This window comes from Streptomyces sp. NPDC017991, from assembly GCF_044328075.1.
Lineage (GTDB): Bacteria > Actinomycetota > Actinomycetes > Streptomycetales > Streptomycetaceae > Streptomyces.
Window position 1 is genome coordinate 63,462 of sequence record NZ_JBIRGP010000019.1, and the last position, 57,671, is coordinate 121,132.

Genomic DNA, 57,671 nt, shown 5'->3' on the forward strand with positions numbered 1-57,671 from the left:
GGCAGCGACGGACGCCGCGTCCGGAGCGACCGGCGGCTCCCAGCAGACCCTCCGCACCGTGTCCGGAGTGATCAGATTCTCCTGCGGCATGTTGAGCGTCTCGGCCAGCGCGGACACGGCGGCCCGCGCCGCCGACAACCGCGCCGCGGCGGCCGGATCCTTCTCGGCCCAGGCGCGCGGCGGAGGCGGCCCGGTGAGCGGCTGACCCGGCTGCGGCAGCTCGGCGTCGGGGAGTTCCTTCGCCCGGTCCACGGCCGCCTGCCACTGCTCCAGCTGGCGCCGGCCCATACGGTGCCCGAAGCCGTTCAGCGCGGCGAGCGCGTGCACGTTGGCCGGTACGGCGAGCGCGGCCTCGACGATCGCTCCGTCGCCGAGGATCTTGCCGGGCGAGATGTCCCGCCGCCGCGCCGCCCGGTCCCGGGTCTCCCACAGCTCCCGTACGACGGCCATCTGCCGGCGGCGGCGCACCTTGTGCATGCCCGACGTACGGCGCCACGGGTCCTTGCGGGGCTCGGGCGGAGGCGCGGAGGCGATCGCGTCGAACTCCTCGCGGGCCCACTCCAGCTTGCCCTGTCGGTCGAGCTCCTTCTCCAGCGCGTCCCGCAGGTCGACGAGCAGCTCCACGTCGAGCGCGGCGTAGCGCAGCCACGGCTCGGGCAGCGGGCGCGTCGACCAGTCGACGGCCGAGTGCCCCTTCTCCAGTACGAAGCCCAGGACGCCCTCGACCATCGCGCCGAGCCCGACCCGCGGGAACCCGGCGAGCCGGCCGGCCAGCTCGGTGTCGAACAGGCGGCTGGGGACCATACCTATCTCCCGCAGACACGGCAGATCCTGGGTGGCCGCGTGCAGCACCCACTCCACTCCGGCGAGCGCCTCGCCCAGGCCCGACAGGTCGGGACAGGCGACGGGGTCGACGAGCGCGGTGCCCGCGCCCTCGCGGCGCAGCTGCACCAGATACGCGCGCTGGCCGTAGCGATAGCCGGACGCCCGCTCGGCGTCGACGGCGACGGGGCCGGTGCCGGCCGCGAACGCGGCGATCATCTCGGCGAGGGCGTCCTCGTCGGTGATCACCGGCGGAATTCCGTCGCGGGGCTCCAGCAAGGGGATCGGCGCCGGTTCGACGTCGTCCGGAGGAGCGCCTCCGGTGGTTCGCAGTGAACTGTCTGCTGCGGTCTCTTGGGCGTCGGTCACCTGTCAAGGGTATCTGTGTATGACAGACGCCCGTCGACGGAACGTTCCGTCGACGGGCGTCAGAGGGTCGTAAACCAGTCAGGCCGGTGAATCCCGCATCGGTCGGGCGTCCTGGCCGGTGCGGAGGGGATGATCCGGTTCAGGCGGCGGGGTGAGGTCGGCGGGGGTCAGTGGATGATTCCCGTGCGCAGGGCCACCGCCACCATGCCGGCGCGGTCACCCGTGCCGAGCTTGCGGGCGATGCGGGCGAGGTGGCTCTTGACGGTCAGCGCGGACAGGCCCATCGAGACGCCGATGGCCTTGTTCGACTGGCCCTCCGCCACCAGCCGGAGCACCTCGACCTCACGGCCGGACAGCTCGCGGTAGCCGCCCGGGTGGCTCGGGGAACCCGGGGGGCGGCGGTGCATACGGGCGGCGGCCGAGCCGATGGGCGCGACGCCCGGCCGGGTGGGCAGCCCGACGTTCGTACGGGTGCCGGTGACGACGTAGCCCTTGACGCCGCCCGCGAGGGCGTTGCGTACGGCGCCGATGTCGTCGGCGGCGGACAGGGCCAGGCCGTTCGGCCAGCCCGCGGCGCGGGTTTCGGACAGGAGGGTGAGGCCGGAGCCGTCGGGGAGATGGACGTCTGCGACACAGATGTCGCGGGGGTTGCCGATGCGGGGACGAGCCTCCGCGACGGACGAAGCCTCGATCACGTCGCGAACACCGAGCGCCCACAGATGGCGGGTGACGGTGGAGCGCACGCGGGGGTCGGCCACGACCACCATCGCGGTCGGCTTGTTCGGGCGGTAGGCGACCAGGCTTGCGGGCTGCTCAAGGAGAACGGACACCAGGCCTCCTGGGGTGCGGGACGGGGGACCGGCTGTGGGGATGAAGCCGGGACGAACCGTGCTTTCAAGGTCACAGAGGTCTTCGGCATCAAACCCGTCCGCCTTTAGAGAATGATCACGATTTGGTGAGTAATAATGCGTGCAATTCGGACGCACGATCGATCATCCGAAGATCGAAACGAGTCCGCTCCGCTTCGATACGAGGCCGAAAGTGGTCGTATCGATAAAAGGGCAAACGTGTTTTCGTGCAGGCCGCGGGTGGTTCGGGGTCACGTGAGGGGGCCACGGGAGCGCGTTCGGGGCGCGTACGCGGCAGGCCACCCTCCGCCGGCACCCCGGGAGAGGGAAAACCGACGGAAGGTTGACGCCGAGCCCCCGCACAAGCCCCCACACAAGACTGAAGCCGCACCCCCTGACGGGGCACGGCTTCAGGAAGGCCCCTCAAGGGGCGCGGGGAACTGCGCGATCAGCCACGACGCACCGGCAGACGACCTCAGGCCGTCCAGCACGCCGCCGGGTAGAGCGACTAGCGGCTTTGCGGCCCCCGCCGCTGCGGCAGCGTGACGATGGACGCGTCACCCGGCGCCGCCGGCGGCAGCCCGGCGATCTGGGCGAGCAGGTCGCACCAGGAAGCCAGATGCGACGCCGTGTCCGGGACGCCGCCCAGACCTTCGCGGGGCGTCCAGGACGCCCGGATCTCGATCTGCGACGCCGAGGGCCGCTCCGACAGACCGCCGAAGTAGTGCGAGCCGGCCCGGGTGACCGTGCCGCTGGGCTCGCCGTACGACAGACCGCGGGCCTGGAGCGCACCCGTCAGCCAGGACCAGCAGACGTCGGGGAGCAGCGGATCGGCGGCCATCTCCGGCTCCAGCTCCGCGCGGACCAGCGTCACCATGCGGAACGAGCCCTGCCAGGCGTCGTGCCCGGCCGGGTCGTGCAGCAGGATCAGCCGGCCGTCCGCCAGATCCTCGTCACCGTCGACGACAGTGGCCTCCAGCGCGTACGCGAACGGCGCGAGCCGTCGCGGTGCCTTCGTCGGATCGATCTCGATCTGTGGCCGCAACCGCGCGGCCCTCAACGCATCGACGGCGGCTCGAAAAGGCAGCGGAGCCGCCTCCATCGCATCCCGCTCCCCCTCCTTCGGGTCGTCCATTCCAGCGCCGTCCGACAGTCGTCCCTGAGCCGCAGCCATGCGGGGAAGATTAAGGGGAACAGAGCCTTTGCGCAGGGAGAGACACCCGTGCGCCGGACCACTGTCCGGATCGCGTTGCCGAAAAGCGCCCCTGAACGCGCCGTTTCGCAGCGGTACGGGACGGAGCGCGGGGCGCGCAGCGGGTCGAGCGCGGTCCGGGAGCGGGTGGGGTACGGGTCGGGCGCGGGCCCGGGCGCCCCGCGTCGGGCCCCGGCTCCCGGTGCCTCCGGACCGTGCGAGACTTTTCGTCGTGAGCGTCATTGACCGCCCCAAGGGCCAGCAGCCGACCGCGACATACGACTCCGCCTTCCTCAAGGCGTGCAGGCGTGAACCCGTGCCGCACACGCCCGTGTGGTTCATGCGGCAGGCCGGACGCTCTCTGCCCGAGTACCTGAAGGTGCGCGAGGGCATCCCCATGCTGGAGTCCTGCATGCGGCCCGAGCTGGTCGCCGAGATCACCCTCCAGCCGGTCCGCCGGCACCACGTGGACGCGGCGATCTACTTCAGCGACATCGTCGTACCGCTGAAGGCCATCGGCATCGACCTGGACATCAAGCCCGGCGTGGGCCCCGTCGTCGAGAAGCCGATCCGCACCCGCGCCGACCTGGACCAGCTGCGCGAGCTGACGCCCGACGACGTCTGGTACGTCACCGAGGCGATCGGGTTGCTCGCCCGTGAACTCGGCCCGAAGCCCCTCATCGGCTTCGCGGGCGCGCCCTTCACCCTCGCGAGCTACCTCGTGGAGGGCGGCCCGTCCCGCAACCACGAGCACACCAAGTCGCTCATGTACGGCGACCCGCAGCTCTGGGCCGACCTGCTCGACCGGCTCGCCGACATCACCGCCGCGTTCCTGAAGGTGCAGATCGAGGCGGGCGCCTCCGCCGTCCAGCTCTTCGACTCCTGGGTCGGCGCCCTCGCCCCCGCCGACTACCGGCGCTCGGTCATGCCCGCCTCCGCGAAGGTCTTCCAGGCCGTCGAGTCGTACGGCGTTCCGCGCATCCACTTCGGTGTGGGTACGGGGGAGCTGCTGGGGCTGATGGGCGAGGCGGGCGCGGATGTCGTGGGTGTCGACTGGCGTGTGCCGCTGGACGAGGCGGCGCGGCGGGTCGGCCCCGGCCGGGCCCTTCAGGGGAACCTCGACCCCGCGGTGCTCTTCGCTCCGACCGAGGTCGTCGAGGCGAAGGCACAGGAGGTGCTCGACGCCGCCGCGGGGCTTGAGGGGCATGTGTTCAACCTCGGGCACGGGGTCCTGCCGTCGATGAGCCCGGACGCGTTGACGGGGCTCGTGGAGTACGTGCACCAGAGTTCGCAGCGCTGAGGGTTCGCCGGATCGGTGCTTCGCTGCTCGCCCGCGGGCCGGTGGGGGCTGGTCGCGCAGTTCTCCGCGCCCCTTTCGTGGCCCGGGTCGCTCACCAGCGGTGGTGGGCCCTTCTGCCCCACAGGAGGCCGCGGGGCTGGGGTGGGGGCGGGGTGCCCCGGCGCAGGGGCCAGGCCAGGAGCATGCCTGTCAGGAAGCCGACCACGTGGGCCACGTACGCGACGGTGCCGGCTTCGGAGACGCCCCTGCCGGACGAGTACACCGCCTGGAGGCCGAACCAGAAGCCCAGCACGATCCAGGCGGGCAGCCGCAGCGGCAGGAAGATCAGGAACGGGACCAGGACCCAGACCCTGGCCCGTGGGTAGAGGACCAGATACGCGCCCAGCACTCCGGCGATCGCGCCCGACGCGCCGATCAGCGGGTCGCCCGAGTCGGCGTTGACGAGCGCGAAGCCGTAGGCCGCCGCATAGCCGCAGGCGACGTAGAAGAGCGCGTAGCGGATGTGGCCGAGGCGGTCCTCGATGTTGTTGCCGAAGATCAGCAGGAAGAGCATGTTGCCGAGCAGGTGCACCCAGCCGCCGTGCAGGAACATCGCCGTGAGGACCGACAGTTGCGGTGACTTGTCGTAGCCGGGCGGGCCGACGACACAGCCGCGAGCGGTGGCGCTCACCCCTACGTCACCTGTGGGGACCGTGGTCGGGAGCTGCCCGTGGATCAGCTCCCGCGGGATCGCCGCCCAGTGGTCCAGGAACGCCTGCAGTTGACACAGCTCGGCCAACCGGGACGGACCGCCCTCGCCGGTGAGCGAACTCGCCACGCCCGGAGTAACCAGGAAGACCACGAAGTTGGCGGCGATCAGCGCGTACGTCACATACGGCGTGCGGCGTGCCGGATTCACGTCATGGACGGGTATGACCACGGGGGAATCCTGCCCCGGTTCAGGGAGTCTGAACGGCGGCGGGGCGGTGTGCGTATGTTTCGGCAACCGCCAGTGATCCAAGCAATATGTGAGGAACAGGTCATGAACGACCGAGCCGCTCAGCCGTTGATCGCCACGCCGGACGGCGAGGCGGAACTCGCCGTGGTACTCAGGCTGTCCTGGGAGGACGTGGCCGCGCTCGGCCAGGAGGCGGGGCGACTGGCCGCGAGCATGCAGCGGCCCGTGACGCTGGACGAGGCGGCGAGTCATCGGCTGCGGGGGCGGCCTGCGGGGTCGCATGCGCGGTCTGCCGCCGCGTCGGCCATGCCGGCGACCGCGCCCGCTGTGGGTGGGCCTCAGGTTTCCGCCGTGTCTTCGTTGCCGCGGACGCCGGGGGAGCAGGCTCGGCAGGCCATAGAGAAGATCAACGGGAATACGCCTGGGGCTGCGCAGGGGGCTTGAGGCGTCGCTGTTCGGCCCACCGCCGGTGGGGGCTTGTCGCGCAGTTCCCCGCGCCCCTGAGGGGTGGGGGGGCTGCGGTTGTGTGTCGGCCTACCGCCGGTGGGGGCTGGTCGCGCAGTTCCCCGCGCCCCTGAGTGAGGCGGGGGTTGCGGTGGTGTGTCGGCCGGCCGCCGGTGGGGGCTTGTCGCGCAGTTCCCCGCGCCCCTGAGTGAGGTGGGGGTTGTGGTGGTGTGTCGGCCGGCCGCCGGTGGGGGCCGGGCGCGCGGTTCCCCGCGCCCCTGAGGGGGCGGGGGTCTACTGGGCGGTTTTGCGTACCGCTGTCACCGCCTTGCGGGCCGCTACCAGGATGGGGTCCCAGACCGGGGAGAACGGTGGGGCGTAGCCGAGGTCCAGGGCCGTCATCTGTTCGACCGTCATGCCCGCCGTGAGGGCCACGGCGGCGATGTCCACGCGCTTGGCGGCGCCCTCGCGGCCGACGATCTGGACGCCCAGGAGGCGGCCGGTGCGGAACTCGGCGAGCATCTTCACCGTCATGAGGTCGGCCTTCGGGTAGTAGCCTGCGCTGTTCGTCGACTCGATCGTGACCGCCTCGAAGCGCAGCCCCGCCCGGTGCGCGTCCTTCTCGCGCAGGCCGGTACGGGCGATCTCCAGGTCGCAGACCTTGCTCACCGCCGTGCCGACGACACCGGGGAACGTGGCGTAGCCGCCGCCGACGTTCGAGCCGATCACCTGGCCGTGCTTGTTGGCGTGGGTGCCCAGCGCGATGTGGCGCTCGCTGCCCGACACCAGGTCCAGCACCTCGACGCAGTCGCCGCCCGCCCAGATGTTCTCGTGCCCGCGCACCCGCATGGCCAGATCCGTCAGCAGCCCCTTGTGGGCGCCGAGCGGCAGACCCGCGGCCTCGGCGAGCGTGGTCTCCGGCCGGACGCCGATGCCGAGGACCACCACGTCCGCCGGGTACTCGGCGTCCTCCGTGGCGACCGCCCGGACCCGCCCGTCGTCACCGGTGAGGATCTTGGTGACCTCGGCGTCGTTCACCATGGTGATGTCCATGCCCTCCATGGCCTCGTGCACCAGGCGGCCCATGTCCGGGTCGAGCGTGGCCATCGGCTCCTTGCCGCGGTTGACGACCGTCACCTCGTACCCGCGGTTGATCAGTGCCTCGGCCATCTCCACGCCGATGTAGCCCGCGCCGATCACGACCGCGCGGCGGCCCTCCGTACGGCTCAGCGTGTCGATGAGGGCCTGTCCGTCGTCGAGGGTCTGCACCCCGTGCACCCCGGGGGCGTCGATACCGGGCAGTGCCGGCCGTACCGGCTGGGCGCCCGTCGCGATCACGAGCTTGTCGTACGACGTCCATGCCTCGGTCCCGGAGTCCAGGTCGAGGGAGCGCACCCGGCCGCCGTCGACGTCGAGTTCGGTGACCTCCGTACGCATCCGCAGGTCGATCCCGCGTTCCCGGTGCTCCTCGGGCGAGCGGGCGATCAGCTTGTCCCGGTCGTCGACCTCGCCGCCCACCCAGTACGGGATGCCGCACGCGGAGAAGGAGCTGAAGTGCCCCCGCTCGAAAGCGATGATCTCCAGTTCGTCGGGGCCCTTCAGCCTGCGCGCCTGGGACGCGGCGGACATGCCCGCCGCGTCCCCTCCGACGACCACCAGACGCTCTTTCGTACGGTTCTCGCGGCTCATAGTCATGCGAACACGCTACGGCGGTCTAACATTTCAGTCCCGCTCAGGCTCGCCGCTCGCAGTCGGGGTGGCGCCCGCACCGCGCGGTGTCCGGCCGCGCAGGAAACGCACCCACAGGAACAGCAGCAGGGCCGCACCCACCAGGAAGGGCAGTACCGCGCTCAGCGCCAGCGCGATCCAGCGGAACATGCTGACGAACGCGTCCCAGCCGCCCCCGAGCGCGTCGGCGAAACCGGGATCGTCGTCCTCGGCGGCCTTCTTCACCGGCGTCTCGGACAGCGACAGCGTGATCGTGGCCAGGCTCGTACGGTCCTTCAGCGAGGCCTGCTGGGCCAGCAGCGACTCCAGGTCGGCCTGGCGCGTGCTCAACTCGCCCTCCAGGGTGACCACATCGCTCAGCTTGGAGGCCCTGTCCATCAGCTCGCGGATCCGCGCCACGCTCGCCCGCTGCGTCTTGAGTCGGCTCTCCACGTCGACGACCTGCTCGGTGACGTCCTCCGCCTTCGCCTTGAGGTCGAGGAGCTTGCCCGAGCCCTCCAGTTCGGTGCGGACCTCCTCGTACTTCTCCGCCGGGATCCGCAGGACGACGCGGGAACGCTCGCGGCCCCTGGAATCGCGGTCCGTGGTCTCGTCGCCGACCATGCCGCCCGCGTTCTCGACCACGGTGCGGGCCTCGCCGAGCGACTTCGGCACGTCCTTGACCTGCACGGTCAGTGAGGCGGTGTGGATGATGTGGACGGTCGGCCCCGGTACCGAGGCGGCCTCCTTGCCCTGGGAGCGGCCCTCGTCACTGCCGGCCGCGCCGCTGTCGGCCGCCGCGCCCGCCGCCGGGTCCCGGGCGTCCGAGTCGGCGGCCTTCTCGCTGCTCGACCCGCCGTCGGCCGCGCTCGTGCACCCCGTGAGGGCGAGGGCGCCGGAGAGCAGCAGCGCCGCCAGGACCTGGACGGGCCGTGCGGACCGGCCGGCCCGGTATCGGGTCGTGCCGCTGCCGCTGCCGCTGCTTCTGTTACTGCCACTGCCACTGCCATGTGTCCGCATGTCGGTGTACCCCCGAGGTGTCGTGATGAGCGTCGTGATGACTGACGTTCCTTCGACGCCCGAGCCCCGCCGGACGTTGGCCGGATCCGGTCCCGAAGGGGTCACGGTCCGGCCTCGTCATGGACACCGCGCCCGCCCGCCGGGGCGCCGGGGGCCCGGGAGACGGCGTACCGGGTCTGGGACAGTGGACACATGCACGCAGACACACGTACGGGCCCGGGTCACGTCGTCGTCATCGGGGGCGGTGTCGCCGGTCTGGCCGCCGCGCACCGGCTCCTGAACGGCGGCGCGCGCGTGACCGTCCTGGAGGCCTCCGACCGGCTCGGCGGCAAGCTGCTGCCGGGCTCGATCGCGGGGGCCCGGGTCGACCTCGGCGCCGAGTCGATGCTCGCGCGACGGCCCGAGGCGGTCGCGCTCGCCCACGAGGTGGGCCTCGCGGACCGGCTCCGGCCGCCGAACACCGTGGGCGCCTCGATCTGGACGCGCGGCGCGCTCAGGCCCATGCCCAAGGGACACGTCATGGGGGTCCCCGCGGACGCGGCGGCCCTCTCCGGGGTGCTCTCCGACGAGGGCCTGCGCCGTATCGAGCGCGACCGCGACCTGCCGCGCACGGAGGTCGGCGACGACGTGGCGGTGGGTGCCTTCGTCGCGGAGCGCCTCGGCCGCGAGGTCGTCGACCGGCTCGTCGAGCCCCTGCTCGGCGGGGTCTACGCGGGCGACGCGTACCGCATCTCGATGCGTTCGGCCGTACCGCAGCTCTTCGAGGCGGCCCGTACGCACGCCTCGCTCACGGAGGCGGTCCGCGAGATCCAGGCGAAGGCCGCGCGTGGTCAGCGGCCGGATCAGCAGGCCGGCCCGGTCTTCATGGGCATCGAGGGCGGCGTCGGCCAACTGCCGCTCGCCGTCGCCGAGTCGGTACGCGCCCGGGGCGGCGAGATCGTCACGGGAGCGGCGGTCACGGAGCTGCGACGGGTCACGGGCGACGCGGCCGGTGCCGAGCGGCGCGAGGGCTGGCGGGTCGTCGCGGGCGGCCGGGCGCTGGCGGCCGACGCCGTCGTCGTGGCGGTGCCCGCGGGCGCCGCCGCCGCACTGCTCGCCGCCGAGGCCCCCGCCGCCGCGGCCGAGCTCGCGGCCGTCGAGTACGCGTCCATGGCGCTGATCACCCTCGCCTACCGCCGGGACGGGGCCGCCCTCCCCGGAGGCAGCGGTTTCCTGGTGCCGCCCGTCGACGGGCGGACCATCAAGGCGTCGACGTTCGCGTCCCAGAAGTGGGGCTGGATCGCCGAGGAGAACCCGGACGTGGTGATCCTGCGCACCTCCGTCGGCCGGTACGGGGAGACGGAGATCCTCGGCCGCGACGACGCGGACCTCGTCGACGTGTCCCGGCACGACCTGCGCGAGGCCACCGGCCTCACCGCGGAGCCCCTGGAGACCCGGGTGACCCGCTGGAACGACGGACTGCCCCAGTACCCGGTCGGGCACCACGCGCGCGTGGCGCGCGTCCGCGAACACGTCGGCAGGGTGCCGGGCCTCGCCGTGTGCGGAGCGGCGTACGACGGCGTGGGCATCCCGGCCTGTGTCGCGAGCGCGAACGCCGCCGTGGACTCGCTCAGGGGCGACGACCGGCTGTCGGACGCGCTCAGTGCGAACCCGGTGCAGAGCCTGCACGGCGGGGCGGGAGAATAGCCCCATGAGTGACGACGCCGCCATCACCGGCCAGGCCAGGACCCCGAACGCCGGCAAGAAGGCCAAGGACCTCAACGAGGTCATCCGCTACACCCTCTGGTCCGTCTTCAAACTGCGTGACGTGCTGCCCGACGGCGCTGCGCGCGCCGGCTACGCGGACGAGGTCCAGGAGCTGTTCGACCAGCTCGCCGCCAAGGACGTCACGGTCCGCGGCACGTACGACGTGTCGGGGCTGCGGGCCGACGCCGACCTCATGGTCTGGTGGCACGCCGAGACCGCCGACCAGCTCCAGGAGGCGTACAACCTCTTCCGCCGTACGAAGCTGGGGCGCGCGCTCGAACCGGTGTGGTCGAACATGGCGCTGCACCGGCCGGCGGAGTTCAACCGCTCGCACGTGCCCGCGTTCCTCGCCGACGAGACGCCGCGTGATTACATCAGCGTGTATCCGTTCGTGCGCTCCTACGACTGGTACCTGCTGCCGGACGAGGACCGGCGGCGGATGCTCGCCGACCACGGGAAGATGGCCCGCGGCTACCCGGACGTGCGGGCCAACACGGTCGCCTCGTTCTCGCTCGGCGACTACGAGTGGATCCTCGCGTTCGAGGCGGACGAGCTGTATCGCATCGTGGACCTGATGCGACACCTTCGTGCGTCCGAGGCGCGTATGCACGTCCGCGAAGAGGTCCCGTTCTACACGGGCCGCCGCAAGTCCGTGGCGGAACTGGTCGAGGGCCTCGCCTGACCGCCCCGTAAGGGGCGCGGGGAACTGCGCGGCGAGCCACGGCCGGTCTGCAGACGCGGGGATTCGCCGTCACCCCCTTCGGGGCGTACCCCCGCGGGGGTTGTGCGTCGGCTGAACGCCGGTGGCTGGCGGGCCGCGCAGTTCCCCGCGCCCCTGAAGGACAAAAGCCCCTAGCGGGGCTTCGGGGGCTCGTGGGGGGCGCAGGTCGTCCGGGGGGCCGGGACCCGGCCCTCCAGCAGGTACGCGTCCAGGTGGGCGTTGACGCACGCGTTGGACCCGCCCGCGATCCCGTGCGAACCAGCCCCCCGCTCGGTGACCAGCACGGAGCCCGACAGACGCCGGTGCATCTCCAGCGCGCCGGCGTACGGCGTCGCCGCGTCCCGTTCCGCCGCGAGGACGAGCGTGGGCGCCAGCTCACCGGGGAACGTGCGGACGTCGAGCGGCCGTTGCCGCGGCAGCCGCCAGTAGGCGCACGGCAGGTTCATCCAGGCGTTGGACCACGTCTCGAAGGGCGCCACGCGCGCGAGGCGCGTGTTGTCGCGGTCCCAGGTGTGCCAGGCCCGTGGCCAGGGCGCGTCGTTGCACTCGATCGCCGTGTACACGGCCTTGCTGTTCTCCTGCTCCTTCACCGCGTCCCGGTGCGGCCCCGCCTGCCGGATCAGCGGCTTGGGGTCGCCCTTCAGATACGCGGAGAGCGCCAGCGCACGCTGCGGCCAGTAGTCGTCGTAGTACCCGGCCTGCAGGAAAGCGCCGTGCAGCTGCCCCGGCCCGACCTCGCCGCCCGCGGGTTCCGCCGCGAGCCGCGCGCGTGCCCGCTCGTAACTGCGCTGCACCTCGTCCGGCGTGCGGCCCAGCCCGTACACCTTGTCGTGCTTCGCCGTCCAGGCGCGGAAGTCGGCCCAGCGGCCCTCGAAGGCGGCAGACTGGTCGAGGTTGTTCCGGTACCAGACCTTCGCCGGGTCCGGGTTCACGGCCGAGTCGAGGACCATCCGGCGTACGTGCGAGGGGAACAGCTCCGCGTACAGGGCCCCGAAGTACGTGCCGTAGGACGCCCCCATGAAGGTCAGCCTCCGCTCACCGAGGGCCGCGCGCAGGACGTCCAGGTCACGGGCGTTGTTGACCGAGGTGAAGTGCCTGATCGCACGCCCCGACCGCTCGACACAGCCCCGCGCGTACGCCTTCGCCCGCGCGACGCGCTCCTCCTTGTACGACTCCGAGGGGTTCGTCGGCAACTGCGTCGGCCCCTTCAGGATCAGTTTCGGGTCCTGGCAGGACAGCGGGGCCGAGCGGGCCACCCCGCGCGGGGCGTACCCGACGAGGTCGTACGCCGACGCGATGCGCTTCCACTCCGGAATCATGCCGATCAGCGGGAAGTACATGCCGGACGCGCCGGGCCCGCCGGGGTTGTAGACGAGTGAACCCTGCCGCGGGACGGGCCGCCTGCCGTTCTCGGCGTCCTTGCCGGTCGCCCGCACCCGGCTGACGGTCAGCTTGATCTGCTTGCCGTCGGGGTGCGCGTAGTCGAGCGGGACCGTGACCGTGCCGCACCGCAGGGTGGCCGGGCCGTCCTCGTCCTCGGAACACGTCCCGAAGCGGATGCCGTCGACGGCGGCGCGTTCGGCGGCGACCGCAGTGCCGCGCCGTTCGGCCCAGTCGGAGCCCCACGCCGGCGCCCGGCCCGGTGAGGCCTGGGCGCTTCCCGCGGGCGCGGTGGCGACGACAGCGGTCAGGACCAGGGATCCGGCTGTTCCGCACAGGACGGCAGCTCGCATCAGGTTCCCTTCAGTGCACGACAGTAATAAAAGGGATGTTTGGTCCGGGGCCGGGCGAAGTAAAGAACCGGCCCGCGGATGTCGGCCGGTTGACCCCGATGCGCACCCGGCGTGCGCCCCGTGAGGGGCGGGGCCGGTCCCCACCGGCCCGCGGATGTACAACCCTGCCTGACCCCGCCTCCGCCGAACGCTCAAGCGTGCGGCCCGCGGTGTCCGAAAGCCGCCCGCAGGTGCGGTTCGCCGACCGCGCGGATGCCGCGCACGGCCACGGTGGTGAGGTACGTACGGTCGTCGCTGTCGGCGTCCGCCCGGCGGGTCAGCGAACTGAGCAGGTGCTGTCCGGCCGGGGACGCCCAGCGGGTGTAGGGGTGCACCTCGATCCGCGCGATGGCCAGACAGCTCATGGTGAGGATGAGGGGCAGGGTGAACCAGACGGCCACCAGCGCCCGTTCGTGCTGGGCCTCAGCGGGCATCAGCAGCGCGACGGAGGCCAGCACCAGGACGGCCACCGCGGCCGACCGCACCTCGCGCACGGCGCCCGCGACGGTGGTGCGCGCCCCGTCCGGCACGGCGAGGCCCGCCGCGACCAGCCGGTCGGCGAGCACGCGTACGGACTCCGCGGCGGCGGCGCTCGCACGGACCGGTGCGATCCGGGACTGGCCGTCGGGACCTATCGCGCCCAGCACGGACCGCTCCATCTCGTCCCGGCCGCACGGGTCCACGACGGTCGCCCAGCCGGTGTGGGCGAGCAGCAGACGGCGCTGGCGGGCCATCGACACGAGCGTCAGATCGGCGACCCGGGCGGGGCCGCCCGACAGGAACGCGGCCTCGTAGAGCGTCAGGCCGCGTCCGTGGAGCGTGTGCGTGTCGTCAGCGGCGGCGACGCGGACCGAGGCCAGGCACAGGCGCGTACAGGCAGTGCCCGCCGCGGCCCAGGCGAGGAGAAGGAGGAGGACCCAGAACATGCCGGATTTCTATGCGACGGAGGAGCGACCGCGCCACGGCTTGTTCACAATTTGGACAAAGCATCGCCATGGTGTGACGTTTCGCGTCGGCGGTACTTCGGTTGCTAGGAGGTGTTGTCCCCGTCCTCCGCCGCGTCGTCCGGTGGTGGGGCGGTCGCGGCCGGGGGCAGGGAGTAGGTCGGGGCGGGTGCGGCGGGCACGGGGGGACTGGGCGAGGCCTTCGGGCCGGGGGGCGCGGGGGAGTGGGTGAGCGGGGGCGCGCTCGCGGAGGCCGCGTCACGGGCCAGGGCGTCGAAGTCGACCAGGCCGGTCGCCTCCAGGACCGTGATGTGGTCCAGCACCGTGGTGTTCGCGTCGTCGGCGAGGCCGCGGACGAGTGAGTTGCGGGTGTTCGCCCGGATCTGGGCGACCAGGCCGAACACCTTGCCGTGCGCGGCGCGGAGGATGTTCGCGAACTGCCTGTCGTACTCCCCGCCCCGGGCCGCGCTCAGCGTGGCGAGCCAGGCGCGCTGCTGTTCGCTGGGCTGGTTGGGCAGTTCGAGGCCGAGCCGCGCGGCCACGCTGCGTACGCGCGCGTCCAGGAACGTATGGCCCTCGACGAGGTGCTCGCCCGCCGTCCGTACGGCCTTGGTGGTACCGCGCTCCTCGGCCTGCTGCCCCGCGGGCAGCTCCCACAGGCCCGCGAGCCGGACCTTCGTGACGAAGTCCCGGTCCTGCGCGGACAGCGGGCCGAAGCTCGTCGACACGGTCTCGGCGTTCAGGGTGTCCACGCCCGTGCCCGACCGGTCCGCGTACGACCAGATCGGGAAGAACAGTGCCACGAGGGTCGTCGTCAGACCCGCGATGATGAGCCCGGTGCCGGTGAACAGTCCGCGGGCGTCGATGGATCGCATGGTGCCTCCTGTTGCGGCACCGCACGTTAGTGCGCTTCTGGTGGAGATTGGCATATTACTTCGTGGCGTACGCCAACACGCCTCCGTCGACCGATCTCAACGCCTCAGCAGCACCCGGCGCGTGGCGCGTACCAGCCGGGCCGCCGGGCGCTGCGACAGCGGCGCCGGGCCCGAACGCTCCAGCCACCAGTCGCTCAGCCGGCGCCGTACGTCCGCGTCCTGGAGGCGTCCGTCGAACAACAGGTACGCGGCGAAGTCCAGCGCGTCCCGCCGGTAGCCGTCGGTCATCGGGTGGCTGTGCGCGTACGCCAGGAACGCCTTCCGGTACGCCTGGGCCAGGATCTCCGGCAGCTCCGGAGCGACCTTGGCCACGACGTCGGCCCGCTTGCCCGCCAGCGCCCGGGCCTGTACGGCCAGCCGGGTCCGGTCGAACCCCTCGGGCACGGGCGTCCCCGCGACGAGCGCGGACAGGAGAGCGGCCTGCGCGAGCGCGAGCCACTGCCGGGCGGGGTCACCGCCGGCTGCGGCGACCCCGGCGGCCTCCGCGACGCGGTGGGCTCCCGCGACCCGGTCGGTCTCCGTGGCGCCGGCGGACTCCGTGAGGCGGTCGGTCTCCGTGGCGGCGGCGGGTCGCGGGCCGCGGCCGGTCCGGGGGCCGCCGCCCGACCTCGCGGCGGACGCCGCACCCTTCTCCACCGTCTCGCGGATCGCGATCAGCTCGCGTTCCAGCTCGGCCGGTTCGGGGAAGTTCTCGTCGCGCTCCAGGAGCACGCCCGGCGGACGGACCCGGGAGGCCAGGTCGGCGAGCACGTCGAGGACCGCCGGGGGCACGGCGTGCGCGTGGCTGTCGTGCCAGACGCCGTCACGCTCGAAGCCGCCGGCGACATGGACGTACGCGATGGCCTCGATGGGCAGTTCGTCGAGCGCCCGGCCCGGGTCCTCGCCGCGGTTGACGTGGTTGGTGTGGAGGTTGGCCACGTCGATGAGCAGGCGTACGCCGGTGCGGTCGACCAGGTCGTACAGGAACTGGCCCTCGGTCATCTCCTCGCCCGGCCAGCAGATCAGCGCCGCGATGTTCTCCACCGCGAGCGGCACGGGCAGCGCCTCCTGGGCGATCCGGACGTTCTCGCACAGGACGTCGAGGGCGTCCCGGGTGCGGGGCACGGGCAGCAGGTGTCCGGCCTCCAGGAGCGGCGAGGCGGTCAGCGCCCCGCCGGCCCGGACGAACGCGATGTGCTCGGTGACCAGCGGGGAGCCGAGGACCTCGGCGCGGGCCGCCAGGTCGGCGAGTTTCGCCTCGGCGGGGCGGTCGGCGCCGCCGAGCCCGAGCGACACCCCGTGCGGGACCACGGTCACCCCGCGCTCCCGCAGCCGCACCAGCGATTCGGGGAGATGTCCGGGGCAGATGTTCTCGGCGACGGCCTCGACCCAGTCGATGCCGGGCATGTGCTCCACGGCCTCGGCGATCTCCGGCCGCCACCCGATTCCCGTACCCAGATTGATCATCGTCCCCTCCTCCACCCCTGCACCACGATTCACCAGGACCTGTGCGCGTCTCCTTCGACGGACCTGTGTTCCGGCGTGAGGGGGTGATGGCCCCGGCGGGCGGGGCCGAACCCATCGGCGGGGACGTTCAGAGCAACATTTGAGGTTCGGGCCGTCACTGCGAGGTGGGGGTGGCGTCCGGGTCCTCGGGGTCGGGGCGGTTCGTGTTGACCGTGCCCGGCGCGCCGGGGGAGGGCCGTGACGTGGTGTTGATGTCACCGGTCGCCGCGGCGGGCGGCGCCGAGCTGGGGACCACCCCGGGGACCGGAGCCGCCGGACCGGACGGGCTGGCCGTGCTTCCCACCACCGAGTCGTTGGCGATCGCCTCGAAGTCGACGGCACCGGTCTTCTCCAGCACCGTGATGTGGTCGAGCACGGTCTGGTTGGTGTCCGAGGCGAGCTGGCGCACCAGCGTGTTGCGCGTCTGGTTCCGGACCGTCCCGATCGCCGGGAAGATCTTGCCGTGGGCGGAGCGCAGCAGGTTCGCCCACACCTTGGGGTAGTCCGCGTCGCTCGCGTTGGTCATCTGCTGCAGCCAGCCCTGCTGCTGCTCGTTCGGCTGGTTCGGCAGTTCGACGCCGAGTTCCCGCGCGACCCCCCGCACCCGCTTGTCGAGGTCGGTGTGGCCGACGATCAGGTGGTCGGCGGCCTCCTTCATCGCGGGACTGGGATTGCGTTCGAGGGCCTGCTGCCCGGCGGGCAGCTCCCACAGGCCCGCCAGCCGCACCCGGACGATGAGGTCACGGTCGGTGGCGGTCAACGGCCCCCACTTCGTCTGTACGGTCCCGGCGGCGAGGTTCGCCGGTCCCGTCCCGGCGCGGTCGGCGTACGACCAGACAGGGAACGCGAGCGCGCCGAGCGTTCCGACGAGTGCCACGATGACGAGGGCCGTACCGTTGATACGCCGCACAGGTGCCTCCGGATATCTACCAACTGGTCGTTGGGAATCTGTACTTGGCCAGCGCCAGAAGATACGCGTGGGGCGGCGGATCTGTTCAATCGATCGTGTCTGCCGTGTCACAGCCCTCACCCGGCCGCGGCCCGGTCCTACGCCGCGTCCCACGCCGGGGTCGGCCACTCCTCGGGCGTACGCCCCAGCCGTCGCAGCGTCTCGTCCAGCGGGCCGGCCCCGGCGGGCACCCGGCGGGCCTGCGCGAACGGGCGGCCGGGACCCCGCCCGGCCGGATCGTCCGGCACGAGGCGGGCGATCGCCACCCCTGCTTCGAGGACCGGGTCCGGCAGTTCCACGGCGACCCCCAGCGAGGCCGCCACGTCCCACGCGTGCACCACGTGGTCGATGAAGTGGAACCCGATCGCACGCGACCCGGGCAGGGCCAGACCCAGCTCCGGCAGGATGAACTCCCGCTCCTGGACGCCGTTCGCGGCGAAGGCGGCGAGCACGGTCGTCACGGCCTCCCGGTGGATGTGCGACGGCTCGCGCGGGTCCTCCGGCTCCCGCCAGCACGCCGGATCGGCGCCCGTGCCGCGGGCCGCCGCGGCGAAGCCGCGGTGCTGGGCGGTCATGTGGGAGACCAGCCGCCGCAGGTCCCAGCCCGCACAGGGCGTGGGCCGCGCCCAGTCCGCCGCGCCCGCCGCGTCGACGAGGCGTGACGTCTCCAGGGCCGCGATCCGGTCCAGCGCCACGATGTCGAGCGTGCCCGTCACAGCTTCTCCTCGGCGATGAAGCGCTGCGCGTACGTCCAGGTGTCGGCCTCGTCGAACCGCTCGGTCCTGTCGAGCACCGACCGCAGCACGCCTCGGCCGCGGTGGGCCCGGACGATCCGCAGGTGGTCCGGCCGGCCGACGAACTCCTTGAGGGCCGCCTCGTCGGTCCAGACCGAGACCGACCCCGAACGCCGGCGCGCCGGGTCGGCCCACAGCCACATGCCGATCGCGCCGGGCGTCCCGGGCCAGGTACGGCGCAGTCGCAGCCCCGCCCGTGCGACGGTCCAGGACTGCCGGTAGGTGGTGGCGGTGAAGTCGGTGACGCTGATGACGGCCGGACCGTCCCGGACGTCGGCGCTCGGACCGGGCTGCCAGGATGAGCGAAGGAGGTGAAGGGGCATGGCTGGAGTATAAAAGTAAGCGAACGATCGTGCTACTTGTTTTGGAAGATCGGGCGGGAGAGCGAGGGCGACGCGAACAGGGCCGCAGGTCAGGGGAGTTCGAGCGCCGAGGAAGTCTTGGGTACGGAGAAAGTCTTGGGTACGGAGGAAGGCTCGGGCACGGAGGAAGGCTCGGTCGCCGCCGTGCGCAGCCGCGTCGCGATGGCGACGCGTGCCCGCCGGTAGGCGACCGTCTCGTCGTGCAGGACGGAGACGGCGTTGGCGGTCTCCATCAACGCGATGAGCTCGAAGGCGAGTTGTGGCACGTCCGTGTCGGCGTGAAGTTCACCGAGGTCGCGTGCCTCGGCGATGACGCGCTCCACATGGCCCGTCCAGTCGCGCTGCGCCTTGGCGACCGCGTCGTGCACGGGGCCGGGGCGGGCGTCGAACTCGGCGACGACCTCGTAGAAGAAGCATCCGCCGGGGAAGACCCGGTCCCGGGAGTAGTCGAGCCAGCACTCGCACAGCCGCCACAACCGGCCGACTCCGGCGGGGACTTCGGCGGCCGGGGTGACGACCCGCTCGACGTGGATGCGCGAAGCCTCGCGCACGGTGGCCAGTTGCAGTTCCTCCTTGGAGCCGAAGAGGGCGAAGACCCCGCTCTTGCTGAGCCGCAGCTCGGTCGCGAGACGCCCCACGGAGAGGGCTTCGAGGCCCTCGGCGGAGGCGATGTCGACGGTACGGCGGAGCACCGACCGGCGGGTGCGGTTGCCGCGTTCGACCCTGCCGTCCGGTCGTGTCATCGCCTGTCCTCCCACGGACCGCCCATCATCCGCCTACCGTCGGTCGAGGCGCAGCGCCGGATGGTCGGCGACCACCGTGCACGAGCCGGGGGCGATCTCCGTGAAGCCGGCGTCGCGCACCAGCGGCAGGCCGCTCGTGACGAGGCGCTCCCATCGCTCGGCGTCGGCCGTGCGGACGGCGAGCGGGAAGCCGGCCTCGCGCCAGGCCGTGCGGTCCTCGCCTGACAGCTCCCACCAGGCCAGCTGGGCGCCGTGGCCCGCCTGGGCCATCGCCTTGCCCGCCGACATGTCCAGATCCGGGCTCAGCCACAGCACGGGCGTGGCCGTGTCGGTGTCCGCGGGCGGCTCCGGGTCGTCGAGGTCCGTGCCGGAGACCTGGAGGCGGGCCAGGTCCTTGGGCCATCCGTCGAGCGGGACCGGGGGGAAGACGCGGACCTCGGCGGACTTGCCGGTGACGGTGATGCCGGGCAGCGCCTCCGCGCGGCGCCACTCCGCGCCGCGGGCCCGGCGGACGACCTTGCGGATCCGGGCGTCCTGCCAGTCGTGGACGGCCTGCGCCCATTCGCCCTCGCCGAGCGAGCGGTCGTCGCCGAGCAGGACGAGGACGGCGCGGGCGGCGGTCTCCAGCGCGTCCGTGCGGGCGGGGGGTTCGTTCCGTTCGATACGGGCGACCAGGGGCAGTACGAACTGCGGTGCCTCGTCGCGGGCGGTGCGTTCGTGCTGGAAGGGGCTGTCCTGTGTTCCGTCGCTGCTCACGTGCGCCAGTCTGCCAGGAGGGGGGGCGGGTGGTGCCGGGCGGTGGTGACGTGCGGGTACGTCGTGGCTGGTCGCGCAGTTCCCCGCGCCCCTTTTCAGGGGCGCGGGGAACTGCGCGATCCTTTACGCCGCGTCCAGGCGGGACAGTTCCTCCGGGGACAGGGACAGGCTCGCCGCGGCGACCGAGTCGCGGATCGTCTCCGGGCGGGAGGACCCCGGAATCGGGATCGTCACCGGCGCCTTCGCGAGGATCCACGCCAGACAGACCTGCTGCGGACTCACCCCGTGCTCGCCCGCCACCTCCGCGAACACGGCGTAGCGTGAGCCCAGTTCACCCGCCTTCGAGATACCGCCCAGCGGACTCCACGGCAGGAACGCGATGCCGAGTTCCGCGCACAGTTCCAACTCCGGCTCGCTGGAGCGGAACGCCGGCGAAAACTGGTTCTGCACGCTCACCAGCCGCCCGCCGAGGATCCGGTAGGCCTGCCGGATCTGGTCGGGGTCGGCGTTGGAGACCCCCGCGAAGCGGATCTTGCCCGCGTCCAGCAGATCGCGGATCGCGCCGACCGACTCCGCGTAGGGGACCTCCGGGTCCGGCCGGTGGAACTGGTAGAGCCCGATGGCCTCGACGCCGAGCCGTTCGAGCGAGGCGTCGCACGCCTTCTTCAAGTACTCCGGCGAGCCGTTCAGCGTCCATGAGCCGTCGCCCGGACGCAGATGACCGCCCTTCGTCGCGATCAGCACGTCCGAGGTGTCACCGCCGTACGAGGCCACCGCGCGGGCGATCAGCGACTCGTTGTGCCCGACCTCGTGGGCGTCCCGGTGGTAGGCGTCCGCGGTGTCGAAGAGCGTGACACCCTCGTCCAGCGCCGCGTGCACGGCCGCGACCGAACGCGCTTCGTCCGGGCGCCCCTCGATGGACATCGGCATCCCGCCCAGACCGATCGCTCCGACCCGGACGTCACCGATGGTGCGTGTCTGCATGAGGGCTCCTCCTGGGGGTTCGTTCGGTACGTCCAAGCCTCCACCGTGACGTTTTCGCCGTCCAACAAGAGAAGGCGATCGCTTTGAGAGACGCGGGCGATGAATCGCCTTCCGAACTCAGGCGTCCGATCGGATCAGCTCCGACACCTTCACGAACCGGTAGCCGCGCTCCCGCAGCTCCGGGACGATCGTGCGCAGGGCCGCCTCCGTCGCCGGAGCCGCGCTGCGCGTGCAGTGCATGACGACCACCGAACCGGGCCGTACGCCGTCCAGCACCTGCCGCGCCACGGCCCTCGCGTCCGTCGCGAACGCGTCCCCGCTCACCACGTCCCACTGCACGGCCGTCACGCCGGTACCGCTCAGCGCCTTGAGTGCCCGCCGGTCGTAACAGCCGCCCGGGAAACGGAAGTACGGCATCGGGTGCTCGATCCCCGCCTCGCGGAACGCGCTGAACGCCCTCTCCACGTCCGCCCGCATCCCCTGCGCGGGAACGGTCGGCAGCCCGTAGCAGTCCTCGGTGAAGGCGTGATGGCTGTAGGAGTGGTTCGCGACCTCGAAGAGCGGATCGCGTCCGATGGCCCGCGCCTGCCAGGGGTACTCCTCGGCCCAGCGCCCTGTCATGAACACGGTCGCGGGCACCTTCAGCCGTCGCAGTGTCCCGATCAGCCGGGGGTTGTCGAAACGCTCCCCGGCGGCGGCCCGGGGGCCCTGGTCGGCCGTCATGTCGGCGTCGAAGGTCAGGGCGACCGTCCTGTCGCGCGCCCCGGCCGCCTTCATGAAGACGGGGGTCAGGCCGCCCGGGCCCGGGGCGAGCGTGGGCGGCCGGGAGGGCGTGGTGACCGCGGGGGCGGGGGCCGTGGCGGCGCGGGGCGCGTCGGGAGCGCCGCACGCCGTGAGGGCGACCGCGCCCGCCGCCGTCAGCACGCGGGCGGCGGCCCTCCGCAGGGTCAGGAAGATGTTCACGCGGGCGACATTAACCGCATGAATAGGAAAAAACGGCTATATCGCCACCGGTGTCGCTCAGCCCTCCTCCCGCAGCCGTTCGCGGCAGGCCTCCACATCGAAGTCCGGCCGCGGATACTGCGGGTCCAGAGCCGTCAGATGCTCCAGCAGTAGTCGGCTGATCGCCCAGTTCCGGTACCACTTGCGGTCGGCGGGGATCAGATACCAGGGGGCGGCGTCCGAGGAACAGCGTGCGAGGGCGATCTCGTACGCCTCCTGGTAGGCGGGCCACAGGACCCGGTCGTCGATGTCCGACGGGCTGAACTTCCAGTGCTTGTCCGGGTCGGCGAGCCGGCGCAGGAGACGCAGGCGCTGTTCCTCGAACGAGATGTGCAGGAAGCACTTCACGACGGTCGTGCCGTCGTCGGCGAGGGCCCGCTCGAAGTCGTTGATCCGGTCGTACCGGGACTCGATCTCGGTGCGCGGGGACAGTTCCCGGACGCGGCCGACGAGGACGTCCTCGTAGTAGGAACGGTCGAAGATGCCCAGCTCGCCGTGGTGGGGGAGCTGCCTCCTGATCCGCCAGAGGAAGTCGTGCTCCAGTTCCTCGGGGGTCGGCGCCTTGAAGCCGCGGACACGGCAGCCGACGGGGTTGAAGAGCCCGATGACGTGTTTGACCGTGCCGCCCTTGCCGCTGGTGTCCATGCCCTGGAGGACCAGGAGGATCCGGCGGTGGTCACCGGCGGTGCTCGCCGCCCAGAGGCGTTCCTGGAGGCCGGCGAGGGGTTCGGCCATCCGGGTGATGGCGGCGAGACCGTCGGTCTTGGACCTGGGCGCCGTCGCCCCGCCCGGGGTCGCCGAGGCGTCGTACGAGGAGAGGGAGATCCGTTCGCCGACCGGGACGCGCAGCACATCGCGCAGGGCGACGGCGCTCTCCCCGGCCCGGCGCTTCCCGTCCCTCCCGTCCTTCCCGCCCCGCTCGTCCTCTGCGGACTCGCTGCCCTTCGGGCCCTTGGTGCCCTTCGTGCCCTTCGTGCCCTTCCTGCTCCTGCTGTCCTTCTTGGCCATCGCGCATCCCTTCGGGGCGGTTCTCTCGATCCTGCGCCGAGGGGGCGGGGGCCGCGACCCGCGGCCCCCGCCCCCGGACCCGGCGACCGCTACGACCGCCGGGTGCCCTGCGCGACGCGGATCACTACCTGCTCCAGGGCCCCGTCACCGCGAACGTCGTCCCCGGCGTGTAGCAGTTCACGTACATCGTCCGGCCGTCGGGCGAGAAGGTGACGCCCGCGAACTCGCCCCACTCCGGGGCCTCCGGCGTGCCGATGTTCTGCCGGTTGCGGGCCATCGGATACACCTCGCCGCGCCGGGTCACGCCGTACACGTGCTGCGCGCCCCCGCCGTCCTCGCAGACCATCAGGCCGCCGCTGGGGGCGAGGCAGATGTTGTCGGGGGACTCACCGGGCAGCTGCACGTCGGTGTCGGGACCGAAGACGATCACCAGCGTGAGCCGGCGGGCACCGGGGTCGTAACGCCAGATCTGGCCGTAGTGGTCGGCCGCGGAGCCCTCGCTGCTGTGCGCGAAGGAGGACACGAAGTAGACGGACGAGCCGCCCCAGTAGCAGCCCTCCAGCTTCTGCGCGTGGGTGATGCCCTTGGGCCCGAAGTCCTGGTCGCGGATGGGGGTCCCGGTGGCCAGCGGGTCCGGCACGTCCACCCACTCGACACGGTCGAAGCTCGCACCCGTCTCCTGGATCGAGGAGAGGTCCGGGACACCCGGTACGCGCATCGCCTGGAGCCGACCGCCCGCACGGAGCGAACCGCGACCGCCCTCGGGCTTGTTGGGCAGGAAACGGTAGAAGAGGCCGAAGGGCTTGAGGAAGGCGTCCTCGGTCTCGTAGACGATGCCGCGCTTCGGGTCGACGGCGATCGCCTCGTGCTGGAAGCGGCCCATCGCGGTCAGCGGTACCGCCCCGGTGCGGTGCGGGTCCACCGGGTCGACCTCGAAGATGAAGCCGTGATCCTTGGTGTAGCCGTTCGTGCCGGCCTTGTCCTCGGTCTCCTCGCAGGTCAGCCAGGTGCCCCAAGGGGTGGGCCCGCCAGCGCAGTTGACGGCCGTACCGGCGATCCCGACCCGTTCACCGACCACGTTGCCGCGCTGGTCGAGGGTCAGGGCCGTACAGCCGCCCTTGCCCATCGGGTCGTAGGTGAGGCCGTCGACCGTCGGGACGCCGATCCTGCCGGTGACGCGGTTCTCGTGGTTGCGGACCAGGTGGACGCGGCCGTGTCTGCCGGCGAAGGCGGACATGCCGTCGTGGTTGCTCGGCACCTGGCCCTCGCCGGAGCGCAGTTCGTCGCCCTCGCGGGACAGCACCCGGTAACGGAAACCTTTCGGCAGGTCCAGCAGGCCGTCCGGGTCGGGGAGCAGGGGGCCGTATCCGGAGTGGCCCAGTGCGGCGGCCGTACCCGTGAAGAGTTCCGATACGGCACCGGTGAAGGCGATGCCGACTCCCAGGGCTCCGGAGCGGGCCAGCACTTCGCGTCGTGTTGCGGACATGGGGCAACCTTCCTGTTGGCGGACAGGAGTACGTGACCCGCTTGTGTGTATCACGTGGTCCCGATCACGTGAACCACGCGCGTAGCGTGGCGTTCTCACGGGCCGCCGTACGACCCGGACAGCCCGAAGGGCCCGGTGCGGGACTCGTGGGGAGTCCCGCACCGGGCCCCGGGGCGACGGGGTTCCGGTTCGGGCGCCGGCGCCGGTGCCGGTGTCTACGGAGCCGGAGTGGTGACCTTGACCGGCTCGGTCCCCTTCTCGCTGTGCCGCTGCGACCAGTTCTCCAGCGCCGTCCGGCACGCGTGGTCCAGGTGATGCAGCCCGGACAGGTCCACCGTCACCGGGCGGTCCTTCGGCAGCCCCTCCAACTCGTCCAGTATCTTCGGCAGCCGCAGGAAGGTGGCGTTGCCCGACAGGTACGCCTGTACCGGGCCCGCCCCCTTGTCTATGACCTCCAGCTTGATGTGCGAGGCCTCCCAGGCGGTCTTCGCGACGGCGAGCGCGAGTCCTATCAGTACGCCCTCGAACATGTTCACCGCGACGATCGACACGGCCGTGACCACGAGGATCAGCGCCTCGCCCCGGTGGCCGCGCCACAGCGCCGCGATCGAGCGCAGCGGGATCAGCTTCCAGCCCGCGTGCACCAGGATGCCCGCGAGCGCGGGCAGCGGGATGTAGGCGAGCACGGCCGGCAGCAGCGCCGCGAACAGCAGCAGCCACACCCCGTGCAGCACCCGGGACGCCTTCGTACGGGCGCCCGCGGACACGTTCGCCGAACTGCGCACGATCACGGCGGTCATCGGCAGCGCGCCGAGCAGCCCGCAGACCGTGTTGCCCGCGCCCTGCGCCATCAGTTCCTTGTCGTACTCGGTGCGCGGCCCGTCGTGCAGCCGGTCCACCGCGGCGGCGCTGAACAGCGACTCCGCCGACGCGATCAGCACGAACGCCAGGACCGTGCCGAGCACGCCCACGCTCGCCAGCCCGCCGACCGCTTCGAGCCCCGGCAGCTGGATCGAGTCGAGCAGTCCGCGCACCTCCACCGTCGCCACGGGCAGGTCGAACGCCAAAGTCGCGAGCGTGGCGAGCGCCACGGCGGCCAGCGCCCCCGGCACCGTACGGACCTTGGCCGGCAGGTGCTTCCACAGCACGAGTACGGCGACGGTGGCCGCGCCGAGTCCGAAGGACGTCAGCGCGGTGGTGGATCCGGCGGAGTCGGCGACCAGACCCGGCAGCCCGGCGAGCTTGCCCAGACCCGAGGCAGGGGCCTCGGTGCCGGCCACCGAGTAGAGCTGGCCGGCGATCAGGACCAGGCCGATGCCCGCCAGCATGCCTTCCACGACGGCCACCGAGATGGCCCGGAAGTAGCGCCCCAACTTCATTGCGCCCATGGCGAGTTGAATCAGGCCGGTGGCCAGGACGATGACACCGAGCACGGCCAGTCCGTACTCGCGTACCGCCTCGAGGACCAGCACGGTCAGACCCGCGGCCGGGCCCGAGACCTGCAGGCTGCTGCCGGGCAGGAACCCGGTGACCAGGCCGCCCACGATGCCGGTGATCAGGCCGAGTTCGGCGGGCACGCCGGACGCCACGGCCACGCCCACGCACAGCGGCAGAGCCACCAGGAAGACGACGAGCGAGGCGGCGAAGTCCTGCCGCAGGAAGGGGAATCGCGTACGCCGGCCCGGGTCTGTCCCGCTGTCGGTCGCGGGCGTGCCCGTCGCGGCGCTCACAGCGCCTCGAAGGAGTCGGAGCGGACGTCGTGCGCGAGGACGGACCCGGTGTGGACCTCGTAGAACCAGCCGTGCAGGCGCAGGTGACCGCCCGTCAGCCGCCGTTCCACGCACGGGTACGAGCGCAGCCGCAGGAGTTGTGTCAGGACGTGGTTCTGCACGGCCTCGGTGACCGTCGGGTCCTCGACCGCGCCGTCGGGGCGCGGGGTCGAGTGCGCGAGCCAGTCGCGGACGGCGGGTACGGCGGTCAGGTCGTCGCCGCGTACCAGCGCGCCGACGGCGCCGCAGTGGGAGTGGCCGCAGACGACGATGTCCGTGACCCCGAGGACCTCCACCGCGTACTCGACGGTGGCGGCCTCGCTGGTGGGCTGCGAAGAGGTGTGCGGGGGGACGATGTTGCCCGCGGTGCGCAGTTCGAAGAGTTCACCGGGCCGGGCTCCGGTGATCAGGGCCGGGACGACCCGCGAGTCGGAGCAGGTGATGAACAGGACCTGCGGGGACTGGCCTTCGGCGAGTCGGGCGAACTCCTCCGGGCGGTCCGCGGACTGCTTGCGGAAGGAGCGTGCGTGATCGATGAGGGGCTGCATGTGTCAGTTCCTCCTGGCGCGCGTATGCGAGCGCGTCGGCGTACAAAACGGAGCGCATGCGGGTACGGCGACATGACCCCACGTCGACGCGCTCGGCGGACGTGGCGTGGTGAGGGGTGGGTCAGGTCGGAGTCGCTTCGTGCCCGGTGGTCAGGTCAGCAGCGGAAGACCTGGAGGGCCGCCGAGGAGTGGGCCGCGGAGGATCTCGTCGCGCGGTGGTGCGCCGCGGGGGCCGCGGTGTGCGACGGGTCCTCGTGCACGACCGCGACGTCCTTGCAGAGCAGGAGGCGCGCGGCGGCGGGGGCGACGTGGTCCGCGACACGGATCCGGTCCCGGGTGCGCAGGGGGCCGGTCGGGCCGTGCGTGTGCGAGGTGTCGCCACAGGTGACGAACTCGGCCCTGGTTTCGGGGCCGTCCCCGGGTCCGGCGAGCCGGGGTGTGTGCGCGGATGCGAACGCCGGTGCGAACGCCGTGGTGGTGGCGGAGAGCTGCAGGGCCAGCAGGACGGCGGTGAGAACGGCGAACAGTGTCCGGACCGTCGTACCTCGTCGCATGGGCCCCCTCTCGGCCGGTTCCAGGTCGGGTCTTCCCTTGCTGACACGAACGTTAACGCGGGAAGTTGTTTGCTGGGTTAACTTAACGTTTCACCCTGAAGAGAGCCTGAAGAGGGCCGAAGAGCGTCGGTGACAGACCAAAAACCGCCGAGCGGCAGGGGTGCGCGGCGGGATTCGGACGGCAGGGACGGGCGGCGGGACGGTCAGTCCTGTACGAGTCCCTTGGCGTCCCGGGCCAGCGCGGTGAGCCGGGAGATCGCGCGGAAGTACTTCTTGCGGTAGCCGCCGTTCAGCATCTCCTCGCTGAACAGCCGGTCGAAGGGCATCCCCGAGGCGAGGACCGGCACCTCACGGTCGTACAGCCGGTCGGCGAGGACCACGAGCCGCAGCGCGGTGGACTGGTCCGCGACCGGCTGGACGTCCGTGAGGCAGACCGCCTCGATCCCGTCCGTCAGCGCGCCGTACCGGCTGGGGTGCACCCGGGCCAGATGGTCGAGCAGATGCGGGAAGTCGTCGAGCGAGGCGCCCGCGGTCGCGTACGCGGCCTTCGTGACCTGCTCCTCCGAGTACGGGGCCGGAGCTTCGGGCAGTCCGCGGTGGCGGTAGTCGTCGCCGTCGATGCGCAGCGACCGGAAGTGGGCGGACAGGCCCTGGATCTCGCGCAGGAAGTCGACCGAGGCGAACCGGCCCTCGCCGAGCTTGCCCGGCAGGGTGTTGGAGGTCGCGGCGAGCGCCACCCCCGCCTCGACCAGCCGGGCGAGCAGGCTGGACACGAGGACGGTGTCACCGGGGTCGTCCAGCTCGAACTCGTCGATGCAGAGCAGCCGGTGGCCGCTCAGCGTCCGCACGGTCTGCTGGAAACCGAGGGCGCCGACCAGGTTCGTCAGCTCCACGAACGTGCCGAAGGCCTTGAGGGAGGGCTCCGCCGGGGTCGCGTGCCAGAGGGAGGCGAGCAGATGCGTCTTGCCGACGCCGTAACCGCCGTCCAGGTAGACACCGCGGGGGCCCGCCGGGGTCTTCGCGGGCTTCCTGCCGAGTCCGAGGCCGAGGAAACCGCGCTTCGCGGACCCGGCGGCGTGCGTCCCGCCGAGACCCGCCGCGAAATCGGCCAGCACGCGCACGGCCTCGGGCTGGCTCGGCTGGTTCGGATCCGGGATGTACGTGTCGAAGCGGACCGAGTCGAAGCGCGGTGGCGGCACCATCTCGGCGACCAGACGGTCCGCGGGGACGCGCGGCTCGCGGGCGCACAGGGACGACGGGGTCGCGTCGGCTATCGGGCCGGAGGCGGAGGTGGTGGTGGAGGTCGACACGGTTCCCCACTCTACGTCTCGTGCCAGACTGCACCACATGCGACGCCTGTTCCCTGTGACCGACGAGACAGCAGCCCCGGCCTCGGACGGGGCACCGGGCACTCCGGGCACGGCGGCCGTGGCCCGGGACTGGGGGCTCGATGAACTGGCCGAGGCGTACGCCTATCCGGTGGGCGTCGCGGGATCCAGCGCGGGCGTCGCGGGGTCCACCACGGGTGTCGCGGGATCCGCGGGGCCCGGGCCGTGGCTGCGGGCGAACATGGTCTCCACTCTCGACGGGGCCGCCCAGCACGACGGGCGTTCGCAGCCGATCTCCAGCGCCGCCGACATGCGGATCTTCGGCACGCTGCGCGGACTCGCGGACGTCGTGATCGTCGGTGCGGAAACGGTACGGCAGGAGGGTTACCGGCCGGCGCGGGCCCGTGCGGACTTCGCCGCGCGCCGGGCCGCGGCGGGACAGGGCCCGGCGCCCGCGATCGCGGTGGTGAGCGCGAGCCTCGACCTGGACTTCTCGCTTCCGCTCTTCGCCTCGCCGCTGCTTCCCACGCTGCTGCTCACGGGGGCCGCCGCGGCTCCCGACCGGATCGCCGCCGCCGAGAAGGCCGGCGCGCGGGTCGTGATCGCGGGCGACGGCAGGGGGGTGGACCCCGCACGGGCCGTCCGCGCGCTCGCCGACCTGGGCCTGCACCGGCTCCTGACGGAGGGCGGGCCCCGGCTGCTCGGCCAGCTGGTCGCGGCCGGTGTCCTCGACGAGCTCTGTCTGACGGTCTCCCCGATGCTCACCGTGGGGGACGCCCAGCGCATCGCCGGCGGCCCGTCCGTCGCGGTGCCGAGGCGGTTCGAACTGACGTCTTTGCTGGAGGAGGCCGGGTTCCTCTTCAGCCGTTACCGTCGGACCTGATCAAGGAAGCGGGCCTGCACAAAGAAGTGGAATCAGCTGTTCCGGTTAGCTTTCGCCGGGCACACTGAAAATCGCAGTCCCCGTGCGGTCACGGGGCAGGATGGTTTCCGCACGGGTCTACGAACGGCCCACGGATGAGAAGGGCGTTTGTCGTGTTCACGAGCGTATTGATGATCGAGAAGGCCCTCACTTCCGCGGACGTGGAATTCGTCACCACCTTGCACGGGGAGGAGGCCGTGGACTTCCACGTACTGCTCCAGCCCCGCGGCGACCAGGCGGACCGGCTCCTGCGGGCGATCGACGACGTGGCGCTCGGGGAGCTGGACGAGGCGGCCCGCGAGAACGAGACGCCCGAGGGCGCGGAGGCCGTCGGGCAGGGGCAGCGGGCTCTGGAGGTGTCGCTGGTGGCGCTGCGGGCCACCGGCAGTGCGGCCCAGGGGCGGCTGATCGAGGCGCATCCGCTGGACGCGCTGAAGGGGCTGGTCGACGAGGTGGGGGCGGACGAGGTCATCGTGCTGACCGATCCGCACTATGTGGAGGAGTTCTTCCACCGGGACTGGGCCTCGCGGGCGCGGCACAAGGTGGGGGTGCCTGTCCTGAAGCTGTTCTCCCACAGCAAGGTGTGAGTTCGGCTCCGCCGGGCCGGAGTCTCGGGTGCGGGCCCGGCGGGGGCCGACCGCGCAGCTCCCCGCGCCCTTTACGGGGCCGGGTCTTGCCGGGGCCGACCAGGGGGCCGTAGCGAATAAGCTGGGGGCGCTCATCGTCGCAGCCGCATCCTGGGAGAAATACGTATGGCACCCGGCCTTCCTACCGCCATGGATCGACCGCACTTCATCGGCATCGGCGGGGCCGGGATGTCGGGCATCGCGAAGATCCTCGCGCAGCGCGGAGCCGCGGTGGCGGGCAGCGACGCGAAGGACTCCGCGACCGCCGAGGCCCTGCGCGCGCTGGGCGCCACCGTCCACATCGGGCACGCGGCGGACCACCTCGCGGCGGACGCCACCTGCGTGGTCGTCTCCTCGGCGATCCGCGCGGACAACCCGGAGCTGGCCCGCGCCGCCGAGCTGGGCGTCCCGGTCGTCCACCGCTCGGACGCCCTCGCCCGCCTGATGGACGGCCTGCGGCCCATCGCGGTGGCCGGCACGCACGGCAAGACGACCACGACGTCGATGCTGGCGGTCTCCCTCTCGACCCTGGGCCTGAACCCGTCGTACGCGATCGGCGGCGACCTCGATGTCCCCGGGTCCAACGCCCTGCACGGGGACGGCGAGATCTTCGTCGCCGAGGCCGACGAATCGGACCGCAGCTTCCACAAGTACGCGCCCGAGGTGGCGATCGTGCTGAACGTGGAGCTGGACCACCACGCCAACTACGCGTCCATGGACGAGATCTACGAGTCCTTCGAGACGTTCGCCGGCCGGATCGTGCCGGGCGGGACCCTGGTGATCGCCGCGGACCAGGAGGGCGCGCGGGAGCTGACCCGGCGGCTGCCGGACGGCATCAGGGACGCTATCGAGGTGGTGACGTACGGCGAGTCCGAGGACGCGGACGTACGCGTCCTGTCCGTGGTCCCGCAGGGGCTGAAGAGCGAGGTGACCGTCGAACTGCACGGCTCCGAACTCACCTTCACCGTCTCGGTGCCCGGCCGTCACTACGCGCACAACGCCGTGGCGGCGCTGGCGGCGGGCGCGGCCCTGGGCATCCCCGCGGACGAGCTGGCGCCCGCCCTCGCCTCGTACACGGGTGTGAAGCGGCGCCTCCAGCTCAAGGGCGAGGAGGCGGGTGTACAGGTCATCGACTCCTACGCGCACCACCCGACGGAGATGACGGCCGACCTTGAGGCGATGCGGGCGGCGGCGGGCGACTCCCGCATCCTGGTCGTCTTCCAGCCCCACCTCTTCTCGCGCACCCAGGAACTGGGCAAGGAGATGGGCCAGGCCCTTTCCCTGGCGGACGCCTCGCTGGTCCTGGACATCTATCCGGCCCGCGAGGACCCGATCCCGGGCGTGACGAGCGAGCTGATCATCGACGCGGCGTGGGCGGCGGGCGCGGACGTGACGCCGGTGCACGACATGTCACAGGTACCCGCGGTGGTGGCGGGAATGGCGAAGCCCGGTGATCTCGTTCTCACCATGGGCGCGGGAGACGTGACGGACCTCGGACCCGAGATCCTGACCCGCCTGTCGAAGTAGCGGTACCTGAGTAAAGGGGTTGAGCTTCATGTCGTACGACATCGAGAAGCCGGACGAGCAGTGGCGTGCGGAGCTGAGCCCGGCCGAGTACACCGTCCTGCGCCAGGCCGGCACGGAGCCGGCGTTCCGCGGTGAATACACCGACACCAGGACCACGGGCGTGTATTCCTGCCGGGCCTGCAACGCCGAGCTCTTCACCTCCACGGAGAAGTTCGAGTCGCACTGCGGCTGGCCGTCCTTCTACGACCCGAAGGACTCCGACGCGGTCGAGCTGATCGAGGACCGCTCGCACGGGATGTCGCGTACCGAGGTGCGGTGCGCCCGCTGCGGATCGCACCTCGGGCACGTCTTCGAGGGCGAGGGCTATGCGACGCCGACCGACCAGCGGTACTGCATCAACAGCATCTCGCTGCGGCTGACGCCGGCCGAGGGCTGAGCCGGCAGGCCTGCCGGGAGGGCGTCGTGAGCAGGTCGCCGGGACGGCGTTTCTGCCGCGCCGCGATCCGTGCGGCGGACCGGGTCCCTGACCGGGGAGACCCGGGGCGGGGCAGCGGAATCGACGGCCGGAGGAAGCTTGTCGGTTCCGGCTCCGGAATTTCCGGTCCGGAGCCGATCCGGCCCGTACGCAGGTCGAGGGGGCGGGGAACGCCCGGCAGTCACGTGTCCTGACGCGGACGTCACCGGGAACCAGCAAGTTGTCTGCCGTCGCGTTCGGCTATTCGTCGCCCACGTCGAAGGTCTCGCTGCTCACCTCGTCCACGTACCACTCGCCCTCGCCCTGCTCGTCCTCGGTCGTCCGCCCGTCGAGGTAGCCGGGCTCGTTGTCGCGGAACCAGTGCCACACCATGCCCCGGACCCGGTAGAGCGGAGTGAGCTCTCCCTCGGACAGCAGTTGCAGGCTTGCCACGGAGCCGCCGGCCCAGCTCAGTCCGCCGGACGCGGTGAGCAGGTCCAGGCCGCTCACGCCGGGGTCGGCGCTGGCCTTCAACTCGACGCGTTCCTTGTTGTTCCCGCACATGAGGACCGTGGTGCGCGCGGCGTGGGTGACCTCGGTCACCACCACGTGACCGCGCGGCCACTTCTTCTCCTCGCTCAGTTCCCGCATCCTGGCCTCGACCGACTCGATGTTCTTGATCTCCTCCGACCAGCAGCCGGTCGCGTGGAAGAGCACCGCGTCCGCCTTGCCGAAGTCCAGGTGGAGAGAGGCGTAGGCGGCAGCCGGACCGGCGGCGACGCCGGCTGCCCCGTGGGTATGAATCCGCACGTTGCCGTTGGAGTCACAGTGATAGGAAGTGCTGTTGCCCGGTACGTCGCGCGCTATCGCCTCGACTCCGAACAGCGACTCCATCGTGCCCTTGCGTTCGAACTGACCGTTCCGGAACACGCCTACGTCACCGAGTTCCCGGTGCTCGGACGGTGGCCAGGACGGCTGCATCCGGGTGGCGCCGCGCACGGCCTTGATGTATTTCCCAGGACGGTCCTTCGGCATAGCGGTCCCCCGTCGTCCAAAGATGCGAACTTCCTTTAAGGTTAAGTAATTTGGCATCTGTTCAGAATGGGAAATGTAAAACCGAAGGTGATTGCGAGAAAATACGGCAGGTAGCGACATGATGCGATCCGCATTGCTCACCATCGATCAACGTCACTGCCGCGGCGGCGCGGTCGACGGCCGTCCGACATCGTGGGTGTGGGAGCTGTGGCGGCCCGAGACCTTCCGAGCCGAGTTCACTCCCGTACGGCTGAGCTGTGTCGACCTGGCCGAGCTGGACCGGCTCCACGCGCTTCCGCAGCGGATCGCCGCACTGCGCGGGAAGCCGGGCGGACTCGCCAGGATCGAGGACGAGGTGCGGCGCGCGGGGGAGTGGATCGCGCGAGTCGGGCTGGGAGGGATGACACACCATCTCAAGGCACTGGGTCCGGCCGTGGTGCGGCTGGAACTGCCGTCGCAACTGGCCGGCTTCGAAGCCCTGCCGTGGGAGCTGGGGCTCGTGGACGGCCGGCCGCTGGCGCTGCACGGCACGACCGTGGTGCGCGGCGCGCGATCGTCGTCCGAGGCCTTACACGACCCGCCCGAGCTGCCGCCGCGCCTGCGCATGCTCGCCCTCTTCAGCCTGCCACGGGCCACGGCCGCCCTGGACCTCGGGGCGCATCGCACTGCCCTGCGCGGAGAGCTGCTCGCGCTCGCGGCGGGCGGACGGGCCGGTGCCGCGCCCCTGGAGCTGAGGACGAGGCAGTTCGGCGTGGGCCGGGCAACGCTCCGCGGCATGCTCGACGAGGCGGACGGGTGGGACATCGTCCACGTCGTGGCCCACGGCCTTCCCGGGACCCTGCGCCTCGAACTCCCGGACGGTGGCGAGGACCCGGTGGCCACCCGGGATCTGATCAAGCTGCTCGGCAGGTTGCGGAACCGCGTGAGGCTGGTGTTCCTGTCGGCGTGCTGGTCGGGCGGCCAGGCCGCCGGGCCGGACGGCGCGGGCTCGGACGGCGCGGGCGAAGAATCCGGGACGGCGGCTCACACGGGGCGTGAGGAGGGTGACGGGGACGTCTTGGGCGGGGCGGGCGCGGCGCACCCGGCGCTCACTTCGCTGGCCTCGGCCATGGCGGACGAGCTGGGCTGCGCGGTCGTCGCGATGCGCTTTCCCGTGGGCAACGACTTCGCGCTGGCTTTCGCCGTCCGTCTGTACACACGCCTTCTTCGCCATCGCCACACCCTTCCCCAGGCTCTGCACAAGGCCCTGGTGGAGACCGTCGACGATCCCGAACTGGGCGAGAGTCGCTACCAGTCGTTCTCCGCCGCCACGCCCATGCTCTACGGTGCCGCGGCCCTCGACCGGGGACTCCTCGACCGGCCCCTGCTCGGCGGGCCCCTGCCCGGCCGCTACCAGGGCAACGCCGGACCACTGCCCGACCGGCCCGCCTCCTTCGTCGGACGGCTGCGCGAGATGATCGGCGCGAACACCGCGCTCGCCCCCGCGAGCGGCGTGCCCGGTGCGGTGATCCACGGCGAGCGGGGGATGGGAGCCACGACGTGTGCGGCGCTTCTCGCGCACGATCACCGTGAGGCGTTCTCCACGATCGTCTGGCATCCGAGACCGGAATGGGCCGAAGCGATCACGCCGTCCTGCGCCGACCCGGTAACCGATTTCATGCGCCATCTCGAAATTCGGCTTCCCGGACTCGCCGGTCTCTCGGACGATCTCTCCTGGACCGAGGCGATGGCGCGTATCGCGGGCCTCCGCGTTCTCGTGGTCGTCGACGCCACCGACCGCGTCCACGATCCGCGCTGGGCCGAAATGATCGAGGCCCTGGCCCTGGCCTCGGCCGAACGCCCCGGCAGGCTTCTGCTCACTGCCCGCACCGACCTGCCGGAGATCGCGCCGGCCCTGCGTCGCGTGCCTCTGCCGCCGCTCGAACCCGCCGAGATGCGGCAGATCATCCGTACCCTGCCCCGCCTCGGGCCGATCCACCGTGCCCGGGAGACCTCCCGGACCGCCGATCAGGTGCTTCGGCGGGCAGCGGGGAATCCTGGGGTATTGCACGAAGCGGAGGCATGCGCGGGGACTCAGGAGGAACTGAATGCGTGGTTGCGTGGGCGGAGCGCCTGAAATCGCAATTACCTTCGAATGTCAGCGGTTCCCGATCTCGGTCCGGAGGATTTCGCGAGCTCTTTTGCCGCTTCGGGGTGCGTACCGTCCGCACGGGACTACCCTGCTCTCCATTGGCATATGCGAGGGGTTCTTGGGGGGACTGAGAACATGCCGGGGGAATACGACGCGTTACTGGAGGTCCTGGATTTCGCCAAGGAGAAGGGGGAAGCGCCACGCTGGCGGTGGCGGCTGACGCGTCATCGCGGGCAGCGGACACCGGTCGTCGCGGACGTCGACCTGGCGCCGGGAGCGGACGGGGACTCCGACCTTGAGGACTACCGCTTCCTGACGGACCCGTACGACTTCATGCGGCACCGGGCACTGTACGACGAGGGGGAGACCAACACCCTGCGTCGACTGGGCCGTTGGCTGTGCACGTCCGTGCTCACCCCGGCCATATGGCAGGAGCTGCCCACGGAGCGGCCGTCGACGGTGCTGGTCAAGCTGAACGGGGACGGCCCCGAACGTGAGATCGTGCGGTACCCGCTGGCCCTGGCGGCCGACGAGAGCGGCTCCCTCGCGGACCACAAACTGACGTTCGTGTACGACGTGGCGGCCGAGGACAGTTCGACGCGGATCGATCTGAACTACCGGGCCAAGGACAACACCCCGCTCCACCTCGTCGGTGTCTTCAACCGCACCGAGGCGGGCGAGCCCCTGGACATGCACGCCGAGCAGACGCGGGTCTTCAAGACCGTGCGCAGGCTCGCCGCCCAGGGCGAGGGCAGGGACATCACCCTGAACGCGCTGGCGTACCACGTGACGCACGCCCGGCTGAAGGACCGGCTGGAGAGCGCCAACCGGTCCAGCCGGCACCAGGACTCCAAGCCGTGGCAGATGATCCTGCACCTGGCCGACCGGGGCGCCCCCGGAACCTGGTCGGCGATCGACCGGAACCACCGGAAGACCTCGCTGAGCGCGGACCGGCTCATCCAGATGCTGCAGCCCGGGGGCAACGACCTGCGGTTGAGGCTGGCGGTCGTCACCACCCGGCCGGCGGGCAGCCCTTCTCTCGCCGACCAGTTGGAGAAGTTCGACATCCACTCACTGCGGCCGGCCGCAGCCGACTCCCCCGCCCAGGGACCCGAGCACGAGCACGACGACCCGTTGGCCTTCGAACTGGCCCGAGGGCTGAACTGCGCGGTGCTCGCCTTCCGGCACCGGATCGCCGACCGGTCCGCGATCGACATCGTCGAAACGGTCTACGAGAAACTCCTGCAGCAGCACCTCACCCTGCCGCAGGCCCTGGCCGAGGCCATCGCGACGCACCGCGAATCGCTCGCGCCCGTGGATGTCGCCGCTCCTGTCCTCTACGGTGCCGACGCGTGCGGCCTGAAGGTGGAGCCGCCGCGGCGCGAGACGGGCAGGTACAAGGGCGGGCCACCCCGGCAGCACGCCGCTCCCCGCCTCGTCGGACACCACGAGACGATGTGGACGGCCAGCGAGATCTTCTCCCGGCCCCGCGAGGGTGATGTGAACGGCGCCGTGCTCTACGGCATGGACGGAGTGGGCAAGACCACCTGTGCCACCGAGTTGATCAGCCACTACGCGGACGACTACCGCACCGTCGTGCAGTACCCGCCGGTGGGGCGGACGATGGACGCCGATCCGTCCGAGGCGCTGAAGGACTTCGTCGGCATCCTGCTGGCGGACGGCGCGATCAAACAGGCCTTCGAGGAACGCGGCGAGAACATCCCGGGCCCGGCGGGGCTGGAGCGCTTCCTCGCGGACGGCATCGCCTTCGACCGGTTCTGCACCGACATCGCCACCTGGCTGACGCGCAGCGAGGACTCGAATGCCCTGGTGTTCCTGAGCGGGGTCAAGAACCTGCTGTCTCCCGGGAGCAACTCCGGCCGGGCTTCCTGGCTGCACCCGTCCTGGGAGCAGCTGATCGCGGCCATGACCGGTCCCGCGGCGATGGGCTTCCGGTTGCTGATCACGAGTCCGTACCCGCTCGACCTGGGCCCCCGTATGCCGGACGTGCTCGTGCCGCTGCTGGCGCCCGCCGAGGCGTTCCTGTACGCCCTGAGTCTGCCCCATCTCGGTAAGATCATCGGCGCGGCGCCCAGAGCCGTGCCCGCCCCGGCGAAGCGCAAACTCGTCCACGACGTGCTGTCCCTGGCCGACGGCCATCCCGGCCTTCTCCAGTACGCGGACCAGGAGGCCCCACGGGGCGAGGCACATCTGCGGAGCCTCGCCGACACCGGGATCGAGCAGCTGGCGGAGGACGAGCCGGGCCGACGCCCCGATGCCTGGCGCAAGATCGGGGAATGGGCGGTCGACGCGCTGCGGCGCATCCCCGGCGCCGACCCCCACTACCTGCTGATGCTCGTGCTGTGCAGGCTCAGACCGGTGGACCGGGTCCTGCGGCGCCGACAGGGGGATCACTCGGTGCCCTGCCTGCTGTCCCAGATCTGGGCCGCCCTGCGCGGCAGTCAGGGCGGCCGGCTGCCGGTGGCCGAGGAGCTGGAAGCGATGCTCAAGGAGCTGCGCCGGGAGTCACTGGTCGACCTGATCAGGCTGCCCGACGCGGGGCGTGCCGACACGTTGATCCAGGTGCGCATCCATCCCGCGGTCGTCGACGCGGCGGGCCACAGCGATGTGAAGCTGGGGGACGGGGCCTCACTGCGGGCGGAGGTGGACCGGATCGCCATAGAGCACACGGCGGAACGCGCGAAGGAGGCACTGCGACACCGGCTGTACGGCGGGTCGGCCGAGGTGCAACGGCTCATCCGCAGGGCACTGCCCTACCTGGAACGCTGCGGAGACTGGGACACGCTCCTGGTGCTCATGGCCGTACTGATGGCCAGGTCGCGGCGGGACTACGGCCTGGACGACATGATGAACCGCCTCAGGCGGGTCCGGGCCCGCATGTCGGACGTGGACTCCGCGCAGTCCACCATGGCCACACGCCTCCTCCTGGTCCTCGACCGTCTGAATCACGGTGACCGTCCCGGGCTGTCGGTCCTGCTGGGCGAGGGCCCCGGTGACGCCGTCGTGGACAGTTCGCCCGTGGCCACCGCGATGGGAGCGGGAATCCTCAGGGGCCTGCGCGACACCGGCCGCCTCAAACGGGCCAGGGAGGTGGGCGGCGACTATCTCCAGCATGTGGACCGCGGCGGCCCCGTCAGCCTGATAGCCGGCGCCGTCGAGACCGAGTTGCTGAGGGTGATGGTGGATCAGGGTGAGCTGCGACAGGCGCTGGAGGGGTCCGCCGCGGTCTTCGAGGCCCTCGTCGACGTGCGCTTCCGTGACACCGCGCACGAGGACTGGGCGGACGGGGAGATCCTGCGCAGGAAACTTTTCACCATCCGCCGCGACTGTCACGTGCTGCTCGCGGAGGCGCACGAGTCGACGGCCGGGGGCGGTGAGTGCGGTGCCGAGCCCCGCGCGGCCCACCGCGAGAGGGCTCTCACCGCCCACCGCCGGCTCGGGCAGTACCTCAAACTCGCGGACCCGCCCGAGAAGGACTGGCATCTGCACACCGTGGAGGGCTGCCTCACGGGGCTGGACGACAGGCTCAAGGGGGACGGGGAACAACTTCGCCTGCTGGACGACGAGTTGACCGCGCCTCTGGCCGAGGTCGAGCGATCCGGCGACATCGCTCTGCGCGCGATGATCGACGTGGCCCGCGCCCGGATCTACCGGGAACGGGCCTGCCGGGCCGACCGCGAAGGGTTCCCGAATGAGGCGCACCGTGTCATGAAGGTCGCGCGGGACTACGAATTCCAGGCGCTGCGTCAGCTTTACGTGGGGGGCACGCCCATGGACGTGGGAGCCTGCCACCGGCGGATCGCCGACGATCAACTGATCTGCCCCTCCGATCGGTTGACGTCGAGCACGCCCGTCCACCAGATGTACGCCACGCTGGTCGGCGACCTCACCGGGGCCTATCTGCTGCGCCTCCGCAAGCAGGACGAGGTGTTGTGGCGGCCCGCGACTCCTGACCGCGGGCTGCCTTCCACGTACCAGGAACTGTGCGCACGCGTCCGCGGCGATCTCGGCCTCGCAGAGGAGGGCACCATGTCCGGCGCACCGGATCCCGAGCGTCTGCTGCGCAGACTCGTCGACGAGGAGGCGGAACTGACGGACGCTTTTCGGAGACTTTTCGCCGGATGACAAGGCTCCTTCGATGACAAGGCTCCTTCAAAGGAGTGCCAGATATCAGGGGTGGGGTGAATGGTGCACGTCGTCCACCTGAGGCTCGAAGCCGCCGAAGCGGATTCCGCGGTGGCCTATGACGTCGAAGCGACGATTCTCTCGGGGGACGAGATCGTCAGGAGATCAGAGGTGATCACCATGCCGCTGAAACCGGAGGAGCCGAGCGCGGGCGAGGAGTTGTGGCGCGCCCTGGCCGGATTCTTTCCCCCTCGTGCCGACGCGGCGCCGGACGAGGGGAGCGGCGCCCCGACTCTGGCGGTCCTGCGGCTGCACGCTCCCGAGCTGCACGACGTCGACTGGGAGGGCCTGGCCCGCGCAGCCGTGGAAGCGGGCGTGACCCGGCCGGTCACCGTGCTGCGGAGTGAGGTCGGAGCAGGGAATTTTCAGCCGGGCGAGCCGACGCCGTTCCACGATCTTCCGCTGCGGGTACTGGTCGTTGGGGTGGATTCGAGCAAGGAGCAGGGGGCGGAACCCGCATGGCATGAAGACGTGGCCGTGCACACCGCACTCTCCGCGCGCGCCGAACGGTGGGAGGTCGACGTGCTCCCGGGGCCAGTGAGTCACAACTCCCTTTCCGAAACTCTCAACGGCATCCAGCCCCATGTACTTCACCTGGCCGGCTGGGCCGCCCGGGATCTGCTGAGGGACGGTTCCGACGGTCTCGGCGGGCTCAACCTCTCCTCCGTCCGGCTGGTGGTCTCCAGCAGTGACGCCGATCCGCCGGAGGCACACCGGCGGCTTCGGCCCTACGTGGAGGCGGACGCGCTGCATCCGGCGCTGGCCGCGGTGTCCTTGACACCCGCGCCGGAGCACAGCTGCGAACGGTGCTCCACACTTGAGGGCGTACGCGACCTGTGTACGCCGGTGGAGGCGCTGTACACGGCACTGGCCGAAGGCCGGAGCATCGATGAGGCGGTCACCCGTGCCACCGCCGGTGCGGGCGACTGCGCGACCGCCGCCTCGGTCACGGTGAACTGCCTCCCGGACCGGGTCCTGCCCGTGCATCCGGCTCCGGTCGAGGCTGCCGCCGACGCCTCCGACCAGGACGAGGATCTCCACGACCTCTACAGGCCGCTGGTCGGGGCCACCGACCGGGTGGCGCAGCGCAGAACCGCACTGGACTGGCTGGAGCTGGGTGCGGCCGTCAAGAAGCTGATCGTGCTGTCCGGGGACGGCACCGGGGGACGTGCCGGGACGACCTGCCTGATGCTCTCGCTGCTCCAGGTCTGGGAGCGGCGGCCCGGCTGCCGGGCGCTCTACATGAACTTCAGCGAACTGCGCCGCAGTGTGCCGCCCCGGCACGTCGGAGCCCTGCCGCCACCGGCGCCGAACGTGGTCGTCGAGACGGTGGCCCTGCTGGCCGAGAGCATCAGGCGGGACAGCCTGCGCAACGGCGGCTGGGACATCGACGAAGACCTCGAATGCCTGGTGGCCCGGGTCGACGCCATACGCCGGGACCACCGCAACGGCGGTCGCAGAGCCACACTCGACGCCACGCGGGACAACCTCCTCGGCGCCGCGACGGACCTGGTCGTCAAGCTGGCGCCGCCCGGCACCCACCTCGTACTCGCGCTCGACCACTTCGCCAAGGGCGACGCCGATACCGAGGCCGAGCGGCGCGAGGCCCCCGGTCTGGTGGCCGATCTCTTCAACACCGTCCTGCACAGTCGCGGTGCGGTGAGCGTCGTGGTGACCGCGGAAGATCCGGAGGGCGAGGCGGCAGCATGGATCGATCGCTTCGACGCGACTCGCCGCCCCATCCGACTCCAACCGTGGCCACAGGCGCGTGCCAGATCCCTCCTGCGTGAACTCGGAGTTCGGTTGCGGTACGACTGGCATCACAAAGAGGAGTGGCGGGCGATGGTGGTCAACAACCTGGGAACGGTCTCCGGTGATTTCGGACCGGCCTTCCTGGAAGACGCGTATTCGGCCGCCGTAACCCAGATCGGCTGAGAGGGGGCGAGGGTATGGGGATCAGGTCACGCGCCCTGGAGACCGGGTTCGGCACCTACGTGGAGCCGTACGAGCTGTTCCGAGGTTCACGCGAGCGAGATCCGGTGCGCTACGAGGTCCTGAAGCGCTGCAGTCTGATGACCTGTGTCAGCCAGTCCGCCTTCGCCGCCGCCACCGACGACCTCGACTACTCCTTCGCGAAGCTGCGGCGCGTGCTCGTCCCTCACCACGGCGAAGCCGGCTGGTTCCAGATCAACGAGATGACCCGAATGGGCGCTTGGGCGGCCTGGTGGTACGAATCCGAGGGCATCGATCCGAGCACCGACCGCCCCGTCGGCATGGCCGAGACGGCGTCACGACTGGCCGGCCACCTCGCCACCGTGAACGGTGACACCGCGATGGTGGAACGCCTGCGGCTGCTGGCGGTGGCGGGCGACCGGGACGGGGTGATCGCCCAGTTCGACAAGTGGTACGCGGCGTTCGAGCGGGTGGCCGACTTCACGGTCTGCCGGCGACTGGCGCGGGCCGTGGCGCCGGACGACCTGCGGGAGTTCGCCCCCGAGGGGATCTGGGAGGACCTGTGGGACCGCCGGCAGCGGGCCGAGTCGCGTCTCACGATGAGCGCGGGGCTGCACGAGTACTTCGAACAGACCAGGGACTATCTCTCCCGACCCGAGCTGGAGGGCATCCTGGAATCGGCGGTCCTCGGCACGGATCCGCCCCGGACCGGGATCACCCAGGAGAACATCCCACCCGGCCCGCCCCGGGTGATCCACATGCACGCGCCCGGCGGCATGGGCAAGAGCACGCAGCTCGCCTGGCTCGTGGCGAGGTACGGAGCCCAGCAGGACCCCCCGGTGTTGTCAGCGGTCTGCGACGTCCAGACGCTGGTCCCGGGCCGCCTGCTGGCCCGCCCGACCCTGCTGCTCGTGCAGATCGCCGACAAGTTCCTGGCCCAGGCGCGAGCGCTCGGCATCGACCGGCGAGCAGAACAGTTGCGTACGTTCTGCGCGCGTTACCGGGAATACCGGCTGGAGCTCGACCCGAAGTTCGACAACCCCGACGACACCCCGCTCCAGTGGAATTCGGCGCCGCCTCCGGAACGTATGGCCGACGACTTCATCGACGCGCTGAACGACATGGCCCGGGCGCCCCTGCTGCTGTGCCTCGACACCACGGACGAAATCCTGCAGGCGGGCACGGCCGAACTCGAAGGCCTGCTGCGGTTGCTCGGCCGTCTCGCGGGGAAGGTCCTCTGGCTGCGTGTCGTGCTCTCCGGCCGTGCCGACGTCACCCGGCGGCCCGTCTTCCGGGAAGCCTTCAAAAAGGTGCCGTGGAGGGCACTGGAGCTGGGGCCGTTCACGGCCTGCCAGGCAAACCGCTATCTCCGGGACCTCCGGTGCATCGACGCCGGACAGGCCGAACGCATAGTGAGCGTGTGCGAGCAGGACGTCGAGGGGTCGCCCGTGTTCACCCCCCTCGTTCTCGCGCTGCTGGCCGACACACCGTCCGAACTGCCGTCCGTCACAGGTGAGTCGCTCTACCTGTTCGTCGTGGACCGGGAACTGAACAACATCGAGGACCGGCGCATCCGCCGCGCCCTCGACTACTGCTCGGTCGCCCGCCATCCCACCCGGGAGTACTTCGCCAATGTTCTCGTCCCGCTGCTGGACACCGGGCGGAGTACTGGCGAAGGCGCCCCGGACGACGAGGATCCCATGCGGTTGTGGGACAAGCTGATCGAGTACGCGAAACGGTCGGCGTGGATCAAGGCCGAGGACAAGCGCCTGTTCGTGCACGTGAACGTACGGCGTGAACTGCGTCAGCGCATGCGCTCCGACCCCGGTTCGGACTGGCGCCGGCTCCACCGCGACGGCACCGAACGCTGCGCCGAACTCGCCGAGCGAGCGGTCAGGTCGATGCAGCCGGAGAAGGCGGCCGGGTGGGTCGCCGAGCAGGTCTACCACCAACTGCACGATGCCGCCGAGCGCACGCGGGACCACCGGGACAGGCTGGCCTCGGCGGCGCGGACCTGGCAGCAGGAAGTCGCCCGTGCCTGGCAGCGGGGAGCCTTCGCCACCGTGATCGACCTGGCCGACCGGCTGCTCAGCGCCGACCTGGAGACCGCGGAGAGCGAACGGGACGGACTCGGCGAGCCCGACCCCCGCGTGATGCCGCTGCAGCTCTGGTACGACATCGCCCTGGAGCGGGCCTACGGTGAGCTCCACGCCGTGCTCTACGGCGGCAGCCACAGCTGGTGGGACGTCAACCGCTATCTGAAGCTGGCCCGCAAACGGGCCTGCATGACCATCGACGGTGAGCCTCCGGTGCGGCCCGACGAACGACGTGCCGAGCTGATCGCCGCCGCCCTGAAACTGTACGAGGGGACGAGCACCGGCGCCGCCCAGGTGCGGGAGGCCGACGAGAAACTGCGGCAGGTCCTCGACGCGTACGCCGCCGACCCGGGGTCCCGCGACAGCCTGCACGACCTCTGGGCCGTCGACGCCCGGCTCCTGCTGGCCGGCTGCCGGGTCCGCATCGGCCGCACCCAGGAGGACGGCAGCCACAGCCACGCACAGGCCGACGGCGCGTTCACCGAGGTGTTCGACGAGGCGGTCCGGCGGCAGACCCCCCAGGCGCTGCTGATCGCCCGGTACGCGGTGCAGGAGTGGCAGCCGGCGGACCGCCCGGACCTGGTACGCGGTTGGCTGCGGCGTTACGAGGCGGAGTACCGGGCTCACCACGCGGAGCACGCCGGCCGGACGCCGGACTGGGTGCTGCTCGCCGGAGCGGAGGCGGAGCTGAGGTCGGGGGCGCCCTTGTCGCGAGAGCTGCCCGGGGGGTCGGCTCTGGACGCCCTGGCTCTGCGTGCCGACATCCTGCGGGCCAGGTCTCATCTGCTGGCCGGTGATCCAGGGGCCGCCGAGTCCCTGCTGAGGGAGTTGACCCTCCCCGCGGTGTCCGGTCAGGTGGAGCCCGGGCCCGCCTTCGACACGCTCATGGCCCTGGCACAGGCCAATGCCGAGATGCTGGAACTCGAACGTGCCGAGACCTGTGCCGAGATGGCCATGAACCGCGCCCCTGGTGACGAGGAACGACTGTCGGTCATGGCGTTGCGCGCCTCTACCGCACTGGCCGTGGCCGGCGACCTTGCCCTGGCCGACCGGTGGATCGCCCGCGCCCGGCCGCTGCGCGAGGATCCGCGGGGTGCGGCGGGATCGGCCGTCAACCGCGCGGAGTGTGTGCTGCTGCACCGCTGGAGGCGCACGGACGACGTGGCCGCGCTGCTGGCTCGCTGGGCCGCGGACCTCCGGGCTCGTCGCGACGGCGTCCGAGGACAGGGCCCGCCGCCGAGTCCCGCGGAGTGGCTCGCGTACGGGCTGCACGCACTGGTGTGCGGGCTGCCGCAGGAGGCCAAAGTCCACCTCGCGACGATCACAGCCGCGCTGGAGTCCATTCCGGAGACGGGCCGCAGGCTGATGCTGCTCGCCGGCGAAGTACGGCTGTACGGGCCTGTCGCCGACGAACCCCTGCTGGCCGACAAAGAGCGCGTCGACGCCGGCCGCCGCTTGCTGGCCCGGCGCCGCGCCGAGTACGGCGAGGACCCGCGCACGACCGGGCTGACGGCACTGTGGGCGGCCCAACTGCACGCTCGACTGCTGGGTGCCGGCCCCGGGGTGACGGCCGAAATGCGCACGGCCACCGAGCGGTTGGGCTCGGACAACGGTCAGGTCCGTGCCGCGTGGCTGCGCCTGCACCGACTGCTGCCCGCCGACCTGGCGCCCGCACCCCTGCCTTTGGCCGACGCCCACGAAGCCCAACGGCCCGCCCTGCGCGCCGCCGACATGCTCGCGCGGGCGCACCACGCACGGCGGAGGCAGGCGCGCAGGACCGCGGCCCAGGCCGCTGAGCTCCTCGGCCCCGCCACCGCGATGCCCACGGAATGGCATCTGAGCGCCGCCCGCCACGGCGCCGACGTCGGTCTGAGCACAACCGAACTGGCCGAGCGGCTGCGCACACCGCTGCTGGAGGAGTCACGCCGCCAGAACCTGCAGTTCGCCCTGCAGCGGCTCGGGCGCTACGACCGGGAGCCGCTGCCCGTCGGCGAGCCCGACGAGACCTGGCGGAAGGCCTGGGCGGTGCTGGACCGTGAGGCCTCGGGGAATGTTCCGGCGCACCTGAGGCAGGCCGTGCTGAGGGCCGCCACCGAGCGGCCGGTCACCCAGATCGAGATCGACGTCCGGGGAGACACCGCCGTCGGCGGCGTCCCACTGCCCCAGCCCACCGCGGCCAAGACGTCCGCGGTCTCCGGCGGGCCCGTCGTCTGGCGGGTGACGGAGAACTTCCTGCTCTCCGACGCCGACCCCGAAGCGGGCCCGGACACGGCGGTCGACGTCATCCTGTTGCACGGCGAGATGCGGCCCTTCGACCGCGGAGCGGCCCTTCGCCTGCCGGGCAGCGCCCGGTCCATCCGGCCCGAGGACGTGGACCAGGCCGTGCGCAGGCTGTGCGAGCGCCGGCGGCAGCCTCCGCCGTTGCTGGTGTTGGACGCCCTGCCGCAGGACACGGCCGACGGCCGCGAGTCGCAGCTGCGTGACCTGTTCGCGTACCAGCTGCATCTTCTCGGTTACGTACCGGCGGTGCTGGCCTCCGGCCCGGTGCGGTCCGACCCGGACGGGACCTGGCGCGCGGCGGCGCTCGGCTACGCCATCGGCTTCGGTCGGACCGCCGAGCAAGTGGCCGAACGGCTCCAGCAGTTCGCGTCGGACCACGGCGTGGGGGGTCCCGCGGCGGCCCGTGTCCGACTGCTGTCGCACATCCCGAAGGAGGAGATGTTCGGCCTCGGCCTGCTGTGAGAGTGCCGACCGGGCCACGGCTCATAAGCACGGCTCACAAGAGGGTCAGCCACACCAGGACGACGAGCATCGCCAAAGGGGCGTAGATGAAGACGAACACCTTCGTGATCAGCCGCAGGTTCGGGGCCGGGCCTCCCCCGAACGGCAGGTCCTGAGCCCGGCCTCCCCCGGATACCGGTCGCGGCGGAGGGCTTTCACACGAGTCCAGGCCCAGGGCGCGCGGGATGGCCCAGTCACCCAGCACCCGGAAGAAGACGGGATGAACGGCGATGCTCCGGCGGTCCAGTTGCCCGTACATCCGCCGTACCACCGCCCTCAGCGGCTCGCACAGTGTCGCCCCGGCCTCGACCAGCAGGAACTCGGCCCAGGCACGGGCGGGCTCCTCACGGTGGAGGGCGCCACTGATCAGCACGTCGTAGAAGTACCGGGGGCCGTCGGCGGCCATCGGCCGCCACGGGACGGCACTTCTGCGGGGACCCTGGAGTCCGAGCCGGAGGTCGATCGCTCTGCGGCACGCTGCGTCGATCTCCTGTTCGCTCCAGCCGTCGACCGCGTTCTCCAGCGCCAGACGCAGTTTCCGGTCCTCGGACGCGCGGCGCGACCCGATCAGCCTTCCGACCAGGTCGTCGCTGTCCGAGGGCCGGTGCTCGGTGTTCGGCACGGGCACCGGGGCCGGTGCCTCGGCAGGGAGAGGGGGGGCGCCCGGGACCGGAGGCGGATCAACCGGCGGGTCGGGGACTCGGGGTGCCTTCTCGGACACGGCCTCCGGCTGCTCTTCGGCCGTGTTCGTGGCCGTGTTCGCGGCGGATTCGGTGAGGCCTGCCGATTCCCCGGTTCCCTCCCCGCGGTATGCCGTGGCGGCCGACTCGTACGCCGTGCCTGCCGGCAGCGCCAGATGGACCGGTGCGGCCGGCTGCACCATCAGCGCTCCGAGCAGCGACTCCGCCCGTTCGACCGGCTGCATCCGCTGCCACAGCCGGGCCTGCGGACTCAGGAAGGTCAGCCCGTCCAGGCCGTGCTCCTGATAGCGGTCCACCAGCAGGGACGCCGTGGTGTGGGCAGGTCCCCCGGGCGGTTGCTGACCGACCAGGCGGAGACGACCGTAATCGGGACTGCCGGTGCGGGGCCAGTCCTCCATGACGATGAGGCGGTAGGGGCCCGACTCGACCGATTCCAGGGTGGAGAGGGACCACGGGCCGGGGACGAGGGGGCCGAGGATGTCCACGAGGCCGAGCAGGACGGCCCGGGGGTTGTCGCCGACCAGTGAGGCGGCGATCGACAGTTTCTGAGCGGGCTCGCTGAGCACCCAGGTCACCAGGTGGCGCAGCGGTTCGGCGAGCGCCGGGTCGCGACTGGCCGAGCGGAGGCGTGCGGCGCCGTCATCGCCACGGCGCCGCAGGTCGGCGTAGTCCACCCGGCGCAGCGTCTCGTCCAGTCGTACGGCCGCGAGGTTCTCGCCCAGGGGCCAGTCGTCCGGGCCGAGACCGAGGCCGAGTTCCGCGCAGAACTGGCCGGGGGCGCCGACCAGGGCCTGGCTGAGCACGTTGCCGCGGCGCAGGGCGTCACGGGCCACGATGCGTCGGACGAGCAGTTCCTGACCGGAGGGGAGCACGGCGCAGGCGACCGAGTCCAGTTCGGTGAGGGAGTCCCCGGGGGGCCGCATGATCTGTCCGGCGAGCTTGAACAGGCTGAGCGCTTCCGCCATGGCGAAGGAGACGGCGACGGGGCCGAACCCCTTGTTGTCCGAGGCGTTGCCGGGATCGTAGGCGCAGATCACCTGGTGTACGTCGGAGCCGGTCACGGGCATTTCCTCACACCTCCCTGAGCCGGGGGGCCGGTCCCGGCGAGTCCAGCAGGCCGCACATCTGGAAGACCGACAGCAGCGGACCGAGGACTCGTCGGGGCCGGATGCCCCCGGTGAAGGCCGTGGGCTGCCCGGCGGGTCCTAAGTGGCCGTTGACAGCGGGCAGTACGGCGGGGGACATCCCGGTGGCCGACACGAAATGCAGCGTGCAGCGTCGGCACTCCACGAACGGCCGCAGCCAAGGGGCCGCCTGATGGTGCGTCAAGAAGGCGTAGACGTCCTGGCTCTCTCGGAAGGCCCGCACGGGGTCGGGACTGCTCTCGATGCGCCCGTCCTCGCGCAGCCAGTGGTCGATGGGCGGCTCGAAGCGCAGGACGTCGCACTTGTTCAGCACGACCGCCGTCGGTACGTCGCAGAGATCGCCGTCGCGCGGCAGCCGGTCCAGGACGGCCGAGAAGGTGGGATCGGCGATACCCGCCTGCTGCTGCGGGACGCCGGCGGTCTCCCGGGCGGGGACCAGCTGCTTCAGACGCAGCGCGCGCAGCGCGTCGACAACGAAGATCAGCGCGTCCACGCCTAGGAGGAACTCGGTCACCTTGCCCGGCAGTTGGAGCGACTCACCGGCGATGTCGAAGAAGGCCACCGGCCGCGTCCGCTTGTTGACCGTGACCAGCAGCGCGTCGGTGAACTCCACGAAGTCCGTGATGCTGGTGGCAGGCAGCACCCGCCCGGCCTCCAGCTCGTTGACCGCGCGGGCAAGGAAGGCGTGGTGCTGGGAGGTGTTGACCGAACGGCAGCGGATGCCCAGGGAGTCCAGGCCGCCGCGCCCGATCTCCGCCATCATCGCGGCCAGCAGGTGTGTCTTGCCGGTGCCCGACTGGCCGACGAACGCGATCGTGAGCGGCCGGCCGAAGAGCAGGTAGGGCACGGGGAGGAAGTGCCGCTGGGCACTCTCGTTGGGGCACTTGAGAAAGGCCTGGTTCAGCTGGTCCTGGCGGCGCATCCCGTTGGGCTCCGAGGCGGGGTCCCACGGTGTGAGCTTGTTGGTCTGCGGATCGGGGACGAAGAGCTGCTTGTCGTCGAAGTGCAGATTCTCCAGGCAGCTCGGGCAGCGTACCGGCTGACCCGTCTGCTCTTCCGGCATTCCGTTGTCCACTATCCGCCTTCCTCTGCCCTGCGGTGACCCGTGCCCCAGCGTCCCGTCCCGCCGGCCCGTGAACGACGCCGCGTCCAGGCGGTGCCGGAATCCTGCTGTCCGCCCGCACCCGGGGGCGCCTCGGCTCGGGGCGGATCCGGGTGTCGGGCCGAGGGGGGCAAGGGCCAGGCCAGCGGCCCCTTGTCGGCCAGAAGATCGGCGAAGCGCTGCCGGGCCGCGCGCAGCGGGTCCGGCGGACGGCCGAGGTCGTCCCAGGGATCCGCCGCGGCGATGCGTCGCAGCATCGTCCTGGCGTCCGGCCGCTGATCGGCGCGTTCGGCGAAGACGTCCTTGAGCAGGTCGTCGCGGACGGGACCGGCCAGCGGAGGAATCCGACTGCCGCTCGCCTCACGGGAGTTGGCGACGAAGTACACCAATTGGCCGGCGCTCCAGATGTCGTCGCGGTGGTCGTTGGAGCCGGTCCCCTCGCGCTGCTCGGGCGAGGCCCAGGGCAGTGCGCCGAGCCGCTGGCGGGGCCGGCCCACCTGGTCGGCGCTGCCGAGATTGGTCAGCTGCACACGGGTGCCGTCCCAGCGAACGGTCGCGGGGCTGATGGACCGGTGCACCAGCGCCGCCCACTCCAACAGCCGCAGGGCCCGGAACAGACTGCTCTCGAACTTCTTCTGCTCTGTCGACAGCACCAGCCCCCGGGCGATCTCGGCCATCGGCTGCCCGCCCCGCAGTGGATCCAGCAACAGGAAGGGCGACTCGACCTCGATGGCGTATCCGGCCAGCCGGGTGAACTCCGCCGGGTATGTCACCTCGGAGAACGCCCGGATCAGGGTGAGTCCCGCGCGGATCTCCGCCTCCAGCGAGTCCACGCTCTCCGCGCGTTGGGCATACGTGGGCAACAGGCGCCGTTGCAGCATCGGGCGCCCGTCCTCCAGCCGCAGGGTCCGCGTGCGGAACCCGGAACCCGGCTGGTGGGGTTCGTCCGCGCCGATGTCGAACACCCGTACGCGTTCGGGCATCCCGGAGGAATCGACAAAGGACAGCGTCTCGTTCATACCGCCACTCTCCGGAAATCCTTCAGCGCGCCGATCCAACCCCTCCGGTGCCCTCCCCGGGTCATCCCGTCTCGCCGGGCGTACGGGACGCCGAAGGGGGCGAGGCGGTCTCCCGCGCGGTACCGGCGCCGTCGGTCTCCTCGGGCCACACCGAGCGCACGGCGCCCACCGACAGCGGCACCAGCCGCAGCAGCCCGGCGAACCGTCCCGATCCGGTCCATACGATCTCCGGAAGCCGCACCGTCACCGATGCCGGTGTGTGAGCCGACGACCGGGCGCCGGCCTGCACGCCCTCGCCCCCGCTGCCGTCGTCGCCGCCCCGCCCGGCGCCCGACTGGTCCTCCACCGCCTGCCAGAACGCTCCCTGGACCGCCTGCGGTACGAATCCGAAGCTGTGCGCCGCGGCCGGAGCGCGGTCGAGCATGCGCAACTGGTCGGGGGAGCACAACTGGAGGGCGTCACCACGGCTGTCCGGCAGCAGTACGTCCACGATGCGGGTCAGGTCCACCCCGACCAGGGTGGCCGGATCCGGCCGACCGGCCGGCACCCGCGCGAACGGCGGCGGAGGCGTGGTGCCGACCCGGGACAACTGCCGCTGGTACTCGTGAACCAGCTCGTCGGTGCGGGCCACCACCGGCAATGACGCGGCGCTGGACGGGTCCCGCAACACCACGTGCCAGTACGGGGAGAGCACCTCGGCCACTAGATCGTCCATGTCCCCGCCCAGCGTGGCCTGGAGGGCCTGCCCGGCCTGGCCGATGTACTCCACCGCGAACGTGCTGCCACCGCGTCTGCCGGATCCGCCGGTGCGTTCGCCGCCGCGGGGTCCGGCGTTCCAGGCCGGGCGGGCCCTGCGGCCGAGCTGCTCGGCGAACTCGGCAAGCGTGTCGCAGACCGTCTGCACCAGATGGGCCAGGGCTTTGGCCTGGTCGGACGCCCCGGCTCGCGCGTCGGCCAGCAGCCAGTGCCCCAGCACACCCTGGTCCAGCACCTCGCCGAGGTTCTCGGTGGCCGTGACGGCCTCGCTCAAGCAGGTGGCGGCCCGCCAGTCCCGTACCGCCGCGGTCCACAGGGCGCGGGCCGACTGCGCCACCGCCAGCAGGGCCAGCACCAGCAGCGGCGCGTCGGCCCAGGCGGGCACTCCGGCCGCGTGCAGGGCGAGGCCGGCGGCGCTGCCGACCGCCCAGGCCCCCGCCAGGGCCGCGACGACCGTCGGTGACATCCGGCGGACCGAGCCCGCTGTGCGCACCGCCCCCGCCGCCAGCAGCACCAGCGCCAGTGCCGTTCCCCAGGCGCCCAGGGGGCCCGACGCGGCGAGCAGCGCGGCGGCGGCCCCCCACAGGGTGGGGCGCACGATTGTGGCGCCACCCGAGGAGGGCGGCGGTTCGACCAGGGTGTCCAGCAGGGGGTCCGGGCAGATGCGGTGCAGCCGTTCGATCTGGGCGGCGCTGCCGGTGGGCACTGCACGCCCGGCGAAATCCCGCAGCCAGGACACGATCTCGGGCAGGGGGCGACGGCGCTCCAGCCGCACCATCACCTGCCGGCGCAGTTCGGCCCCCACCTCGTCGGGGCGTGTGCCGGGCACGTGCGGAAGCTGGACGCCCATCTGCGTCAGATGGTCGCGGCCGTCGGCGTTGAGCCCCGCCCGGCCGTCCACCCACTCGAAGGTCTGCTCGATGGAGTCCCGGTAGTCGGCCAGGGCGTGCCCGGCACCGCGGAGCGCCTCGACCACCTCGTCGGCCGGATCGTCCAGCCCCAGGAACCCGCGCCAGCCCGCCAGCCGGTTCAGACCGTCGTCCGCCTCGCTGAGCCCCTGCACGCTGCGCCAATGGGCCTGCCGCAGCAGGCTGCTCTCCGGCAGACAGTCGGCCACCGACAGGTCCTCGGGCTCGGTGTACCCGGCGAGCACCCCGAGCGCCCCGCCCGGCGCGGGCCCGCTCCGCAGGTCGTCCGGCGGCGAGGTGCACGAATCCAGCGCCTGCAACTGGGCGCGCATCAGGTCCTCTTCGGGAACTTCGTGCACCAGCAGCCGCAGCGCGGGGCTGGCCACCGCCGACGGCAGTTCGCCCAGCGTCGAGACCGTCTCGTCGAACACCTCGGCCACCTGGAGCAGCTCGATCAGCGGCTCCAGGCCCGCGATGTCGTCCGCCGCGAGGTCGGTGTCGGTCAGCGCCAGCGAGCGGCCCTGTCCCGGACGCCAGCCGATGCCCCGCACGTCCCCGATCCACAGGGTCGCCGCCATCGGAGGCCTCAACTGCGCGGGCAGGCTCAGCACATGCTCATCCGGGCCCGGTGCCGGTCCCACGGCCAGGCAGAGCACCGTGGACACCAGGGACTTGGAACACAGCCGCTCGTACGCGGCGTGGTGGGCCACCAGTGCCACGGCGGTGTCGATGACCAGCACACGGGAGACGTCCGCGGACCGCACATGCGCCTCGCGCATCGCGTCCCGGAAACGCTGCTCCAGGGCCGGCGGATCCATCACGTCGGCCAGTTCGTGGCGCAGATCGAGGCAGATGACGAGCCTGTCGCCGCTCGGGTCGCTCATTTTTCCTCCCCCTGGGAGTTCGGGGGACTCATGGACCCCTTGGGTCCCAGCGGCGCCTCCGCGGCGCCGCTGCCGAAGCGCCGCTCGTGCACCGCGGGCGGGTACTGGCCGGGAGCGGGGTGGAAGGACTGGTCGAGCGTGCGCAATGTCCAGCCGGACATCCGATGGGCCCGGGGAAAGGGCAGATCGAGGGCGCCGGGCAGAGTCTCGTTCCAGAACGCCGCCAGCTCGGTGTACCCGACGGTCCGCTGCCCGTCCGTCCGGTCCGCCATGCGGCCCAGCAGCCTGCTCTGCTGCGGCGCCACCTCGTGCACCAGCGCGCGGAACAGTCCGTGCGGCGGAACCGGAGCGCCCTCCAGACCGTGCGGAGTCGTCGCCATGAGCTGCTCGCAGAAGGCGTTGCGGATACCCCCGCTGTCCTCGGCCAGCGTCCAGGACTCGTACGCGCGCAGCAGACTTCCCCAGCTGGACATCCCCGCGCCGGGCGAGTCCAGCGGGCAGACCATGGCCGCCGAGTCGCGGTCCTGCAGCCCGATGCGGATCTGCCGGGGATTGCTGATGTCCCCGAACACATGGAACTGGTCGTTCCACATGGCACAGAGCAGCCGGTGCAGAATGTGCCGCCGGTCCTGCTCGGTGCCCATCAGGAAGTCGTACTCGTAGCCCAGCCGCTGACGCCAGCTCAGGTGGTCGCCGGGCTGCTCGGCGGCGAGCGCCTCCGCCCACAGGGTCAACGTCGCCCGTACCTCCGGCACCTCGGTCAGACTCATCGCGCTGCGGAACAGCACCACAGTGATCGACTCCGTCGACACCGGCCGGAACTCGATCTCCCGCTCGCTGTCCCGGGGCAGCCGCATCTCCCGCTCCAGGAACTTGCGCACCGTCGTGTCCGAAGGTGTCGCCGGGTACACGATGAGGACTTTCAGCCGTCCGCTGCCCTCCGGCGAGAACCCCACCGGCAGCAGCGAGGCGAGCTTGTGCCGGCACTGTTCCAGCGCGTCGTCACCGACCTGCCCACCGCCTCCCGCCGCGGCCTCCGCCAACAGGGTGCCGAGCCTCGGCAGCAGCGGCCGTTCCTCTCTGCTGCCGGGTTCCACGAACAGCCGTTTGACGCGGTGCTGGAGGTGCTCCTTGATCACTCCAACCGCTCGCCGGGGGTCGGTACGCGCCTCGTTGAACGCGGCTCGCCACCGCTCGGCACTCACCAGCCGCCCCAGCAGCGCGTGTTCGTTGTCGGTCTCCCGCAGCCCTTCGGCCAGCAGCAGCCGGTGCACCACCGCGTCGTAGAAGGACGTCAGATCGCTCTGCGCGGGCAGCAGGTACGAGACGCCGGTGCGCGGCCGGTACAGGTGCCGGGTGCGCTGGGTGAACGAGGTGTGCTCCTCGTCGGCCTGCTCGCGGAAGGCGGCCACCAGAGCGTTGATCTCGGCCTTGAGCCCGGCCATCGTACGGTCCCAGCGCATCGCGTGGTCCGCCCAGTGACGATGCCAGGTGCGCCGGGCCTCCCACTGGTACCAGGCATCCTGCTGGGCCAGGACGGCTGATACCTCCGGGTCGGTCCACTTGGCCTTGACCAGTCCGCCCATCCGGTCCCGGACGCCCTGCGGCTGCGGTGGACCGGCCGTCAGCCCCGGCGGGCGCTCGGGGTCGCGGCGGCGGTTCTCCAGCAGCCCGGCGAAGCCGACCCGCTCCAATCTGTCCCGGGCGGCCGGGTCGCCCAGGAGGGCCTGGTGCACCTCCAGCAGATCGCATCGGCCCAGCAACTGGCGTACACCCCGTACCGGGTCGAAGGCGGTGGCCAGTTCGGCGACCTGCTGGCGCAACTGGCGGTCCAGGTCGCCCAGGGCATCCTCCATCGCGGCCTGGCGCGTGGCCAGCGCGTCCAGGATGGCGCGGGCGCCGGTGACCGGGCGTGGCTCGTTGAACGGCAGGCCGACCCGGCTCCACAACGGGTCGATGTTGGAGGCGGTGAAGAAGTCGCGGATGAGCTCCCGTCCTGAGCCGTCCGTCGGTCGTGCGGCGGTGGTCTGCAGGCGCAGCGCCGTGGCCTGCAGCCGAGAGGCCAGCAGCTCGGCCAACTCGTCGACGGGCACCGTCATGGAGGCCACCAGACTGGTCGACACCCCGCGATGGCCGATGCCGGTGGGTGCGACGGCGGCCCGTTCCACATTCGTGTTGATGAACGAGTCGGCGAACGACTGGTAGAGGTGGTCGCTGTCGCGTATCCGCCCGTCGTCGTCGCCCAGTTCGGTGCCCAGGAGCGACATCACCAGGGACACCACGCTGCGGTGCAGGTCCTCCCGCTCGATGCCGGAGGTGCGGCTGAACAGGAACGCGGTCTGCGCGGTGGAAGGCCGCAGCCGCACCGCCAGGCCGCCCGGGTACTCCAGCCGCAGCTGCCCCTGTACTCCCACGTCGTCCAGGCTGTCGTCGGCGTCGGGCGCGTTCTGGTCGTCCACCAGACGGAACAGGTCCACCAGGGAGCGGCCGGCGTTGAGCCGGGCTGCCCGGCCGCCGCCGCGGCCGTCGTCGAAGGCGGATGGCATCAACACCAGGGGGTAGATCTTGACCCGGTAGTGGGCCTCCTCGAAGGCCTGTCCGATCAGATGCAGATAGTCGTAGAAGAGGCCCGACCCGGTGCCGCCCGCCACCGAGAACGCCACGAACACATCGCAGCTGTCCGCCAGGGTGCCCCCCAGCGAAGTCAGGTCCCCGCCTGACTTGCTGATCAGCGAGATCGCCTCCCGCAACGGCTCCAGTGCTGGGCCGAGACCGCTGCGGAACGTCTCGAACAGCGCAGATCGGCCCACCGTCGGCAGTTGCCCGGCCCCCCGGATCAGCGGTGCGATCCGGGGCTCCCCGGCGCGCGGCGGCAGCCACCGGCAGAGCGGCCCCGGCAGATTGGTCCGCAGGCTCCGGGCCACTTCCGGGTAGGAGTCGAAGCGCGGCAGCAGTCCGAACGTGGCCCGCGAGGTCCTGCTGTAAGCCGCCTTGAGCGGGCCGTCCGCACGCATGTGCGGCAGTCGGTTCAACTCGGCCTCGTTGAGGTCGGCGTAGACGAACTGCGCACAGTCCGGCAGCTGGTACGGCAGTAACTGCCGACCTCGCAGCGCGGGGAACAGCGCGGTACCGTCCGGCCCGCACAGCGCCTCACGCAGACGGTTCTCCAGCTCCGCGCCGATCAGGCACCCGGTGCCGCCGAGACCGACGAAGAGCATCGGCTGATAGATCTTCACTGGTGTTCACCTCGTGATGGCGTGCCGGATGCGCTCGGTGGCCTGATGTTCGCGTCGGGGCACGGGACCTCGCGCCGGGGCAGTAGCAGCAGTGGGGTTCCTCTCGCCAGCACCTCAGAAGTCGTCGTCATACGGTCGCCGGGTGACGAGCGTGGCGCTGTCGGCGGTGCTCTTACGGGCGCGCTCGCCGCCGCGACGCGGCTTCGCCGCAGCGTCGGCCGGCCGGCCTCGCCCTGTTCCGGCGCCCGCGGACCGTGCCGCCCCGGCTGTCCCGGCAGCCCGGGTGGCAGCACGGTGATCGGCGAAGCCGAGCGAGAGCCCGTCGATCACCACCGCACGCTGTCCGCGCGGGACGGCGATGCGCTCCCCGGCCGGCAGCCGCACCGTCAGACCGCCGTCGCCCGCCCGGCGCACGCGATAGCGCCCACCGGAGTCGTCCAGCAGCAGACGCTGGGTGCCGCCAGGACTCGCGCGCAGGGAGAAGCCGAATTCGGCGCCGGCCCGCGCGGGGGCCCGCAGCCTGCTCAGTTCGGATTCGTCCTTGTACAGAATCAGCTGGATATCGGAGACATCGCGATTCCGGTGGCGGTCCTGCCAGCGCAGGGCCACCACCACGAGCACCGCCAGCAGCAGCGCGGCCCCCAGGCCGATGCCCTTCCCGTACCGGTCCAGGAAGCTCGGCACCGGCAACACCCGCACGGTCACGAAAGCCTGGGCGACGACCCGGCCCGATGCCTCGTCCCGCACCGTCAGGCTGCCGGGAACCGCTCCCAGATCCGCCTTCGCCCCGAACCGCAGCCGCACGGGTACTCGCACCTGCTCGCCCGCCGCCACCGTCATCCGCTGAGGGGTCACGGTGAGCGCGCTGCGGGCCGAACCGCCGGTCAGTGTCAACCGCAGCCGGTGCGGGACGTCGTCGTTGTTGCGCAGCTCCACGCCGCCCCGGGCAGTGCCGCCCGGGTGCGCCTCGCGGTCGTCGAACACGATCGAGCCGGTCAGCAGCGGTGCCTCGGTGGCCAGTTCGGTCGCGTACGAGCGCTGGTCGCCCGCGATGCCCTCGCCGGTCATCACCCCGGTGAACAACAGTGCGCCGGTGGCGGTGCGCGGCACGGTGACGTCCGCCGAGAACTCGCCGTCGTGGGCCGCGGGATCAGCTCCCTTCCCGTCGTCAGTGAGGCGCAGTCTCCGCGCGCCGAACCCGCCGCCGGTCAGTTTCACCGACACGCTGATCCCGGCCAGTTGCCGCCGCTCGGTCAGGACCACCCCCTGCCGGGTCTGCAGGGTCACATGCGTCGAGACGCGCTGCCCGGCGGTCGGCACCGGTGGGTCCACCACGATGAACGAGCGCAGAACTCCCTGCCAGATCGCGCCGGCGGTGATCCGCTGCGCCGCCGCCCCGCCCAGCACCTCGACGTGCACCCGCCATGTGCCCGGATACGGATTGCGGATCCTCAGCGCCTCCACGGGTCCCGACTGGCCGACCAGGTCGAACTCCGAGCCGTCGGCCCTGCCGTGCAGCGGCACCTTGCGCCCGCGCGGATCGTAGTACGTCACCGTGACCGCGTCCGGATTCTGTTTGACCACCGCGATGGAGCCGTCCGTGGCCACCGGCGGGATCGTCACTTTCAGATCGGCACTGGACGACACCGACGGGTTCGTCTGCC

At 71.6% G+C, this 57,671-nt stretch carries 42 protein-coding genes (2 of these 42 cut by a window edge); 12 read left to right on the plus strand and 30 right to left on the minus strand.

Annotated elements, in window-relative coordinates; all coding sequences use genetic code 11:
* The 3 genes from ACH4DZ_RS40430 to ACH4DZ_RS40440 form a co-directional block, all read right to left on the minus strand.
* Positions 1-1,191 carry the 5' portion of an HRDC domain-containing protein gene (locus tag ACH4DZ_RS40430; protein ID WP_398294079.1) on the minus strand. Its footprint begins 96 nt before the window's first position, so the window shows 1,191 of its 1,287 coding nt (coding positions 1-1,191); it begins with the start codon at positions 1,189-1,191; its stop codon lies off the left edge, out of view.
* 167 nt (positions 1,192-1,358) lie between these two features.
* Entirely contained in the window at positions 1,359-2,021 is a 663-nt protein-coding gene (locus ACH4DZ_RS40435) for a response regulator transcription factor (protein ID WP_055514175.1), read from the minus strand.
* 526 nt (positions 2,022-2,547) lie between these two features.
* Complete coding sequence (locus tag ACH4DZ_RS40440) at positions 2,548-3,174, minus strand: DUF3000 domain-containing protein (RefSeq protein ID WP_398294206.1); 627 nt, start codon at positions 3,172-3,174, stop codon at positions 2,548-2,550.
* Positions 3,175-3,463: 289 nt separating this feature from the next.
* Between ACH4DZ_RS40440 and hemE the strand changes: the two genes are divergently transcribed.
* Complete coding sequence (hemE, locus tag ACH4DZ_RS40445) at positions 3,464-4,531, plus strand: uroporphyrinogen decarboxylase (protein ID WP_398294081.1); 1,068 nt, start codon at positions 3,464-3,466, stop codon at positions 4,529-4,531.
* A 91-nt stretch (positions 4,532-4,622) separates the two neighbouring features.
* Here the strand turns inward: hemE and ACH4DZ_RS40450 are convergent, their stop codons facing one another.
* A complete protein-coding gene (locus ACH4DZ_RS40450; RefSeq protein WP_398294083.1) occupies positions 4,623-5,450 on the minus strand; it encodes a rhomboid family intramembrane serine protease in 828 nt (275 codons plus the stop codon).
* A 102-nt stretch (positions 5,451-5,552) separates the two neighbouring features.
* On the opposite strand from ACH4DZ_RS40450, the gene ACH4DZ_RS40455 reads away from it, so the two are divergent.
* Positions 5,553-5,912, plus strand: a complete 360-nt coding sequence (locus ACH4DZ_RS40455; protein WP_398294085.1) for a hypothetical protein — start codon at positions 5,553-5,555, stop codon at positions 5,910-5,912.
* Positions 5,913-6,206: 294 nt separating this feature from the next.
* On the opposite strand, the gene ACH4DZ_RS40460 is transcribed toward ACH4DZ_RS40455, so the two are convergent.
* Both ACH4DZ_RS40460 and ACH4DZ_RS40465 read right to left on the minus strand, forming a co-directional pair.
* Positions 6,207-7,607 (minus strand): FAD-dependent oxidoreductase, encoded by a 1,401-nt coding sequence (locus tag ACH4DZ_RS40460; protein WP_398294087.1) that lies wholly within the window; start codon positions 7,605-7,607, stop codon positions 6,207-6,209.
* 27 nt (positions 7,608-7,634) lie between these two features.
* Entirely contained in the window at positions 7,635-8,744 is a 1,110-nt protein-coding gene (locus ACH4DZ_RS40465; protein ID WP_398294089.1) for a DUF4349 domain-containing protein, read from the minus strand.
* An 87-nt stretch (positions 8,745-8,831) separates the two neighbouring features.
* Here ACH4DZ_RS40465 and hemG point away from each other — a divergent pair, with 87 nt between their 5' ends.
* Both hemG and hemQ read left to right on the plus strand, forming a co-directional pair.
* Positions 8,832-10,325: a protoporphyrinogen oxidase gene (hemG, locus tag ACH4DZ_RS40470; RefSeq protein WP_398294091.1), complete on the plus strand. Its 1,494-nt coding sequence runs from the start codon at positions 8,832-8,834 to the stop codon at positions 10,323-10,325.
* 4 nt (positions 10,326-10,329) lie between these two features.
* Positions 10,330-11,067, plus strand: a complete 738-nt coding sequence (gene hemQ, locus ACH4DZ_RS40475) for a hydrogen peroxide-dependent heme synthase (protein WP_398294093.1) — start codon at positions 10,330-10,332, stop codon at positions 11,065-11,067.
* Positions 11,068-11,237: 170 nt separating this feature from the next.
* On the opposite strand, the gene ACH4DZ_RS40480 is transcribed toward hemQ, so the two are convergent.
* The 17 genes from ACH4DZ_RS40480 to zapE all read right to left on the minus strand — a co-directional run bounded on the left by ACH4DZ_RS40480 (position 11,238) and on the right by zapE (position 28,546).
* Positions 11,238-12,839, minus strand: coding sequence for an alpha/beta hydrolase (locus tag ACH4DZ_RS40480; RefSeq protein ID WP_398294095.1), 1,602 nt, complete (start codon positions 12,837-12,839; stop codon positions 11,238-11,240).
* A 191-nt stretch (positions 12,840-13,030) separates the two neighbouring features.
* Complete coding sequence (locus ACH4DZ_RS40485) at positions 13,031-13,804, minus strand: TIGR04222 domain-containing membrane protein (protein WP_398294097.1); 774 nt, start codon at positions 13,802-13,804, stop codon at positions 13,031-13,033.
* 104 nt (positions 13,805-13,908) lie between these two features.
* Positions 13,909-14,697, minus strand: coding sequence for a DUF4142 domain-containing protein (locus ACH4DZ_RS40490; protein ID WP_398294099.1), 789 nt, complete (start codon positions 14,695-14,697; stop codon positions 13,909-13,911).
* Positions 14,698-14,793: 96 nt separating this feature from the next.
* Entirely contained in the window at positions 14,794-16,203 is a 1,410-nt protein-coding gene (locus tag ACH4DZ_RS40495; RefSeq protein WP_398294101.1) for a DUF692 domain-containing protein, read from the minus strand.
* A gap of 154 nt (positions 16,204-16,357) precedes the next feature.
* Complete coding sequence (locus tag ACH4DZ_RS40500; RefSeq protein ID WP_398294103.1) at positions 16,358-17,152, minus strand: DUF4142 domain-containing protein; 795 nt, start codon at positions 17,150-17,152, stop codon at positions 16,358-16,360.
* Positions 17,153-17,289: 137 nt separating this feature from the next.
* A complete protein-coding gene (locus ACH4DZ_RS40505; protein WP_398294105.1) occupies positions 17,290-17,907 on the minus strand; it encodes a TIGR03086 family metal-binding protein in 618 nt (205 codons plus the stop codon).
* Positions 17,904-18,308, minus strand: coding sequence for a hypothetical protein (locus tag ACH4DZ_RS40510; protein ID WP_398294107.1), 405 nt, complete (start codon positions 18,306-18,308; stop codon positions 17,904-17,906). The genes ACH4DZ_RS40505 and ACH4DZ_RS40510 overlap by 4 nt, the downstream gene beginning before the upstream one ends.
* Positions 18,309-18,397: 89 nt before the next feature.
* On the minus strand, positions 18,398-19,090 hold the full coding sequence (locus ACH4DZ_RS40515; RefSeq protein ID WP_398294109.1) for a TetR/AcrR family transcriptional regulator: 693 nt from the start codon (positions 19,088-19,090) through the stop codon (positions 18,398-18,400).
* Positions 19,091-19,123: 33 nt separating this feature from the next.
* Complete coding sequence (locus tag ACH4DZ_RS40520; RefSeq protein ID WP_398294111.1) at positions 19,124-19,846, minus strand: peptidyl-tRNA hydrolase; 723 nt, start codon at positions 19,844-19,846, stop codon at positions 19,124-19,126.
* Positions 19,847-19,969: 123 nt separating this feature from the next.
* Positions 19,970-20,830: an aldo/keto reductase gene (locus tag ACH4DZ_RS40525; protein WP_398294113.1), complete on the minus strand. Its 861-nt coding sequence runs from the start codon at positions 20,828-20,830 to the stop codon at positions 19,970-19,972.
* A 117-nt stretch (positions 20,831-20,947) separates the two neighbouring features.
* Complete coding sequence (locus ACH4DZ_RS40530) at positions 20,948-21,787, minus strand: polysaccharide deacetylase family protein (protein WP_398294208.1); 840 nt, start codon at positions 21,785-21,787, stop codon at positions 20,948-20,950.
* 63 nt (positions 21,788-21,850) lie between these two features.
* Positions 21,851-22,840, minus strand: coding sequence for a PPK2 family polyphosphate kinase (locus ACH4DZ_RS40535; protein ID WP_398294115.1), 990 nt, complete (start codon positions 22,838-22,840; stop codon positions 21,851-21,853).
* A 124-nt stretch (positions 22,841-22,964) separates the two neighbouring features.
* Positions 22,965-24,326, minus strand: coding sequence for a PhoX family protein (locus tag ACH4DZ_RS40540; RefSeq protein WP_398294117.1), 1,362 nt, complete (start codon positions 24,324-24,326; stop codon positions 22,965-22,967).
* Positions 24,327-24,541: 215 nt separating this feature from the next.
* The gene (locus ACH4DZ_RS40545; protein WP_398294119.1) at positions 24,542-26,056 is read right to left on the minus strand and encodes a SulP family inorganic anion transporter; all 1,515 of its coding nucleotides are present in this window, start codon (positions 26,054-26,056) and stop codon (positions 24,542-24,544) included.
* Entirely contained in the window at positions 26,053-26,643 is a 591-nt protein-coding gene (locus tag ACH4DZ_RS40550) for a carbonic anhydrase (RefSeq protein WP_398294121.1), read from the minus strand. Before ACH4DZ_RS40550 ends, ACH4DZ_RS40545 begins: the two co-directional genes overlap by 4 nt.
* Before the next feature lie 155 nt (positions 26,644-26,798).
* Complete coding sequence (locus ACH4DZ_RS40555) at positions 26,799-27,197, minus strand: hypothetical protein (RefSeq protein WP_398294123.1); 399 nt, start codon at positions 27,195-27,197, stop codon at positions 26,799-26,801.
* A 203-nt stretch (positions 27,198-27,400) separates the two neighbouring features.
* Positions 27,401-28,546 carry a cell division protein ZapE gene (gene zapE / locus ACH4DZ_RS40560; protein WP_398294125.1) on the minus strand — a complete coding sequence of 382 codons (1,146 nt, stop codon included), beginning with the start codon at positions 28,544-28,546 and terminating at the stop codon, positions 27,401-27,403.
* Here zapE and ACH4DZ_RS40565 point away from each other — a divergent pair.
* From ACH4DZ_RS40565 to msrB, 4 genes are all read left to right on the plus strand, one after another.
* Positions 28,545-29,408 (plus strand): pyrimidine reductase family protein, encoded by an 864-nt coding sequence (locus tag ACH4DZ_RS40565; RefSeq protein WP_398294127.1) that lies wholly within the window; start codon positions 28,545-28,547, stop codon positions 29,406-29,408. The genes zapE and ACH4DZ_RS40565 overlap by 2 nt on opposite strands.
* A 152-nt stretch (positions 29,409-29,560) precedes the next feature.
* Positions 29,561-30,034, plus strand: a complete 474-nt coding sequence (locus tag ACH4DZ_RS40570) for an indole-3-glycerol phosphate synthase (RefSeq protein WP_398294129.1) — start codon at positions 29,561-29,563, stop codon at positions 30,032-30,034.
* A 165-nt stretch (positions 30,035-30,199) separates the two neighbouring features.
* Complete coding sequence (gene murC, locus ACH4DZ_RS40575; RefSeq protein ID WP_398294131.1) at positions 30,200-31,600, plus strand: UDP-N-acetylmuramate--L-alanine ligase; 1,401 nt, start codon at positions 30,200-30,202, stop codon at positions 31,598-31,600.
* A gap of 28 nt (positions 31,601-31,628) precedes the next feature.
* Positions 31,629-32,036, plus strand: a complete 408-nt coding sequence (msrB, locus tag ACH4DZ_RS40580) for a peptide-methionine (R)-S-oxide reductase MsrB (RefSeq protein ID WP_398294133.1) — start codon at positions 31,629-31,631, stop codon at positions 32,034-32,036.
* Positions 32,037-32,315: 279 nt separating this feature from the next.
* Here msrB and ACH4DZ_RS40585 read toward each other — a convergent pair whose 3' ends face one another.
* A complete protein-coding gene (locus ACH4DZ_RS40585; protein ID WP_398294135.1) occupies positions 32,316-33,089 on the minus strand; it encodes a hypothetical protein in 774 nt (257 codons plus the stop codon).
* A 118-nt stretch (positions 33,090-33,207) separates the two neighbouring features.
* Between ACH4DZ_RS40585 and ACH4DZ_RS40590 the strand changes: the two genes are divergently transcribed.
* The 4 genes from ACH4DZ_RS40590 (at position 33,208) to ACH4DZ_RS40605 (ending at position 46,217) form a co-directional block, all read left to right on the plus strand.
* The gene (locus ACH4DZ_RS40590; protein ID WP_398294137.1) at positions 33,208-35,205 is read left to right on the plus strand and encodes a CHAT domain-containing protein; all 1,998 of its coding nucleotides are present in this window, start codon (positions 33,208-33,210) and stop codon (positions 35,203-35,205) included.
* Between the two features lie 150 nt (positions 35,206-35,355).
* Positions 35,356-39,366 (plus strand): hypothetical protein, encoded by a 4,011-nt coding sequence (locus ACH4DZ_RS40595; protein WP_398294139.1) that lies wholly within the window; start codon positions 35,356-35,358, stop codon positions 39,364-39,366.
* A gap of 60 nt (positions 39,367-39,426) precedes the next feature.
* Positions 39,427-41,361, plus strand: coding sequence for a hypothetical protein (locus tag ACH4DZ_RS40600; protein WP_398294140.1), 1,935 nt, complete (start codon positions 39,427-39,429; stop codon positions 41,359-41,361).
* A 14-nt stretch (positions 41,362-41,375) separates the two neighbouring features.
* Entirely contained in the window at positions 41,376-46,217 is a 4,842-nt protein-coding gene (locus tag ACH4DZ_RS40605) for a hypothetical protein (protein ID WP_398294142.1), read from the plus strand.
* Positions 46,218-46,251: 34 nt separating this feature from the next.
* Here ACH4DZ_RS40605 and ACH4DZ_RS40610 read toward each other — a convergent pair whose 3' ends face one another.
* From ACH4DZ_RS40610 to ACH4DZ_RS40635, 6 genes are all read right to left on the minus strand, one after another.
* Entirely contained in the window at positions 46,252-48,018 is a 1,767-nt protein-coding gene (locus ACH4DZ_RS40610) for a hypothetical protein (protein ID WP_398294144.1), read from the minus strand.
* 10 nt (positions 48,019-48,028) lie between these two features.
* Entirely contained in the window at positions 48,029-49,165 is a 1,137-nt protein-coding gene (locus ACH4DZ_RS40615; protein WP_398294146.1) for a hypothetical protein, read from the minus strand.
* A gap of 11 nt (positions 49,166-49,176) precedes the next feature.
* Positions 49,177-50,223: a hypothetical protein gene (locus ACH4DZ_RS40620; protein WP_398294148.1), complete on the minus strand. Its 1,047-nt coding sequence runs from the start codon at positions 50,221-50,223 to the stop codon at positions 49,177-49,179.
* A gap of 61 nt (positions 50,224-50,284) precedes the next feature.
* Positions 50,285-52,771, minus strand: a complete 2,487-nt coding sequence (locus ACH4DZ_RS40625) for a hypothetical protein (RefSeq protein WP_398294150.1) — start codon at positions 52,769-52,771, stop codon at positions 50,285-50,287.
* Entirely contained in the window at positions 52,768-56,007 is a 3,240-nt protein-coding gene (locus tag ACH4DZ_RS40630) for a tubulin-like doman-containing protein (protein ID WP_398294152.1), read from the minus strand. The genes ACH4DZ_RS40625 and ACH4DZ_RS40630 overlap by 4 nt, the downstream gene beginning before the upstream one ends.
* A gap of 114 nt (positions 56,008-56,121) precedes the next feature.
* A protein-coding gene (locus ACH4DZ_RS40635) for a VWA domain-containing protein (protein ID WP_398294210.1) crosses the window boundary here: on the minus strand, positions 56,122-57,671 show its 3' portion. It continues 775 nt past the right edge of the window; the window shows 1,550 of its 2,325 coding nt (coding positions 776-2,325); the start codon falls outside the window, past its right edge; it ends in the stop codon at positions 56,122-56,124.

Excerpts from the sequence above, each read along its gene's own strand:
- ACH4DZ_RS40440 (WP_398294206.1), bottom strand. The coding sequence starts at position 3,174 with ATGGACGACCCGAAGGAGGGGGAGCGGGATGCGATGGAGGCGGCTCCG.
- ACH4DZ_RS40455 (WP_398294085.1), top strand. The coding sequence starts at position 5,553 with ATGAACGACCGAGCCGCTCAGCCGTTGATCGCCACGCCGGACGGCGAG.
- ACH4DZ_RS40460 (WP_398294087.1), bottom strand. The coding sequence starts at position 7,607 with ATGACTATGAGCCGCGAGAACCGTACGAAAGAGCGTCTGGTGGTCGTC.
- hemG (WP_398294091.1), top strand. The coding sequence starts at position 8,832 with ATGCACGCAGACACACGTACGGGCCCGGGTCACGTCGTCGTCATCGGG.
- hemQ (WP_398294093.1), top strand. The coding sequence starts at position 10,330 with ATGAGTGACGACGCCGCCATCACCGGCCAGGCCAGGACCCCGAACGCC.
- ACH4DZ_RS40480 (WP_398294095.1), bottom strand. The coding sequence starts at position 12,839 with ATGCGAGCTGCCGTCCTGTGCGGAACAGCCGGATCCCTGGTCCTGACC.
- ACH4DZ_RS40485 (WP_398294097.1), bottom strand. The coding sequence starts at position 13,804 with ATGTTCTGGGTCCTCCTCCTTCTCCTCGCCTGGGCCGCGGCGGGCACT.
- ACH4DZ_RS40490 (WP_398294099.1), bottom strand. The coding sequence starts at position 14,697 with ATGCGATCCATCGACGCCCGCGGACTGTTCACCGGCACCGGGCTCATC.
- ACH4DZ_RS40495 (WP_398294101.1), bottom strand. The coding sequence starts at position 16,203 with ATGATCAATCTGGGTACGGGAATCGGGTGGCGGCCGGAGATCGCCGAG.
- ACH4DZ_RS40510 (WP_398294107.1), bottom strand. The coding sequence starts at position 18,308 with ATGCCCCTTCACCTCCTTCGCTCATCCTGGCAGCCCGGTCCGAGCGCC.
- ACH4DZ_RS40515 (WP_398294109.1), bottom strand. The coding sequence starts at position 19,090 with ATGACACGACCGGACGGCAGGGTCGAACGCGGCAACCGCACCCGCCGG.
- ACH4DZ_RS40525 (WP_398294113.1), bottom strand. The coding sequence starts at position 20,830 with ATGCAGACACGCACCATCGGTGACGTCCGGGTCGGAGCGATCGGTCTG.
- ACH4DZ_RS40535 (WP_398294115.1), bottom strand. The coding sequence starts at position 22,840 with ATGGCCAAGAAGGACAGCAGGAGCAGGAAGGGCACGAAGGGCACGAAG.
- ACH4DZ_RS40540 (WP_398294117.1), bottom strand. The coding sequence starts at position 24,326 with ATGTCCGCAACACGACGCGAAGTGCTGGCCCGCTCCGGAGCCCTGGGA.
- ACH4DZ_RS40550 (WP_398294121.1), bottom strand. The coding sequence starts at position 26,643 with ATGCAGCCCCTCATCGATCACGCACGCTCCTTCCGCAAGCAGTCCGCG.
- ACH4DZ_RS40555 (WP_398294123.1), bottom strand. The coding sequence starts at position 27,197 with ATGCGACGAGGTACGACGGTCCGGACACTGTTCGCCGTTCTCACCGCC.
- ACH4DZ_RS40565 (WP_398294127.1), top strand. The coding sequence starts at position 28,545 with ATGCGACGCCTGTTCCCTGTGACCGACGAGACAGCAGCCCCGGCCTCG.
- zapE (WP_398294125.1), bottom strand. The coding sequence starts at position 28,546 with ATGTGGTGCAGTCTGGCACGAGACGTAGAGTGGGGAACCGTGTCGACC.
- murC (WP_398294131.1), top strand. The coding sequence starts at position 30,200 with ATGGCACCCGGCCTTCCTACCGCCATGGATCGACCGCACTTCATCGGC.
- msrB (WP_398294133.1), top strand. The coding sequence starts at position 31,629 with ATGTCGTACGACATCGAGAAGCCGGACGAGCAGTGGCGTGCGGAGCTG.
- ACH4DZ_RS40585 (WP_398294135.1), bottom strand. The coding sequence starts at position 33,089 with ATGCCGAAGGACCGTCCTGGGAAATACATCAAGGCCGTGCGCGGCGCC.
- ACH4DZ_RS40590 (WP_398294137.1), top strand. The coding sequence starts at position 33,208 with ATGATGCGATCCGCATTGCTCACCATCGATCAACGTCACTGCCGCGGC.
- ACH4DZ_RS40595 (WP_398294139.1), top strand. The coding sequence starts at position 35,356 with ATGCCGGGGGAATACGACGCGTTACTGGAGGTCCTGGATTTCGCCAAG.
- ACH4DZ_RS40600 (WP_398294140.1), top strand. The coding sequence starts at position 39,427 with ATGGTGCACGTCGTCCACCTGAGGCTCGAAGCCGCCGAAGCGGATTCC.
- ACH4DZ_RS40605 (WP_398294142.1), top strand. The coding sequence starts at position 41,376 with ATGGGGATCAGGTCACGCGCCCTGGAGACCGGGTTCGGCACCTACGTG.
- ACH4DZ_RS40615 (WP_398294146.1), bottom strand. The coding sequence starts at position 49,165 with ATGCCGGAAGAGCAGACGGGTCAGCCGGTACGCTGCCCGAGCTGCCTG.
- ACH4DZ_RS40620 (WP_398294148.1), bottom strand. The coding sequence starts at position 50,223 with ATGAACGAGACGCTGTCCTTTGTCGATTCCTCCGGGATGCCCGAACGC.
- ACH4DZ_RS40625 (WP_398294150.1), bottom strand. The coding sequence starts at position 52,771 with ATGAGCGACCCGAGCGGCGACAGGCTCGTCATCTGCCTCGATCTGCGC.